Origin of the sequence: Pseudomonas sp. R4-35-07 (assembly GCF_003852235.1) — a bacterium.
Classification (GTDB): Bacteria; Pseudomonadota; Gammaproteobacteria; order Pseudomonadales; family Pseudomonadaceae; genus Aquipseudomonas.
Map to the genome: position 1 here is coordinate 3,827,796 of NZ_CP027732.1, position 56,267 is coordinate 3,884,062.

At 61.0% G+C, this 56,267-nt stretch carries 53 protein-coding genes, 4 tRNA genes and 1 riboswitch (2 of these 58 cut by a window edge); of the genes, 20 read left to right on the plus strand and 37 right to left on the minus strand.

The genetic code is table 11. The annotated features are described in order from the left end of the window. Positions 1 to 567, plus strand: partial view of an EAL domain-containing protein gene (locus C4J89_RS17415; RefSeq protein WP_124415139.1) — the final stretch only. Its footprint begins 2,712 nt before the window's first position; 567 of the gene's 3,279 nt are visible here — the last part of the coding sequence; its start codon lies off the left edge, out of view; it ends in the stop codon at positions 565 to 567. 66 nt (positions 568 to 633) lie between these two features. On the opposite strand, the gene C4J89_RS26955 is transcribed toward C4J89_RS17415, so the two are convergent. The 12 genes from C4J89_RS26955 to uvrB form a co-directional block, all read right to left on the minus strand. Then, a complete protein-coding gene (locus C4J89_RS26955) occupies positions 634 to 1,590 on the minus strand; it encodes a hypothetical protein (RefSeq protein ID WP_256681750.1) in 957 nt (318 codons plus the stop codon). A gap of 85 nt (positions 1,591 to 1,675) precedes the next feature. After that, positions 1,676 to 2,680 (minus strand): hypothetical protein, encoded by a 1,005-nt coding sequence (locus C4J89_RS17425; RefSeq protein WP_124415140.1) that lies wholly within the window; start codon positions 2,678 to 2,680, stop codon positions 1,676 to 1,678. Between the two features lie 384 nt (positions 2,681 to 3,064). Beyond that, positions 3,065 to 4,024 carry a tRNA-dihydrouridine synthase gene (locus tag C4J89_RS17430; protein ID WP_124415141.1) on the minus strand — a complete coding sequence of 320 codons (960 nt, stop codon included), beginning with the start codon at positions 4,022 to 4,024 and terminating at the stop codon, positions 3,065 to 3,067. Between the two features lie 55 nt (positions 4,025 to 4,079). Further along, positions 4,080 to 4,514, minus strand: a complete 435-nt coding sequence (locus tag C4J89_RS17435; RefSeq protein WP_124363609.1) for a thioesterase family protein — start codon at positions 4,512 to 4,514, stop codon at positions 4,080 to 4,082. Positions 4,515 to 4,553: 39 nt separating this feature from the next. Continuing rightward, positions 4,554 to 5,387, minus strand: a complete 834-nt coding sequence (locus tag C4J89_RS17440; protein ID WP_124415142.1) for an alpha/beta hydrolase — start codon at positions 5,385 to 5,387, stop codon at positions 4,554 to 4,556. 14 nt (positions 5,388 to 5,401) lie between these two features. Beyond that, entirely contained in the window at positions 5,402 to 5,941 is a 540-nt protein-coding gene (locus tag C4J89_RS17445) for a TetR/AcrR family transcriptional regulator (RefSeq protein ID WP_124363611.1), read from the minus strand. A gap of 181 nt (positions 5,942 to 6,122) precedes the next feature. Then, positions 6,123 to 6,198, minus strand: a tRNA-Glu gene (locus tag C4J89_RS17450). 78 nt (positions 6,199 to 6,276) lie between these two features. Further along, positions 6,277 to 6,352, minus strand: a tRNA-Ala gene (locus tag C4J89_RS17455). Between the two features lie 49 nt (positions 6,353 to 6,401). Next, positions 6,402 to 6,477 (minus strand) — tRNA-Glu (locus C4J89_RS17460). A gap of 78 nt (positions 6,478 to 6,555) precedes the next feature. Beyond that, positions 6,556 to 6,631, minus strand: a tRNA-Ala gene (locus tag C4J89_RS17465). A gap of 147 nt (positions 6,632 to 6,778) precedes the next feature. Beyond that, complete coding sequence (gltX, locus tag C4J89_RS17470) at positions 6,779 to 8,260, minus strand: glutamate--tRNA ligase (RefSeq protein ID WP_124415143.1); 1,482 nt, start codon at positions 8,258 to 8,260, stop codon at positions 6,779 to 6,781. Between the two features lie 202 nt (positions 8,261 to 8,462). Then, positions 8,463 to 10,478, minus strand: a complete 2,016-nt coding sequence (gene uvrB / locus C4J89_RS17475; protein ID WP_124371268.1) for an excinuclease ABC subunit UvrB — start codon at positions 10,476 to 10,478, stop codon at positions 8,463 to 8,465. Between the two features lie 341 nt (positions 10,479 to 10,819). Between uvrB and C4J89_RS17480 the strand changes: the two genes are divergently transcribed. Together C4J89_RS17480 and C4J89_RS17485 are read left to right on the plus strand one after the other, a co-directional pair. Then, the gene (locus C4J89_RS17480) at positions 10,820 to 12,016 is read left to right on the plus strand and encodes an amino acid aminotransferase (protein WP_124415144.1); all 1,197 of its coding nucleotides are present in this window, start codon (positions 10,820 to 10,822) and stop codon (positions 12,014 to 12,016) included. A 101-nt stretch (positions 12,017 to 12,117) separates the two neighbouring features. Further along, the gene (locus tag C4J89_RS17485; RefSeq protein WP_124363615.1) at positions 12,118 to 12,327 is read left to right on the plus strand and encodes a hypothetical protein; all 210 of its coding nucleotides are present in this window, start codon (positions 12,118 to 12,120) and stop codon (positions 12,325 to 12,327) included. A 169-nt stretch (positions 12,328 to 12,496) separates the two neighbouring features. Here C4J89_RS17485 and C4J89_RS17490 read toward each other — a convergent pair whose 3' ends face one another. Next, the gene (locus C4J89_RS17490; RefSeq protein ID WP_124415145.1) at positions 12,497 to 13,369 is read right to left on the minus strand and encodes a LysR family transcriptional regulator; all 873 of its coding nucleotides are present in this window, start codon (positions 13,367 to 13,369) and stop codon (positions 12,497 to 12,499) included. A gap of 105 nt (positions 13,370 to 13,474) precedes the next feature. Between C4J89_RS17490 and C4J89_RS17495 the strand changes: the two genes are divergently transcribed. Beyond that, positions 13,475 to 14,866 (plus strand): aldehyde dehydrogenase family protein, encoded by a 1,392-nt coding sequence (locus tag C4J89_RS17495; protein WP_124415146.1) that lies wholly within the window; start codon positions 13,475 to 13,477, stop codon positions 14,864 to 14,866. Between the two features lie 100 nt (positions 14,867 to 14,966). Here C4J89_RS17495 and C4J89_RS17500 read toward each other — a convergent pair whose 3' ends face one another. Beyond that, positions 14,967 to 15,269 (minus strand): protealysin inhibitor emfourin, encoded by a 303-nt coding sequence (locus C4J89_RS17500; protein ID WP_124415147.1) that lies wholly within the window; start codon positions 15,267 to 15,269, stop codon positions 14,967 to 14,969. Between the two features lie 28 nt (positions 15,270 to 15,297). After that, complete coding sequence (locus C4J89_RS17505; protein WP_124415148.1) at positions 15,298 to 16,359, minus strand: M4 family metallopeptidase; 1,062 nt, start codon at positions 16,357 to 16,359, stop codon at positions 15,298 to 15,300. A 134-nt stretch (positions 16,360 to 16,493) separates the two neighbouring features. Here C4J89_RS17505 and C4J89_RS17510 point away from each other — a divergent pair, with 134 nt between their 5' ends. From C4J89_RS17510 to C4J89_RS17525, 4 genes are all read left to right on the plus strand, one after another. Beyond that, positions 16,494 to 17,423 carry a DNA/RNA non-specific endonuclease gene (locus C4J89_RS17510; protein ID WP_124415149.1) on the plus strand — a complete coding sequence of 310 codons (930 nt, stop codon included), beginning with the start codon at positions 16,494 to 16,496 and terminating at the stop codon, positions 17,421 to 17,423. A gap of 37 nt (positions 17,424 to 17,460) precedes the next feature. Next, positions 17,461 to 17,655, plus strand: a riboswitch (cobalamin riboswitch). A gap of 114 nt (positions 17,656 to 17,769) precedes the next feature. Then, the gene (locus C4J89_RS17515) at positions 17,770 to 18,780 is read left to right on the plus strand and encodes an ABC transporter substrate-binding protein (RefSeq protein ID WP_124415150.1); all 1,011 of its coding nucleotides are present in this window, start codon (positions 17,770 to 17,772) and stop codon (positions 18,778 to 18,780) included. Then, the gene (locus C4J89_RS17520; RefSeq protein ID WP_124415151.1) at positions 18,777 to 19,781 is read left to right on the plus strand and encodes an iron ABC transporter permease; all 1,005 of its coding nucleotides are present in this window, start codon (positions 18,777 to 18,779) and stop codon (positions 19,779 to 19,781) included. The genes C4J89_RS17515 and C4J89_RS17520 overlap by 4 nt, the downstream gene beginning before the upstream one ends. Beyond that, complete coding sequence (locus tag C4J89_RS17525) at positions 19,778 to 20,542, plus strand: ABC transporter ATP-binding protein (RefSeq protein WP_124415152.1); 765 nt, start codon at positions 19,778 to 19,780, stop codon at positions 20,540 to 20,542. Before C4J89_RS17520 ends, C4J89_RS17525 begins: the two co-directional genes overlap by 4 nt. Here C4J89_RS17525 and C4J89_RS17530 read toward each other — a convergent pair. From C4J89_RS17530 to C4J89_RS17540, 3 genes are all read right to left on the minus strand, one after another. Further along, positions 20,534 to 24,322: an ATP-binding protein gene (locus C4J89_RS17530; RefSeq protein ID WP_256681817.1), complete on the minus strand. Its 3,789-nt coding sequence runs from the start codon at positions 24,320 to 24,322 to the stop codon at positions 20,534 to 20,536. The two genes, C4J89_RS17525 and C4J89_RS17530, sit on opposite strands and share 9 nt — an antisense overlap. 93 nt (positions 24,323 to 24,415) lie before the next feature. After that, on the minus strand, positions 24,416 to 25,381 hold the full coding sequence (locus C4J89_RS17535; RefSeq protein WP_124415154.1) for an alpha/beta hydrolase: 966 nt from the start codon (positions 25,379 to 25,381) through the stop codon (positions 24,416 to 24,418). Beyond that, positions 25,381 to 25,821: a TspO/MBR family protein gene (locus tag C4J89_RS17540; RefSeq protein WP_124415155.1), complete on the minus strand. Its 441-nt coding sequence runs from the start codon at positions 25,819 to 25,821 to the stop codon at positions 25,381 to 25,383. Before C4J89_RS17540 ends, C4J89_RS17535 begins: the two co-directional genes overlap by 1 nt. A 210-nt stretch (positions 25,822 to 26,031) precedes the next feature. Here C4J89_RS17540 and chrA point away from each other — a divergent pair, with 210 nt between their 5' ends. After that, entirely contained in the window at positions 26,032 to 27,231 is a 1,200-nt protein-coding gene (gene chrA, locus C4J89_RS17545) for a chromate efflux transporter (RefSeq protein ID WP_124415156.1), read from the plus strand. On the opposite strand, the gene C4J89_RS17550 is transcribed toward chrA, so the two are convergent. Beyond that, positions 27,220 to 27,792, minus strand: a complete 573-nt coding sequence (locus C4J89_RS17550; RefSeq protein ID WP_124415157.1) for a nucleotidyltransferase family protein — start codon at positions 27,790 to 27,792, stop codon at positions 27,220 to 27,222. The genes chrA and C4J89_RS17550 overlap by 12 nt on opposite strands. Positions 27,793 to 28,211: 419 nt before the next feature. Between C4J89_RS17550 and C4J89_RS17555 the strand changes: the two genes are divergently transcribed. After that, positions 28,212 to 28,442 carry a DUF6124 family protein gene (locus C4J89_RS17555; protein WP_124415158.1) on the plus strand — a complete coding sequence of 77 codons (231 nt, stop codon included), beginning with the start codon at positions 28,212 to 28,214 and terminating at the stop codon, positions 28,440 to 28,442. A gap of 90 nt (positions 28,443 to 28,532) precedes the next feature. Here the strand turns inward: C4J89_RS17555 and C4J89_RS17560 are convergent, their stop codons facing one another. Both C4J89_RS17560 and C4J89_RS17565 read right to left on the minus strand, forming a co-directional pair. Continuing rightward, positions 28,533 to 29,318 (minus strand): PhzF family phenazine biosynthesis protein, encoded by a 786-nt coding sequence (locus C4J89_RS17560; protein WP_124363630.1) that lies wholly within the window; start codon positions 29,316 to 29,318, stop codon positions 28,533 to 28,535. An 81-nt stretch (positions 29,319 to 29,399) separates the two neighbouring features. Further along, a complete protein-coding gene (locus tag C4J89_RS17565; RefSeq protein WP_124415159.1) occupies positions 29,400 to 30,314 on the minus strand; it encodes a LysR family transcriptional regulator in 915 nt (304 codons plus the stop codon). Between the two features lie 140 nt (positions 30,315 to 30,454). Here C4J89_RS17565 and C4J89_RS17570 point away from each other — a divergent pair, with 140 nt between their 5' ends. Beyond that, positions 30,455 to 30,850: a RidA family protein gene (locus C4J89_RS17570; RefSeq protein ID WP_124415160.1), complete on the plus strand. Its 396-nt coding sequence runs from the start codon at positions 30,455 to 30,457 to the stop codon at positions 30,848 to 30,850. Positions 30,851 to 30,971: 121 nt separating this feature from the next. Here the strand turns inward: C4J89_RS17570 and C4J89_RS17575 are convergent, their stop codons facing one another. Beyond that, entirely contained in the window at positions 30,972 to 31,409 is a 438-nt protein-coding gene (locus tag C4J89_RS17575; RefSeq protein ID WP_372238952.1) for a GNAT family N-acetyltransferase, read from the minus strand. A gap of 194 nt (positions 31,410 to 31,603) precedes the next feature. Between C4J89_RS17575 and C4J89_RS17580 the strand changes: the two genes are divergently transcribed. From C4J89_RS17580 to C4J89_RS17600, 5 genes are all read left to right on the plus strand, one after another. After that, complete coding sequence (locus tag C4J89_RS17580) at positions 31,604 to 31,855, plus strand: hypothetical protein (protein ID WP_124415162.1); 252 nt, start codon at positions 31,604 to 31,606, stop codon at positions 31,853 to 31,855. A gap of 225 nt (positions 31,856 to 32,080) precedes the next feature. Beyond that, positions 32,081 to 32,575, plus strand: a complete 495-nt coding sequence (locus C4J89_RS17585; RefSeq protein WP_256681753.1) for a hypothetical protein — start codon at positions 32,081 to 32,083, stop codon at positions 32,573 to 32,575. Positions 32,576 to 32,859: 284 nt separating this feature from the next. Next, the gene (locus tag C4J89_RS27005; protein WP_177413013.1) at positions 32,860 to 33,162 is read left to right on the plus strand and encodes a hypothetical protein; all 303 of its coding nucleotides are present in this window, start codon (positions 32,860 to 32,862) and stop codon (positions 33,160 to 33,162) included. A gap of 460 nt (positions 33,163 to 33,622) precedes the next feature. After that, on the plus strand, positions 33,623 to 34,183 hold the full coding sequence (locus C4J89_RS17595; RefSeq protein WP_124415164.1) for a hypothetical protein: 561 nt from the start codon (positions 33,623 to 33,625) through the stop codon (positions 34,181 to 34,183). A gap of 211 nt (positions 34,184 to 34,394) precedes the next feature. Next, the gene (locus C4J89_RS17600) at positions 34,395 to 34,694 is read left to right on the plus strand and encodes a hypothetical protein (RefSeq protein WP_124415165.1); all 300 of its coding nucleotides are present in this window, start codon (positions 34,395 to 34,397) and stop codon (positions 34,692 to 34,694) included. Here the strand turns inward: C4J89_RS17600 and C4J89_RS17605 are convergent. The 5 genes from C4J89_RS17605 to C4J89_RS17625 form a co-directional block, all read right to left on the minus strand. Beyond that, the gene (locus C4J89_RS17605) at positions 34,688 to 35,053 is read right to left on the minus strand and encodes a hypothetical protein (RefSeq protein WP_124415166.1); all 366 of its coding nucleotides are present in this window, start codon (positions 35,051 to 35,053) and stop codon (positions 34,688 to 34,690) included. The two genes, C4J89_RS17600 and C4J89_RS17605, sit on opposite strands and share 7 nt — an antisense overlap. 529 nt (positions 35,054 to 35,582) lie before the next feature. Next, on the minus strand, positions 35,583 to 36,038 hold the full coding sequence (locus C4J89_RS17610) for a thiol-disulfide oxidoreductase DCC family protein (RefSeq protein WP_124416045.1): 456 nt from the start codon (positions 36,036 to 36,038) through the stop codon (positions 35,583 to 35,585). Positions 36,039 to 36,083: 45 nt separating this feature from the next. Further along, positions 36,084 to 36,317, minus strand: coding sequence for a hypothetical protein (locus C4J89_RS17615; protein ID WP_124367724.1), 234 nt, complete (start codon positions 36,315 to 36,317; stop codon positions 36,084 to 36,086). Positions 36,318 to 36,465: 148 nt separating this feature from the next. Further along, on the minus strand, positions 36,466 to 37,182 hold the full coding sequence (locus C4J89_RS17620) for a hypothetical protein (protein WP_124415167.1): 717 nt from the start codon (positions 37,180 to 37,182) through the stop codon (positions 36,466 to 36,468). 135 nt (positions 37,183 to 37,317) lie between these two features. Continuing rightward, positions 37,318 to 38,772, minus strand: a complete 1,455-nt coding sequence (locus C4J89_RS17625) for an MFS transporter (RefSeq protein WP_124415168.1) — start codon at positions 38,770 to 38,772, stop codon at positions 37,318 to 37,320. Positions 38,773 to 38,905: 133 nt separating this feature from the next. Between C4J89_RS17625 and C4J89_RS17630 the strand changes: the two genes are divergently transcribed. Further along, on the plus strand, positions 38,906 to 40,672 hold the full coding sequence (locus C4J89_RS17630; protein WP_124415169.1) for a S8/S53 family peptidase: 1,767 nt from the start codon (positions 38,906 to 38,908) through the stop codon (positions 40,670 to 40,672). A gap of 145 nt (positions 40,673 to 40,817) precedes the next feature. Here the strand turns inward: C4J89_RS17630 and C4J89_RS17635 are convergent, their stop codons facing one another. The 8 genes from C4J89_RS17635 to C4J89_RS17670 form a co-directional block, all read right to left on the minus strand. After that, positions 40,818 to 42,224, minus strand: coding sequence for an amino acid permease (locus tag C4J89_RS17635; RefSeq protein WP_124415170.1), 1,407 nt, complete (start codon positions 42,222 to 42,224; stop codon positions 40,818 to 40,820). A 179-nt stretch (positions 42,225 to 42,403) separates the two neighbouring features. Then, positions 42,404 to 44,980 carry a hypothetical protein gene (locus C4J89_RS17640; RefSeq protein ID WP_124363650.1) on the minus strand — a complete coding sequence of 859 codons (2,577 nt, stop codon included), beginning with the start codon at positions 44,978 to 44,980 and terminating at the stop codon, positions 42,404 to 42,406. Between the two features lie 52 nt (positions 44,981 to 45,032). Continuing rightward, the gene (locus C4J89_RS17645) at positions 45,033 to 45,434 is read right to left on the minus strand and encodes a hypothetical protein (protein ID WP_124363651.1); all 402 of its coding nucleotides are present in this window, start codon (positions 45,432 to 45,434) and stop codon (positions 45,033 to 45,035) included. 160 nt (positions 45,435 to 45,594) lie between these two features. Then, positions 45,595 to 47,328 carry an OPT family oligopeptide transporter gene (locus tag C4J89_RS17650; protein WP_124415171.1) on the minus strand — a complete coding sequence of 578 codons (1,734 nt, stop codon included), beginning with the start codon at positions 47,326 to 47,328 and terminating at the stop codon, positions 45,595 to 45,597. Between the two features lie 84 nt (positions 47,329 to 47,412). After that, positions 47,413 to 48,039 (minus strand): glutathione S-transferase family protein, encoded by a 627-nt coding sequence (locus C4J89_RS17655; protein WP_124415172.1) that lies wholly within the window; start codon positions 48,037 to 48,039, stop codon positions 47,413 to 47,415. 68 nt (positions 48,040 to 48,107) lie between these two features. Then, positions 48,108 to 50,165, minus strand: coding sequence for a methyl-accepting chemotaxis protein (locus C4J89_RS17660; RefSeq protein ID WP_124415173.1), 2,058 nt, complete (start codon positions 50,163 to 50,165; stop codon positions 48,108 to 48,110). 239 nt (positions 50,166 to 50,404) lie between these two features. Then, entirely contained in the window at positions 50,405 to 51,100 is a 696-nt protein-coding gene (locus C4J89_RS17665) for a tRNA (adenine(22)-N(1))-methyltransferase TrmK (protein WP_124415174.1), read from the minus strand. 13 nt (positions 51,101 to 51,113) lie between these two features. Beyond that, positions 51,114 to 51,824 (minus strand): FadR/GntR family transcriptional regulator, encoded by a 711-nt coding sequence (locus C4J89_RS17670; protein ID WP_124371317.1) that lies wholly within the window; start codon positions 51,822 to 51,824, stop codon positions 51,114 to 51,116. 337 nt (positions 51,825 to 52,161) lie between these two features. Here C4J89_RS17670 and C4J89_RS17675 point away from each other — a divergent pair, with 337 nt between their 5' ends. Next, positions 52,162 to 53,523, plus strand: coding sequence for an MFS transporter (locus tag C4J89_RS17675; RefSeq protein ID WP_124415175.1), 1,362 nt, complete (start codon positions 52,162 to 52,164; stop codon positions 53,521 to 53,523). An 18-nt stretch (positions 53,524 to 53,541) separates the two neighbouring features. Beyond that, positions 53,542 to 54,867 carry a glucarate dehydratase gene (gudD, locus tag C4J89_RS17680; RefSeq protein WP_124415176.1) on the plus strand — a complete coding sequence of 442 codons (1,326 nt, stop codon included), beginning with the start codon at positions 53,542 to 53,544 and terminating at the stop codon, positions 54,865 to 54,867. Positions 54,868 to 54,911: 44 nt separating this feature from the next. Here the strand turns inward: gudD and C4J89_RS17685 are convergent, their stop codons facing one another. Together C4J89_RS17685 and C4J89_RS17690 are read right to left on the minus strand one after the other, a co-directional pair. Then, a complete protein-coding gene (locus C4J89_RS17685; protein WP_124415177.1) occupies positions 54,912 to 55,289 on the minus strand; it encodes an addiction module antidote protein in 378 nt (125 codons plus the stop codon). 1 nt (position 55,290) lies between these two features. Beyond that, positions 55,291 to 55,593 (minus strand): type II toxin-antitoxin system RelE/ParE family toxin, encoded by a 303-nt coding sequence (locus C4J89_RS17690; RefSeq protein ID WP_124363660.1) that lies wholly within the window; start codon positions 55,591 to 55,593, stop codon positions 55,291 to 55,293. A gap of 388 nt (positions 55,594 to 55,981) precedes the next feature. Here C4J89_RS17690 and C4J89_RS17695 point away from each other — a divergent pair, with 388 nt between their 5' ends. Next, a protein-coding gene (locus tag C4J89_RS17695) for a transferase (protein WP_124415178.1) crosses the window boundary here: on the plus strand, positions 55,982 to 56,267 show its start. Its footprint extends 326 nt past the window's final position; only the first 286 of its 612 coding nucleotides appear in the window; it begins with the start codon at positions 55,982 to 55,984; its stop codon lies off the right edge, out of view.

A 56,267-nucleotide genomic window follows, 5' to 3' on the forward strand; every position in this document is an offset into this window, starting at 1 on the left:
GGCACCTGGATCCTCGACGAAGCGTGCAGCGCATTTGCGCAGTTGATTGCCGACGGCCTGGTTGACCCGCTGAATTTCAGCCTGTGCGTGAATATCAGCCCCCGGCAGTTTCGCCAGAACGACTTCGTGGAACGGGTCGAGCGCAGCCTCACGCAGCACCAACTGCCCTACAGCTTGCTGAAGCTGGAAATCACTGAAGGCATCGTGATCCAGAACCTGGACGATACGGTGTTGAAAATGCGTCGCCTGAAAAAACTCGGCATAAGCTTTGCGATGGATGACTTTGGTACGGGCTACTCATCCCTGACTTACCTCAAGCGCCTGCCGGTGGACGCGTTGAAAATCGACCAGTCGTTCGTGCGCGACGCGACGCACGATCCCAATGACGCTGAAATCATCCGCGCCATTGTCGCCATGGCCCGCAGCTTGAATCTGGAGGTGATTGCCGAAGGCGTGGAAACTGCCGAGCAACTGGCGTTCCTGCAAAAGCTCGGCTGCCATTTGTACCAGGGGTATTTGCATAGTCGGCCATTGCCGATAGAGGGGTTCAGGCAGTTACTGAAATAGATGTTGTTTGAAACACAGCATTGAAACTAATGCAGCCTGGGTTATCCCTGCCCAGGTGCATCACGGTCACATCAGTGCGACGGCATGACCATGCGTCGGGACTCGTCCCTGTTTCCCCCATAACTCCTCGCGGCCGTTGATGACGGCCACAGAATGCCCGGTCCGGTTGCACATGCCTATCTGCCCTTGGGCGAGCTCACGTACCGACACTCTTTTCATGTGGCCTTTCAACCCAAGGCGCAGAAAGCCTTCTCCCGGACCGCTCTCATCCTCTCCATCGTTCAGACTACGGATCGCGGCCTGAAAACTGCGACCGGCCGTACGATCGTTGTTTTCCATCTGCGCACGCTTGGCGCTGACGGCGAACAGGAACTGAGCATCCTTCAGCATGCCTGTGTCAGGCCCGCTGAACTTGGCGCCCCGGGCGCCGTCCGCCAGCTCGCGGTCGGTCAATGTGAGCCGAAAGCCATCACGCATAAGCACCTGATAACCGTCGTTCGTCTTGGTCACCTCCTTGAAAATATCCGTGGGGCTTTGACCGAATCGATACATCGCAGCCTTGATAGCCGACACTGTTACACAATTACCGTCCGGGCCCTGGCGGAAGCCACTCCAGATATTGTCCGGCTTCGCACCGCCGCGCTTGTTCGACAAACCCGGAATGTTCGCTGCGGCATCAGGCCTGGGTAATACCGGTTGAGGTGTTACCTGCGGAATAATAAGCGGGGGCAAAGGATTAGTGTTAGGAACATGCTTGTCTTTTTTATCAGCCACGAGAGCGAGCAGCTGAGTAAAGAGGGAATTAAATAAAGCCACAATTGCATTGACCAATGGCAAGTCAATCCCGACATTTGGCAAACTTTGCGATCTATCACCATATGCCATGACAGGCATTGTCCTGACCGACTCGCGACCGACATTGGGTCTGATCGCAGTTTCATTACTTGCAGTGAGTGCATCGATTGGCAGGGACGGCCTTACATCAATGACCCGCGCAATATTATTAATTGGAAAGAGTGACATAGAGTTCTCCACACAGGCATCTCCTCGAAATGAACTTTCGAAAAGATGCCTGCACTTATAAAAGATTGAAACGCGACAGCTATCGTTAGAACCTGGAACTTAGCCGATGATTAAAGCGTCCATGCCTGCCAGCGTCGACGGGACCTGGACTGGTCAGATCCGGGGCGGGAGTGTCGGGCAAAGGCGTCGGTTTTGTATCCGGCAACACCTGGGGTTGAGGCTTGATATCCATCGGCACGTTCGGCCTCGGGATATTGCCCGGAAGCACCGCTGGCTGGGGCTGGACGTCTGGCAGTATGGGTGGCTGAGGCCGCGTATCCGTGGAAACCCTCGGTGTCGGCAGTCGGTCCGGCGACACCTTTCCATCCGGGCAGTGACAATGATTAAGGACCACATTCACCTGAACGTTTGTCTTGGGGTCATTGTTCACGCTTATCTCGGGCTTGGGCACCGTTGGCGGAAATGGCGAGGGGCGCGGCTTATTCCCGTCGGGCACGATGACCGAAACATCAGCAGGTTGCGGCAGCACTCGCACCGTGGCGGCGTCCGGCTTGACCAGCTCCTTGCGGGCATCCGGTAGCACCGGCAACTTGCCTGCGTCCGGCTTGACCAACTCCTTGGGGGCATCCGGCAGCACCGGCAACTTGCCTGCGTCCGGCTTGACCAACTCCTTGGAGGCATCCGGCAGCACCGGCAACTTGCCTGCATCCGGCTTGACCAGCTCCTTGCGGGCATCCGGCAGCACCGGCAACTTGCCTGCATCCGGCTTGACGAGCTCCTTGCGAGTGTCCGGCGCAACCGGTTGTTTGTCCGGATCGGGCTTAATCGCAGTCTTGCCTGAAAATATGTCGCGCATGGTCCTGAAGATGCCTTCCAGCATATCGAACAGTTGCCGCAAAGCAGTCTCGGGGGTCAGCGCCGTATTGCGCAAACCTTGAGTATCGTCAAGACGCAATGACGTCTGAAGCACCGTTGTACCAGGGGTCTGAGCGTTCGGCTTTACAATAAGCTTATTGTTCGAAACTGCTGGCTGATCAAGGCCAGATGTATCGCCCCTTACCACAGGCGGAGTGTGAATCGACATAGACATTCGCGAGTTCCTTTATTCCATACAACCTGACCGGTTAATGGCCAGAGGGGGTGATAGTTTTAAGACTGAATAACCACAGCGCTGTTTCGCAGTCCCCCCATTCGTGGGAAGTTAGGCTATCGAGTTCCGAAATTCGCAGTTCATATAAGGAAACCAAAGCGCATTATCAGACTTTGCCTCATGGACAATTTCCGCCAAGCCTTGATTCATGGCTTATTTGAGGTTCAAGTGTGGTCACACGCGCTAATACTCGGTAGGCAAGTCACTCATCGATAACATTTCGTGCATCTACTCGTTGGTGGTTTGTGTTAACTCGCCGACAAAAAAAGGCGCCTGCAGTGGCGCCTTCTTTAGATGGATATAAGCAGTGGTCGTTGACTGGCGTCAGGCAGCCAGTGGATGAGGCATCCCCAACAGGCGACTGACCTGCTCCAGGTCGGTCTCGCGGCGCATCGCCGTAAACAGCTGCACCGCTTCGGGGTAATTGCGCGTCAGCATCGCCAGCCATTGCTTCAAGCGGCCGGGCGCCTGGCGCTCAGTCAATTGCGCCACCGATTGGGTCCAGAACTCCTGGAGCATCGGCTGCATTTCGGCCCAGGTCATTTCCACCACCTCTTGCCCTGCGCGCGCCGCCGCGATCTGCCGCGCCAGGTCAGGGCGCGCCACCAGGCCACGGCCCAGCATGATGTCTTCGGCGCCGCTGACTTCGCGGCAACGTTTCCAATCTTCGACGCTCCAGATGTCACCATTGGCAAACACCGGCACCTTGACCACTTCCTGCACCCGCGGGATCCACTCCCAATGGGCTGGCGGCTTGTAGCCATCGGTTTTAGTACGCGCATGCACCACGATATGCGCGGCGCCGCCTTCGGCCAGCGCCGTGGCGCAGACCAGCGCGCCATCCGGGCTGTCGAAGCCCAGGCGCATTTTAGCGGTGACCGGAATATGGGCCGGCACCGCACGGCGCACATGCTCGACGATCCGGTTGAGCAGCTCCGGCTCCTTGAGCAGTACGGCACCGCCTCGGGACTTGTTGACGGTCTTGGCCGGGCAGCCGAAATTGAGGTCGATCACCTGCGACCCCAACTCGCAGGCCAGGGCGGCGTTTTCCGCCAGGCATACCGGGTCAGACCCCAGCAACTGCACGCGCAACGGCACGCCCGCCGCAGTCTGGGCGCCGTGCAGCAGTTCCGGGGCGAGCTTGTGGAAATAGGCAGGGGTGAGCAGGCGGTCGTTGACGCGGATGAATTCGGTCACGCACCAGTCGATACCGCCCACGCGGGTCAGCACGTCCCGCAGGATGTTGTCGACCAACCCCTCCATGGGCGCCAAAGCAATTTGCATGGAAAACACTCAACAAAAATCGTGACGCAGTCTACTGGGTTTCCCCCAACAACCGTTAACCCCCTGTCAGCGCAGGTCCGTAGCCTTCGATAAACTCGACAGGCATGCGTTTGGGCCTGCCGCTGGACAGCTCGATGCACACAAAGGTGGTTTGCGCACGCAACAAGGTGGCGCCGTCACGCGGGCGTACCAGCTGGAAACGCCGCGTCATCTTCAGGCGCTGGTCCCAATCGACGATCCACGTGGCCAGTTGCAGTTCATCGCCTTCGTAGCCGGCCGCCAGGTAGTCGATCTCATGACGCACCACGGCCATGGCGCGGTCCAGGCGCCGATACTCGGTGAGGTCCAGCCCCAGGCGCTGGGAATGGCGCCAGGCGCAACGCTCCAGCCAGGACACGTACACCGCGTTATTGGCGTGCCCCAGTCCGTCGATGTCCTCAGGGGCGACCTGCAGATCGATGATAAACGGCGTTGCCAAATCCCAGCCCATGCCTTGCTCCAGTCGATTGATGTCGGCGGGCGCAGTGTATCAGGCGGTTTGGCGCGCCTGTACATGGCAGCTCGCCAACAGGGCAAGTACGCCTTCGATCACGCGCGGGTCGGCCAGGACCTTCTGATGCCCGCCCTGCTCCAGGCGCAGCAGGCGGCTGTCGAACCAGGCCTCGTGAATGGCTTGAGAGGCTTTGACCGGGACGAACGTATCGTCTTCGGCGTGCACGATCAGGCCGGGAAGGTTCATGTGGTAATGGGCGACATCCAAGTGCTTGAGCGGCATGCCGAAAGACAGCTCCACCGCGTGGATAAACGCCGAACGTGCGCGCGGCGGCAACCCCACCATGCGCGTGAAACCGCGCAGCGCATCGAGGAACCGCGATGGTGCAGCGATGCTCACCAACGCCTGCGTGCGCAGCCCCAGTTGCACCGCCAGCATCGCGCTCGCCCCGCCCATCGAGTGGCCGACCACCGCATGCAGCGCAGGCAACTCAGCCGCCGCCTCGAGCATGGCACGGGCGAACAACAGCACGTTTGCTTCGCGCCCCGGCGAATGCCCATGGGCCGGGCCGTCCAGCGCAATCACCGAATAGCCGTTCTCTACCAATGCCGTAATCAGGCTGGCGAACTGGGTAGGCCGCCCTTCCCAACCGTGCATCAGCAACACCGCCGGCCCCTGCCCCCAACGCAGGGCCGACAGGCCGAAACGCAAGGTGACGCGCTCCGCTTGCGCCAGCAACGGCAGCTCCCACGCGCGCGGCGGCAGCTCGCGGGGCGTCATGAAGGTGCGACGCATCCTGTTGGCCGCTATTTGCGGTGCAAGTCGGCCGACAGTGCCGTTGAAGCCACGAACCCAGGTCAAGTCGCCCATGCGGTGAACCCTCTTCAGCGTACCGCCGACTTGGCGGCGCGCAGCACACGATCGGATAGCTCGCCGGGGCCGAGGGCCCGCGCCAGTGTCAGGCCGCCGATCATCAGCGCCATGTCGGCCAGCGCCTTGTCGGTGTCTTCCGGGCTGGCCGCCAGTTGGGCCGCCATCAGCTCGCAGTGTTCGCTCAAGGCCTGGCGGAATTCGTCCGGCAAACGACCCATCTCGCCGACGGTCGCCGGCAGCGGACACGCCTGGGCCGTGGAGTCGCGATGTTTGCGCGACAAGTAAAACGCCGCCACCAGGCTGCGGCGCTCTTCGCCGGCCAGTGTAGAGTCGATGTCTTCGATCGCCGCGCGGCGCTTGGCCAGTAGTTGAGTGAACGCCTCCAGCATCAGTGCGTCCTTGCTTTCAAAGTGCGCGTAAAAACCACCGACCGTCAGCCCCGCCGCCCCCATGACTTCGCCGACGCTCGGCTCAGCCGGGCCACGCTGGACCAAGGCCGCGCTGGCAGCCTGCAATATGCGTTCGCGAGTTTGCGCTTTTTTGTCGCTCATCAAAGCCTCCGTCTGTCATGGGTTGAATATTATTACCATAATAATATTGCGCAAGCGAGAAGCGTAACCGCTGGTCAGAACGCAAAAAGGAAGTAAGGAGAGAGTTGGCCAAACGCCAGACAAACAAAAGGGCCATTCAATAATTGAATGACCCTTAAAAATCCCGCAAAGCGGGTAATCGTGGCGTCCCCTAGGGGACTCGAACCCCTGTTACCGCCGTGAAAGGGCGGTGTCCTAGGCCACTAGACGAAGGGGACACAAACCTTCTGTACAGTGATCGGTGTTTGGGCCGATCGATTCAAGGACGGTGTGGCCGGAACCTTGAACCTGTAAATTGGTGGAGCTAAACGGGATCGAACCGTTGACCTCTTGCATGCCATGCAAGCGCTCTCCCAGCTGAGCTATAGCCCCGATTTTTCGCCTGGCGGCGCAGCAGACCTTTCGAACTGCTTGTTGAAACTGGCGTCCCCTAGGGGACTCGAACCCCTGTTACCGCCGTGAAAGGGCGGTGTCCTAGGCCACTAGACGAAGGGGACAAAACCTTCTGTACAACTGATCGGCGCTGAGTGCCGATCGATTCAAAGACGGTGTGGCCAGACCTTGAACCTGTAAATTGGTGGAGCTAAACGGGATCGAACCGTTGACCTCTTGCATGCCATGCAAGCGCTCTCCCAGCTGAGCTATAGCCCCTCATCGGTGAGGACGGGGCGAATCTTAATGGCGGTTTCGAAACGTGTCAAATTTATTTTCAACAATTTTCAAAATTTTTTGCCGGGATAACAATCACTTACCGACGAAACCCCGGAAAACCGGGGTTTCGTCCCTGCAGCCGCCCGCTTAAGCGATAGCGCCCAGCAGTTTTTCCCACTCTTTGTTTTCTTTCTTCGAAACACCACCAAGCAAATCAAGGGCTTGGCGCAGACGGAAACGCGTGAGGTCCGGGCCGAGGATTTCCATCGCGTCGAGCACCGACACCGAACTGGCCTGCCCGGTAATCGCGGCAAACATCAACGGCATGGCATCGCGCAATTTCAGTTCCAAGGACTCGACCACTGCCTGGATCGTCGCGGTGATCGCATCCTTCTCCCACTGGCGCAGGCTTTCGAGCTTCCACAGGATCAGTTGCATCAACTGGCGCACCTGGTCGCCCGAGAGCTTTTTCGATTCGAACAGCTTGACGTCCGGGTTCACACCACCGGCGAAGAAGAAGCTGGCCAACGGCGCAACCTGGCTGAACGTTTCCACCCTGCCCTGCACCAGCGGCGCGATCTTCATCATGTACTCGGGGTTGAGCGCCCATTGCTGCACACGGCTGGCGAACTCTTGCACCGGCAGGTCACGCAGCCACTGGCCGTTGAGCCACGACAGCTTCTCGATATCGAAAATCGGCCCGCCCAGGGAGACGCGGGACAGGTCGAAGTGATCGACCATTTCCTGCAGCGAGAACTTCTCGCGCTCGTCGGGCATGGACCAGCCCATGCGGCCCAGGTAATTGAGCATCGCCTCGGGCATGAAGCCCATGCGCTCATAGAAGGTCACCGACGTCGGGTTCTTGCGCTTGGACAGCTTGCTCTTGTCCGGGTTACGCAGCAGCGGCATGTAGCACAACTGCGGCTGTTCCCAGCCGAAGTATTCGTAAAGCAGGATCAGCTTGGGCGCCGACGGCAGCCATTCTTCGCCGCGCAGCACGTGGGTGATGCCCATCAGGTGATCGTCGACCACATTGGCCAGGAAGTAGGTCGGCAGGCCGTCGGTCTTCATCAGCACCTGCATGTCCATGCGATCCCACGGGATTTCGACGTCACCGCGCAGCATGTCCGGCACCACGCATACGCCTTCGCTCGGCACTTTCATGCGGATCACATGGGGCTCGCCGGCGGCCAGGCGCGCGGCCACTTCTTCTTTCGATAGCAGCAATGCACGGCCGTCGTAGCGCGGCGTCTCGCCACGGGCCTGTTGCTCGGCACGCATCTGGTCGAGTTCTTCGGCGGTGCAGAAACAGGGGAACGCATGGCCCATGTCCACCAACTGCTGGGTGTACTTTTTATAGATGTCGCTGCGCTCGCTCTGGCGATACGGGCCGTGAGGGCCGCCGACGTCCGGGCCTTCGGCCCAGGTGATACCCAGCCAGCGCAGCGCATCGAAAATCTGCTGCTCGGACTCACGGGTGGAGCGCAGTTGATCGGTGTCTTCGATCCGCAGGATGAATTCACCGCCGTGCTGCTTGGCAAAGCAGTAGTTGAACAAGGCGATGTAAGCAGTGCCGACGTGGGGATCCCCAGTAGGCGATGGCGCAATGCGCGTGCGGACGGTGGTCATGGCAGGTCTCGAATGGGCGATATAACTGAAAATTGAAACAAGGGGCGAATGGTAACAGCCTGGGTGATTTCTGGAAAACCGAGGGGCAGCTATCGGGGGCAAGTCGAATCGTCGCACCGCCCCTCCCACACTTTTGATTTGTGAACGCAGTCAAATGTGGGAGGGGGCTTGCCCCCGATGAGGCCGGCACAGTCACCGCCAATCAAACAGCCAGCAACCGCTCCCGCAACTTGCCAATCTCATCCCGCGTCTGCGCCGCGGCCTCGAACTCAAGATCGCGCGCCAACTGGTACATCTTCTCTTCCAACTGGCGAATCCGCTTGGTGATCTCACTCGGCGAGCGCAGTTCGTTCTCGTACTTGGCGCTTTCTTCGGCGGCCTTGGCCATGCCCTTGCGCTTCTTGCTGCGCGAGCCGGGCACGGTGGCGCCTTCCATGATGTCGGCGACATCCTTGAACACGCCTTTGGGCGTGATGCCATGCTCCAGGTTGAACGCGATCTGCTTCTCACGCCGGCGATCGGTCTCGCCAATCGCCCGCTCCATCGACCCGGTGATGCGGTCCGCATACAGGATCGCCCGACCGTTGAGGTTACGCGCCGCACGGCCGATGGTCTGGATCAACGAGCGTTCGGAGCGCAGGAAGCCTTCCTTGTCCGCGTCCAGGATCGCCACCAGCGACACCTCCGGCATGTCCAGGCCTTCGCGCAGCAGGTTGATGCCCACCAGCACATCAAAGGTACCCAGGCGCAGGTCGCGAATGATTTCCACACGCTCCACGGTGTCGATGTCCGAGTGCAGGTAGCGCACGCGCACGCCGTGGTCGGCCAGGTAATCGGTCAAGTCTTCGGACATGCGCTTGGTCAACGTGGTGACCAGCACGCGCTCTTCCAGGGCCACGCGTTTGTTGATTTCCGACAGCAGGTCGTCAACCTGGGTCAGCGCCGGGCGGATTTCAATTTGCGGGTCCACCAGGCCAGTCGGGCGCACCAACTGCTCGATCACCCGGCCGGCATGCTCGGCCTCATAGTTGCCGGGCGTGGCGGACACAAAGATGGTCTGCGGGCTGATGGCTTCCCATTCGTCAAAGCGCATCGGCCGGTTATCCAGCGCCGACGGCAGGCGGAAACCGTATTCCACCAGGGTTTCCTTGCGGGAGCGGTCGCCCTTATACATCGCGCCCACTTGCGGCACGCTGACGTGGGACTCGTCGATCACCAGCAAGGCGTCCGGCGGCAGGTAATCATAGAGGGTCGGCGGCGGCGCACCGGACTCGCGGCCCGACAGGTAGCGCGAGTAGTTTTCGATGCCGTTGCAGTAGCCCAGCTCCAGGATCATCTCCAGGTCGAAGCGAGTGCGCTGCTCCAGGCGCTGGGCCTCCACCAACTTGTTGTTGGCGCGCAGGTATTCCAGGCGCTCGGCCAACTCGACCTTGATGCCCTCGATGGCGCCCATCAGGGTTTCACGCGGGGTCACGTAGTGGCTTTTCGGGTAGAAGGTGAAGCGCGGCAGTTTGCGGATCACTTCGCCGGTCAACGGGTCGAAGGCCGACAGGCTTTCGACTTCGTCGTCGAACAGCTCGATACGGATCGCTTCCAGGTCGGATTCTGCCGGGTAGATATCGATCACATCGCCGCGCACGCGGAATGTGGCGCGGGCAAAGTCCATGTCGTTGCGGGTGTACTGCAGGCTCGTCAGGCGCCGCAGCAGTTCGCGCTGGTCGAGTTTGTCGCCACGGTCGACGTGCAGCACCATTTTCAAATAGGTTTCCGGGCTGCCCAGGCCGTAAATGCACGACACCGTGGTGACGATGATCGCGTCCTTGCGTTCCAGCAGGGCCTTGGTCGCCGACAGCCGCATTTGCTCGATATGGTCGTTGATCGACGCATCCTTCTCGATAAACGTATCGGAGGACGGCACATACGCTTCCGGCTGATAGTAGTCGTAGTAGGAAACGAAATATTCGACCGCGTTGTTCGGGAAGAACGCCTTGAACTCACCATACAACTGTGCGGCCAGGGTCTTGTTCGGTGCCAGCACCAGGGTCGGGCGCTGCACCTGCGCGATCACATTGGCGATGCTGAAGGTCTTGCCTGAACCGGTCACCCCGAGCAACGTCTGATGCGCCAGGCCGGCCTCGATACCTTCGACCATCTGGCGAATGGCTTCCGGCTGATCGCCGGCGGGTTCAAAACGGGTGACGAGCTGGAAATCCGACATAACGTACCTCGTGTGGTCACCCCAGACTCAACACCGCCAGGGACGAAATAGCTCAGCAACCCACGAATAGTCATCGCAGGCTGCAGGAAAAAACCATGATAGCCGTAGTAGTGGTGGCGAATGTGACCGGTTTCAAGGCAATCGTCCTGCCTTCGTCCGGATCAATATTGCAATAAGACTAACGGTCGGCAAATAAACCGAAAAACTTGGCCGAAAAGCCATTTCGGCTGTCGCCCTCAGCAGTGATGGCCTCTATACTAGCTCCCCGTTTGTGCACCGCTCTAGTGCATCCGGCTGGAGCGCGACACGTCCCTCCCTTCCCCCATAGAGCTGCCGCAAAAATGAGCCTGTTCTCCGCTGTCGAAATGGCACCACGCGATCCAATCCTGGGCCTCAACGAAGCATTCAACGCTGATACACGAACCACCAAGGTCAACCTTGGCGTGGGCGTTTACTGCGACGAGGAGGGGAAGATTCCACTCTTGCGTGCCGTTGCCGAAGCGGAAGCCATTCGTGTGGCGCAACACGCTGCCCGTGGCTACTTGCCGATCGACGGGATCGCCGCCTACGACAAGGCCGTGCAGACCCTGCTGTTCGGCGCTGAGTCGCCGCTGCTCGAAGCCAGCCGCGTGGTTACCGTGCAGGCCGTCGGCGGGACCGGCGCGCTGAAAATCGGCGCTGACTTCCTCAAGCAGCTGCTGCCCGACGCCGTCGTCGCCATCAGCGACCCGAGCTGGGAAAACCACCGCGCGCTGTTCGAAACCGCCGGTTTCCCGGTGCAGAACTACCGCTATTACGACGCCGCCACCCACGACGTCAACCGTGCCGGCCTGCTCGACGACCTCAACGCCCTGCCGCCGCAGTCCATCGTGGTGTTGCACGCCTGCTGCCACAACCCGACCGGCGTCGACCTGAGCCCGGCCGACTGGCAGAACGTGCTGGACTTGATCAAGGCCCGCAACCTGGTGCCGTTCCTCGACATGGCCTACCAGGGCTTTGGCGACGGCATCCACGAAGACGCCGCCGCCGTGCGCCTGTTCGCCGAATCGGGCCTGACCTTTTTTGTGTCCAGCTCGTTCTCCAAGTCGTTCTCCCTGTACGGCGAACGCGTGGGCGCCTTGTCCATCGTCAGCGAATCCAAGGAAGAAAGCGCGCGCATCCTGTCCCAGGTCAAGCGTGTGATCCGTACCAACTATTCCAACCCGCCGACCCACGGCGCGGCGATCGTTGCAGCGGTACTGAACAACCCTGAGCTGCGCGCCCAGTGGGAAGCCGAACTTGCCGAAATGCGCCTGCGCATCCGCGGCATGCGCGAGCAGATGGTGGCCGAACTGGCCAAGGCGGCTCCCGGCCACAACTTCAGCTTCGTTGGCCGCCAACGCGGGATGTTTTCCTACTCCGGCCTGAGCGTCGAGCAAGTCACCCGCTTGCGCAGCGAGTTCGGCATCTATGCGCTGGATACCGGGCGTATCTGTGTGGCGGCGTTGAACCAGTCCAACATTGGTGCTGTGACCAACGCGATCGTTCAGGTGCTGTAAATCTGCCAGCGTTATACGAAGGGGGAAGCCAATGGCTTCCCCCTTTTTGCTGGCGAACCCACTAGACTGGACACCAACTGCCCTTTTGCTGCGAGAACCCTATGAGAAACGACGACCTGGACCTGCGCGCCGACCGCGACGAACTGGACCACTTCACCCCACGCGCGCCCCAAGCCAAGCGCCAGAAAAGCCTGGTGCTGCAAGTGGCGCTGGGTGTGTTTCTCGGTGGCCTGGCGTTGTGGCTGGTGCAATTGGGCGCCACGGCGATTATGGCGAAGCTGGCCATGGGCACCTTCCAGTTCGGCGGCTGATGAAGGTCAAACTGTGGGAGGGGGCTTGCTCTCGATGTTGTAGGAGCGAGCTTGCTCGCGAAAAACTCACAGCCACCGCGTTTATCCAGGAATTACGCGTTATCGTTGACGTTTTTCGCGAGCAAGCTCGCTCCTACAAGATTAGGGCCTGCCCCCTCCCACATTGGATTCAGGCTGCTACTAACCCGCGTTCCTCCAACAGCTTTACGAAGCTGTTCAAACTCTGCGACACCGTGCCCCTGCGCCAGATCAGCCAGGTGTTCAGCACGCGGTCGCTGTCGGCCAGCGGCCACACGCTCACCGCCGCAAACCCCGGCATGCTTTCCAGCATGCTGCGCGGCATCAGCGCCAGCCCTGCTCCGGCGCTGACGCACGCCAGCATGCCGTGGTAAGACTCGATCTCGAAGATCTTGCCCGGCATCGCGCCATCCTGTGAGAACCAACGCTCGAAGTGATGCCGGTAGGAGCAGTTCGAGCGGAAGGTATAGATATTCTCGCCATTCACCTCCCGCCCCCGCGTAATGGGCGCATGGTGCAGCGGTGCGATGACCACCATTTCTTCCTCGAACACCGCGACGCCCTCCAGGGTGGAGTGCAGCACCGGGCCATCGACAAAAGCCGCCGTCAGCCGCCCGGACAGCACGCCTTCGATCATCGTGCCCGACGGCCCCGTGCTCAGGTCCAGCTCGACCTTGGTGTGTTTCTGGTTATACGCCGCCAGTAACGCGGGAATACGCACCGCCGCCGTACTTTCCAGCGAACCAAGGGCAAACGCGCCCTGGGGTTCCTCCCCCGCCACCGTTGCGCGGGCTTCTTGCACCAGATCGAGAATACGCCGCGCATAGCCAAGGAAATTCCACCCGGCCGGAGACAGGCGCAGGCGGCTCTTCTCGCGGATGAACAACTCCACGCCCAGATCCTGCTCCAGTTGTTTGATGCGGGTGGTCAGGTTTGACGGTACCCGATGGATCAACTGCGCGGCGGCGCTGATGCTGCCTTGCTCGGCAACGGCCTTGAAGATTTCCAACTGCACCAGATCCAAATCATTCTCCAATCGTGAACGTATTGCTTAATATTATTCAGTTTCCAGAAAAGATACAGCCCCGTACGCTGGGCTCCATTCCAATCATCCCAGCAGGACGGTGCCATGAACGCTATTTCTCACCAGACCCACGCCTTGTCGATCAACCCGGCCAACGGCGAAACCGTTGCCAGCTATGCGTACGAAAGCCAATTGCAGTTGGACGCCGCGCTTAACCGCTCCACCGCTGCCTTCCGCACCTGGCGCCGCCAACCCGTCAGCCAGCGCGCCGAATTGCTGTTGGCCCTGGCCAGCGCCCTGCGTGACCAAGCCGAAGCCATGGCGCAGATGATCACCCTGGAAATGGGCAAACCGATTGCCCAGGCCCGCGCCGAAATCGAGAAGTGCGCCCAGCTCAGCGAGTGGTATGCGCAGCACGGCCCCGCCATGCTCGCACCGGAGCCGACCCTGGTCGACAACGGTACCGCCCACATCGAATACCGCCCGCTGGGCCCGATCCTCGCCGTGATGCCGTGGAACTTCCCGGTGTGGCAAGTGCTGCGCGGCGCCATCCCGACCATGCTGGCCGGCAACACCTACGTGCTCAAGCATGCGCCGAACGTGATGGGCAGCGCCTACCTGATCCAGCAGGCGTTCCAAAAGGCCGGCTTCGCTGAAGGCCTGTTCGAGGTCATCAATGTCACGACCGAGGGTGTGTCCAACGCCATCGCCGACCCACGCATTGCCGCCGTCACCCTCACCGGCAGCGTGCGCGCCGGTATCGCCATCGGCTCCCAGGCCGGTGCGGCACTGAAGAAATGCGTGCTGGAACTGGGGGGCTCCGACCCGTTCATCGTGCTCAACGACGCCGACCTCGACGCAGCCGTACAGGCCGCGCTGATCGGCCGTTTCCAGAACAGCGGCCAAGTCTGCGCCGCCGCCAAGCGCCTGATCATCGAAGACGGCGTGGTCGAAGCCTTTACCGCCAAGTTCCTCGAAGCCAGCCGCAACCTGGTGATGGGCGACCCGACCTCGGCTGCCACCTACATCGGCCCCATGGCGCGCTTCGACCTGCGCGATGAACTGCACGGCCAGGTCCAGGCCACCGTGAAAGAAGGCGCGACCCTGTTGCTCGGCGGCAACAAAGTGGACGGGGCCGGCAACTATTACGAGCCCACCGTGCTGGCTGACGTCACCGACCAGATGACTTCGTTCAAACAGGAACTGTTCGGCCCCGTCGCGTCGATCATCACCGCACGCGACGCCGACCATGCAGTGGCACTGGCCAACGACAGCGAATTCGGCCTGACCGCGAGTATCTTCACCCGCGACTCGGCGAAGGCACGGGACATCGCCAACCAACTGGAAACCGGTGGGATCTTCGTCAACGCGTTCAGCGTCTCCGACCCTCGGGTGGCCTTTGGTGGCGTGAAGAAAAGCGGGTTCGGGCGCGAACTGTCGCACTTTGGCGTACGCGAGTTCTGTAATGCGCAGACGGTGTGGTTCGATCGTAAATAAACAGCCCTGGCTTCAACACACATCAAATGTGGGAGGGGGCTTGCCCCCTCCCACATTTGGATCCAGGCAGCCCCGAGGGGCCGTATCAGACTTTAAGCAATCAGCGAATATGCCGTCGCACGCACTGCACCAACCCGTCCAGCGCCTGCGACTTCACCGGCGCCAATACGCACACCGTGTGTTCACGCTCACCTTCACTCACGGTGAGCGTGTAATGCACCTGCCCCGGGTTGTCGGAGGAGGGTTGGGTGCTTTGCGGCAACTGGAAAAAGTCCGATTTCTCGATCAGTTGCCGCAACTCCTGCTGGTCCTGCTCGGGCAATTTGTCCAGCTCGACACTGCGCGGCTGGGCCAGGCCCGGAAAAAACGCCGGGCCGCCGTTTTCCTTGATCGAGATGCGCATGGCTGTTCCTCTCCGCCCTGGCGGATTGTCAGACGTTAATGCCCACTGCTTTCCAACCTTCCTTGACGGCCTTCTGCTCATCCTTGTTCGCGCCGTAGAGGCGCCCGGCCACATCGTAAGTGATACGTGCAAAACGCAGAAACCCTGAGTTCGGCCGCAACCGCGCGTCGCGCAACGCGTCGTACCAGATGCGCCCGGCACGCTCCCAGGCAAAGCCGCCGATCCGGGTGGCAACCTGATAGAACGCATGGTTGGGAATACCGGAATTGATATGCACGCCGCCGTTGTCGTCGTAGGTGTGCACAAAATCATCCATGTGCCCCGGCTGCGGGTCCTTGCCCAGCAACTTGTCGTCAAACGCGGTGCCGGGGGCCTTCATCGAGCGCAGGGCAGTGCCTTTGATTTTCTTCGTGAACAGCCCCTTGCCGATCAGCCAATCGGCGTCTTCGGCCTTTTGCTGCAGCGCATATTGCTTGATCAATGAGCCGAACACGTCCGACAGCGACTCGTTCAACGCACCGGACTGGTTGAAGTACATCAGTTTGGCTTCATCCTCGGTGACCCCGTGGGCCAATTCATGGCCGATCACGTCGAGTGCCACGGTGAAGCGATTGAACAGTTGCTGGTCGCCATCGCCAAAGACCATCTGGGTCGAATTCCAGAACGCATTGTTGTAGTCCTGGCCGAAGTGCACGCTGGCATCCAGCGCCATGCCGGCATCGTCGATGGAATTGCGGTCAAAGACCTGGTCGAAAAAGTCGAAGGTCGCGCCCAGGCCGTCATAGGCCTCGTCCACCGCCGCATCACCGCTGGCGGGTTGCCCTTCGCTGCGGATCAGCTTGCCTGGCAGGCTGTCGGTGTTGTCGGCGCTGTAGATCGAGCGCTGTTTCTCGGCACCTGCCACCAGCGCCATGCGCGCCGGGCCTCTGGCGGGCACGGCGACCATGCGCAACGAGCGGAACGTGCTGTCCTTGGCGCGCGTGCGCAGCGCCACCTCGCGTTGGGCTTTATCGCCGTGGCGCGCGATCTGGTCGAGCATGTACGGCGGGATCAGGCAGAAAATCGGGTTGCGCGATTGGCGAACACACATAAGCTGGCTCCTTTTTGGCGTGTGGTGAACGGCCGTTTAACGACTTCAGGATAGACCGGAGTCTGCCGCCTGGGCCAAATTGTCATGAAATCATGTTGCAGTCGTGTTTATCCGATCCGCATAAGGAATACCCCATGCCCGCACGCAACGTCAAAATCGACCTGGCCTACCGCCCAAGGCTTGCCGACCTTCGCCCCTTGATCACGCCTACGCCCTCGCTGCTGGAAGCCAGGGCCGCAGCGCCCCGCGTCACCGCAGCCAAGGACCTGCAAGACCGGCGCGGCTACGCCGAGGATTTTCTCGGCAGCTTCGCGGTGCAATGGCCCACGCTGGACCCGGCCCAGGCAAGCGACGCCCAGCCCGGGCGCCTGGACTACATGCACTTTTCCATCAGCATGTCGCGTTCCCGACGGTTGGCGCTGTATGTCGGTGTCAACATCGACGGCGCCAAGCACGTGGATATCGTGCGCAGCAACGACACCTGGGCCTACGATGGCCGCCTGCCGATCGATGCCCAGGTGGGCGAAGACCTCTACGCCGGCAATGGCCTTGACCGTGGCCACCTGGTGCGGCGCCAGGACCCCAACTGGGGCGCCGACGCAAACACCGCCAACGGCGACACCTTCCATTTCACCAACTGCTCGCCGCAGATGAGCGGCTTCAACCAGAAAACCTGGCTGGAACTGGAGGACTACATTCTCGACAACACCCAGCGCTGGAAAGCCCGCGCCAGCGTATTTACCGGCCCGGTGTTCGCCGATGACGACCGCCTGTACCGGGGCGTGAAAATCCCCAAGGCGTTCTGGAAAGTCGTGGCCTACCTTAGTGACGACGGCAAGCCTTCCGCCAGCGCCTATATGATCGACCAGAGCCGCGAGCTGGGCCAACTGGACCTGGTATTCGGCCCGCTCAGAACCTACCAGCGCAGTGTGATCCAGATCGAGCAATTGACCGGCATCCGCTTCGGCAACCTGGCCGACTACGACGGTTTCAGCAACGAAGAGCGCGCCACGGGAACGCGGATCGAAGCGCTGATCCGGGGGCCTGGGGACATTCGCCTGTAACCGGCGTCACTTCCACCTCCCTCTCGTGGGCCGAATCAACTACCATAGCGCCGCCGGTTCCCCCACGGGACTAATAGGGAATTCGAAACGCCGACCGCGACGTCAATCGAAACTGCCCCCGCAACTGTAGGTGCCGAGCCTGCTCCCCACTGCCACTGGACGTTGTCCGGGAAGGCCGGAGCCGGGCGATGACGCATCAGTCAGGAGACCTGCCGGCCCAGTGACTCACTAACCGGCGGGGTGTCCGGGAAGGCCATCCTTGCCCTGCCCGGCCGGCAGCGTTCGTGGGTGTATTTCCGTACCGTACCTGCCCTGCTTCACCGACGGTTCAAACGGAGATTGCCCCATGCTGCCACGCGTTACGGCCCTGATCATCGGCCTGGGTTGCTGCGCCCTGGCCCACGCCGCGCCTACCCACTACCCGCTGACCCTGGAAAACTGCGGCAGCCCCGTCACGTTCCAGCAGGCGCCCGCGCGCAGCGTGACCATCGGCCAGGCCGCCACCGAGATGCTGTATGCGTTGGGCGTGGCCGATAAAGTGGTCGGCACCTCGCTGTGGTTCAACACCGTATTGGCGCAGTACCAGGCGCAGGACGCGCGCATCGAGCGCCTGGCCAATAACGAACCGAGCTTCGAAGCAGTGATCGCCAAGCGCCCGCAACTGGTGGCCGCCGAGCTGGAATGGGTGGTCGGGCCCCAAGGCGTCGTGGGCACCCGCGAGCAGTTTCAGGAACTGAACATCCCGACCTACTTGCTGCCCTCCGACTGCGAAGACAAAGACAACCGGGTGGGCGCCGATGGCACGCGACTGCAGCCGTTTCGCATCGAGACGATCTACAAGGGCCTCAGCCAATTGGCCGAGATCTTCGACGTACAGGCGCGCGGCCAGCAACTGACCGATGAACTCAAGGCGCGCCTGGCCACGTCCATCGCCACCGTGCAGCGCAAAGGCTTGAAGCAAGCCAGCGCGCTGGTATGGTTCTCCAGCGCCGAAATGGCCAGCGACCCCTACGTGGCCGGCCATAAAGGTGTACCCGAATTCATGCTGCACACCCTCGGCCTGCGCAACGTGGTGCAGTCCGATGAAGAATGGCCCGCCGTCGGCTGGGAAACCCTCGCCAAGGCCAACCCCACCTTCCTGGTGATCGCGCGCATGGACCGGCGCCGCTATCCCGCCGACGACCATGAAAAGAAGCTGGCCTTTCTGCGCAGCGACCCCGTGACCCGCAACATGGACGCAGTCAAACACAACCGCATCATCATCCTCGACGCCCTGGCGCTGCAGGCCAGCCTGCGCACATTCGACGGCCTTGACCAACTGGCTGCGGCCATCGACGGCTACGACCTGGCGCAATGATACGGACCGTGCTCGCCCTCACACTGCTGCTGATCGCCCTGCTTGCCGGCGTGGCCATCGGCGAAACGGCCATCTCGCCGCAGGTTGTGCTCCAAGTGCTCGCCAACAAACTCTGGGCGGCCGGCTACGCACTCGACCCCATCGATGAAGGCGTGGTGTGGAACTACCGCCTGACCCGCGCCCTGGTGGCCGGCGCCTGCGGTGCGGGCCTGGCGACGTGCGGGGTGATCCTGCAATCGTTGCTGCGCAACCCGTTGGCCGATCCGTACCTGTTGGGCATCAGCGCCGGGGCTTCGACCGGCGCGGTGCTGATCGCGTTGATCGGGGTGGGCGGCGGTTTGATTTCGCTGTCGGCGGGCGCATTCGTCGGCGCCATGGCCGCGTTCGCCCTGGTGATTCTGCTGGCGCGGGCCAGCGGCTCGTCCAGCGGCACCGGGCAGATCATCCTCGCCGGCATCGCAGGCTCGCAGCTGTTCAATGCGCTCACCGCGTTCCTGATCACCAAATCCGCCAGCTCCGAACAGGCGCGGGGCATCATGTTCTGGCTGCTCGGCAACCTCAGCGGCGTGCGTTGGCCGTCGGTGTGGCTGGCGGTGCCGATGGCGGTCGTGGGGCTGATGGTGTGCCTGTGGCACCGTCGCGCACTGGATGCGTTTACCTTCGGCACGGATTCGGCGGCCGCCCTCGGCATCCCGGTGCGCCGCGTGCAATTCGTGCTGGTGGGCTGCGCGGCAGTGGTGACGGCGGTGATGGTGTCGATTGTCGGCTCCATCGGATTTGTCGGGCTGGTGATCCCCCATGCCATGCGCTTGATGCTGGGTACCGGGCACTCCCGCCTGCTGCCCGCCAGCGCCCTGGGCGGCGCGTTGTTCCTGATCGCCGCCGATGTGCTGTCGCGCACCCTGATCAAAGGCCAGGTGATTCCGGTGGGGGTGGTCACCGCGCTGGTCGGCGCGCCGGTGTTTGCGCTGATCCTGATCGGTCGGAGGAATGCGCGATGAGTGTGTTGAGCTGCAGTGGGCTCGGCTTCAAGGTGCGCGAGGCCGAGTTGCTGTGCGACGTCCACCTTGAGGTTGCGGCGGGTGAAACCCTGGGTATCGTCGGGCCGAACGGGTCGGGCAAATCGACCTTGCTCAAGTTGCTCGCGGGGTTGCGTACGCCGGCCAGCGGTGAGGTGCGCCTGGGCGACAAGCGTTTAGTCGACTTGTCGCGCCGCGCCATCGCGCAGCACGTGGCCGTGGTGGAACAACAGGCCGATACCGACGACGCCATCCGCGTGTTCGATGCGGTCGCCCTGGGCCGCACGCCGTGGCTGTCGGCACTGAGCCCCTGGTCGAACGAAGATGACACCATCGTGCGCCAGGCCTTGCACGACGTGGACGCCACACACCTGAGCCATCGCGCCTGGCGCAGCCTCTCCGGCGGCGAACGCCAACGCGTGCATATCGCCCGCGCACTGGCGCAGCGCCCGCAGATTCTACTGCTGGACGAGCCGACCAACCACTTGGACATCCAGCACCAACTGACGATTCTCAAAGGCGTGCAGGCGCTTCCGGTCACCACCTTGATTGCCCTGCACGACCTCAACCAGGCGCTGACCTGTGATCGCCTGGCCGTGCTCGACCGGGGCCGGCTGGTGGCGCTGGGTAAACCGCTGGAGGTACTGACCCCGCAACGGTTGCAGGCCACCTTCGGTGTGCAGGCGCATTACCTGACCGACCCGTTCGACGGCGCGCAGATTCTACGCTTGCGCTCAGCCTGAGCCCGCTGATGTCGAACAGGCCCTGCGCAGAATCAGCAACAGTTGGTGAATGGAATACGGCTTGTGCAGCAGGTCGAAACCGTGGGTGCCTTGCTGCGCCAGCACATGGCTGTAGCCACTGGTGAGCACGATGGGCAAGGCGGGCCACAGCCGTTGGATTTCCTTGGCCAGCTCGAGCCCGTTCATGCCGGGCATCATCACATCGGAAAACACCACGTCGAACGCGTCGGCTTCATCGGACAACAACTTGAGGGCCTGGGTGGCAAAGGTGCCCACTTCGACGTTGTCTTCCACCACCAGCACATGGGTGCCACGGCCCTCGGTCATCGGCGCCGCCTCAAGCTCCACCTCGGGTTCCCGTGGCCGCGCAATGACTTTGGGCAGGTACAACGTAAACGTCGAACCTCGACCGAATTCGGTGCTGACCCGCACTTCGCCGCCCGACTGTTTGGCAAAGCCAAACACCTGGCTAAGGCCAAGCCCGGTGCCTTGCCCGACGTTCTTGGTGGTGAAAAACGGCTCGAATATGCGCTCCAGATGCTCAGGGCGTATGCCGCTGCCGGTGTCGCTCACCGCGATCGCCACAAACGCCCCCGGCACCGCAGGCTGGCCGCGCAGTGCCGGGAGGGTGTCGACCGAGGCTACCGCGACGGTCAGGGTACCCACGCCCTTCATCGCATCACGGGCATTGACCACCACGTTGACCAGCGCCGAATCGAACTGGCTGGAGTCGGCATAGACGAAACAATCGTAGGGCGCAAGCTCAGTGATGACGCGGATATGGGCACCACACAGCGATTCGATCATTTCCACCAGCGAGGTCACGCTGTGGCTGACGTCGAACGCCTGCGGCTTCAATGCCTGGCGACGGGCGAACGCGAGTAACTGCCCGGTGAGACGCGCCGCTCGGTTGACCGTGTCTGAAATCGCCGCCAGGTAACGGCTGCGCCGCGCTTCGGGCAGTTCCGGACGCTCCAGCAGGTCGAGCGAAGAGCGAATCACCGTCAACAGGTTATTGAAGTCATGGGCCACGCCGCCGGTGAGTTGGCCCAGGGCTTCGAGTTTTTGCGCCTGGCGCAGTTGTTCTTCGGCCTTGCTGCGCTCTTCCATGGCCTCGGAGATGCGTTGTTCGAGGGTTTCATTGAGCGCCTGCATGCCCAGCTCGACCCGTTTCTGATCGGTGATGTCCTGCACCAAACCGAACATTTTCAGGGTGCGCCCGTGGGCGTCGAGTTGCGGCATGCTGCGCACCAGGATCCAGCGCACCTGCTGGTCATCAACGCGGCGGATGCGGCACTGGAAATCCCAGCTGCTGCCCTGGGCCACCGCGCGCGTGAACGCCGCCTCGACCACCTTGCGGTCTTCGGGCAGCACATGTTCCAGGAACGTCTGCATGCCCCAGTGCGCCACCCGCTCGTGGTAACCGAAAATCTGGTCGTGCCGCTCGGCGCGCACCGAGCTGTCGGCGCCGATATCCAGTTCCCATTCGCCGATCTGCCCGGCGTCGATTGCCAGGCGCAACCGCGCTTCACTCTCGCGCAGTGTCGCCACGCGGCGGTTGCGGGCGCGCTCCAGATGCGAGGTGACACGGGAGACCAGCTCGCGCGCCGAAAACGGTTTGATCAGGTAGTCATCGGCGCCGGCGGCCAGGCCCTCGGCGCGGGCTTCTTCACCCGCACGGGCCGACAGCAGAATCACCGGCGTCGTCTGCAAGCGCGGGTCTTCACGCACGGCGCGCAATAGGCCAAAGCCATCGAGGACCGGCATCATCACGTCGGTAAGGATCAGTTGCGGCGGGTTTTCGCGGGCCGCCTGCAGCGCGGCCTGCCCATCGGTCACGGTTTCCACGTCCAGGCCGGCGGCGTACAGCAAGCGCGCGACGTAAGCGCGCATATCGGCATTATCGTCCGCCAGCAGCACGTGGCCCTGGAAGGACTCGGCATCAGGCTCAGGGTGTGTCTGGGCCTCGTCAACCAGCGCTGACGCATCCGGCAACCAGCCAAGCGCCTCCTCCACGTAGGCACTCACATTGGTGGTAGAACCGTGCAGCAACGCCTCGGTGTGCAGCGGCTTGGGTACATGCCGGTTGCCCAGCGGCAGCCGGATGCTGAACGTCGTGCCTACCCCTAGCTCACTGGTCACTTCCAGCGTGCCGCCTTGCAGCCTGACCAGTTCATCCACCAGCGCCAGGCCGATCCCCGAGCCTTCGAACGAGCGGCCGACGGGGTTTTCGATCTGGTGGAAGCGCTCGAACAAACGCGGCAGCTCATGGGCCGCGATGCCGGTGCCAGTGTCACTCACGCGCACCTGGGCAGCGCTGCCATCGGCGGTGGGCGCAACGCTGACGCGGATGTGCCCGGCCAGGGTGAATTTGAAGGCGTTGGAGATCAGGTTAAGCACCACCTTTTCCCACATGTCGCGGTCGACGTAGGCCGCCTCGGGCAAAGGTGTGGTGTCGATGAGCAACGCCAGGCCGGCGCGCTCGCAGGCCGATCGGAAGTTGGAGGCCAGGTCAGCGGTGAGTGCCGGCAGGTCCACCGGCGCATAGGTCGCCTGGGCGCGGCCGGCCTCAATGCGGGAAAACTCCAGCAGTGAGTTGACCAGCTTGAGCAGGCGCTGGCCGTTGCGGTAAGCCAGCGTGACCCGCTCACGCTCATCCTCGGGCAGCGTATCGCCCAAGGCCAGCGACTCTTCCAGCGGCCCGAGCATCAAGGTCAGGGGCGTGCGAAATTCATGGCTGATGTTGGTGAAAAAGGTGGTCTTGGCCTGGTCGATCGCCGCCAGGGCGTCGGCACGCTGGCGCTCATACTCGCGCGCACGTACGGTGGCCAGTGCCGCCGAGAGCGCTGCGCCCAGCAGTTCGTAGAGCCCCCGGTAAATATCGTTCATCGGCAAGCGGGGTGACGCGCCGGCCACCAGAATCAACGGGGCCTGCGTGTCGTCCGGCACCACCAGCGGCAACACAAAGGCAGTCTGGGACGGCTCCGGGTAGGGCCCGCAAGCCACGCCGGCAAACAGCGCCTCGATGTTGTCCACCTGCAGCGTGCGCTTTTGCTCGCACGCGGCGCCCAACGGCCAGGGCGTGGTGTCGGCCGCGTCGATCCAGGCCGGTGACGCGGCGGTGTTGGCGGCGATACCGCTGTGTTGTGCCAGGCGGTAACCCTTGCCTTGGGCGTCCCACTCATAAAACAGCAAGAACGGAATATCAAAGTTGAACCCCGCCAGCGTCTGCACCGTCAACGCGATCAGTTTGGGCAAGTCATCGGCAACTGCCAACTGCCCGGTCAGATCGCGCAACGCACGGGTGCGCCGCTCGGCGAGGATGGTCACCGTGGTTTCCGTCACCGGGTGAAACAGTCCGCCGATGCCGCCGGTTTCATCGCGAATGGGTGAAATGGAAAAGGTGAAGAAGGTCTCCTCCAGGTAACCATTGCGCGTGAGGAACATGCGCTGGTTTTCCAGAAAACTGGTTTGCCCCTCCAGCGCCTCGGTGAAGGGCCCGCCGATGGCCGGCCACGCACTGGCCCAGGTCACGTGGTAACCCTCGCCCAAGGCGCGTGGATGCGACTCGCCGCACAGCACCTTGTAGCCGTCGTTATAGATCTGGGTGTTCTCGGGGCCCCAGATGATATTGATCGGAAAATTGGACGCCAGGCACAGGCTGACGGTGGTGCGCAGGCTCTGTGGCCAGGCTTCGATCGGCCCCAGCGGGGTTGCCGACCAATCTTTGGACTGGATCAGGGAGGCCAGTTCGCCACCGCCCGACAAGAAGGAATGCATAATCACGGGTTTGGACCACCAACAGATTTAGGCGATTGCAAAGGCATGTATCTGTCACTGTGACCACCGCCGAATAAAAACCTCCCATTGAACTCATTCAGGGCCAGGGACGACGGTGCTGCAGGAAGCCGAGAGTGGCCGGGTGTGCAGACGCGCCGTTATCCAGCCCCGGCTGTATACCAAAACGCTGTCCGCCATCGCCACGGGAAAATGAATGAACCCATGGGCCGACTCCGGCAACAGATGCGCCTCCACCTGACTCCAGCGTTCGGCGATCAGCAGCGTGTCGTCCTTGAGCGGGTCCAGTTCGCCCACGAACATCAACGCTGGCGGCATGCCGGCGAAGTCGCCATACAAGGGTGACAAGGGAGGCTGTCGACGCTCGTCGTCGCTGATCCCCGGCGTGAGCAAGCGCAGCGCCGTGACCATTCCCGGCCCATCGAGCAACAGCGTTTGCGGCCCGGCGTTGCGCACGCTCGGCGTGCCGGTCAAGTCATACACCCCGTAGTACAACACCGCGCCATGGACACGTTGGAGCAGCAGCGGCCATTGCTTCAACGCCAGCAACGTCGCCGCCGCCAGATGCCCGCCGGCCGATTCGCCGACAAGAAACACCGGCAGGCCGGCAAACTCCGCGCAGTCCGCCAACAGCCAGCGCGCAGCGGCCAGGCAGTCTTCCAGCAACCCTTCCACCGGCGTGTTAACCGCCAGCCGATAGTCCACCGACACCACCGCCACGTCGCACGCGCGCACCATGCCGAGGTTGAGGTCGTCATTCATCTGCGCATTGCCAATCACCCAGCCGCCGCCGTGGATATCCAGCACCACGCCTTTGGGCGCACCGGCGGGCCGCAGGATACGCACGGGCACGGAGCCGATAAGCCGGATTTCCACCACAGGCGGTTTCTGGAACCTTTGCCGGGTGCGCAGCAGTGCCTGGATCACACGCGGCGTGACGCGGTTGCGGATCTTGAAGCGCGGCAGCCACGCGAGCGTGCGATTGAAGCGGCGCATCTGGGCCAATTCGGTCTCGCTGGCGGGCCAGTGTTGGTAAGCCATCAACGGTTATTCCGCAGGATCGAGAAGTTCAACGCCGCCGCTACGCACAGCCAGGCCAGGTACGGAAACAGGATCAGGCCGGTAATCAGGTCCAGACGCACTGCCAGCACCACCATCGCCGCCACGGTCAGCCACAACAGCACAATGATCACCATCCCGGCGAGCAAGCGATGCGCGCCGAAGAACACCGGCGTCCACAGCGTATTCAATGCAATCTGCGCGGCCCACAGCGCCAACACCATCTCGCTGCCCGGGATCAGGCTCAAGCGGTAACCGGCCCAGGCCAGCAACAGGTAGATAATTGTCCACGCCACCGGGAACAACCAGTTGGGCGGGGTGAAGCTGGGCTTGACCAGGGATTCGTACCAGGCGCCGGGTTTGAAAATCACACCGGTACTGGCGGCGGCAGCGCAAGCGAGCAGGAAGATGAAGAAGATCATGGTCGGTCCTTGAGGTTAAAGGAGTGGAAGGCAAGGCTGTGCTTCAAGTGACTCAGCTTTAATGACTCAAATCGGCGCCGATAAATTCAATGTGCACGGCAAAAATGACAGGCAGGCCGTCTCTTCTGCGCGTCATGAAAAATCGGTAAAGTGCCCCACCAGCCCACATCGATTTGCCGGGTTCTTCACACGCCACCCGAGAGCCTCACCTTGCCCGCACCCCTTGCCGATCACCGCAGCAGCCTTGGGTCAGTGTTCCTGATCTTCCTGCGCCTGGGCCTGACCTCCTTCGGCGGGCCGATTGCGCACCTGGGTTATTTTCGCGAGGAATTCGTCACCCGCAGACGCTGGCTCAGTGAACACAGCTATGCCGAACTGGTCGCCCTGTGCCAGTTCCTGCCCGGCCCGGCCAGCAGCCAGGTCGGCATCGCGTTGGGCCTGTCACGCGCAGGTTACGCGGGTGCCGCGGCTGCCTGGGCCGGGTTCACCTTGCCGTCGGCCATCGCGCTGATCCTGTTCGCCCTGGGCCTTTCTCACTATGGCAGCGCCCTGCCCGCCGGCGCGCTGCATGGCCTCAAGGTCGTCGCCGTGGCGGTGGTGGCCCAAGCTGTGTGGGGCATGGCGCGCACCCTGTGCCGGGGCTGGGCGCGGATAATATTGATGCTGGGCGCCGCCGGTTGGGTACTGCTGCAATCGTCTGCCTGGAGCCCGGTGGCAGTGATCGTCGTGGCGGGGGTGGCCGGCCTGCTGCTGTTCAAGCCCGCGCCCCGTGCCGAGCCCGACGCATTGCCCATCGCCATCAGCCGCCGTGCCGCAACGCTGTGGCTGGCGCTGTTCCTGCTGTTGCTGGTGGGCTTGCCGCTCCTTGCCGACTGGGTGAGCGATCCCACGCTGGCGCTGGTGGACGCGTTCTACCGCACCGGCTCACTGGTGTTTGGCGGCGGCCATGTGGTGTTGCCGTTGCTGCAAGCCCAGGTGGTGCCCAGCCAATGGGTGAGCAACGACGTTTTCCTCGCCGGCTACGGCGCCGCCCAAGCCGTGCCCGGCCCGCTGTTCACCTTCGCGGCCTTTCTCGGCGCCTCGATGACCCACGCCCCTACCGGCTGGCTGGGCGGCCTGATCGGCCTGCTGGCGATCTTCGCGCCGTCATTTTTGCTGATCTTCGGCGCGCTGCCCTTCTGGGCCAGCCTGCGCCACAGCCCCCGCACCCAGGCCGCGCTGGCCGGTGTGAACGCGGCAGTGGTGGGCTTGTTATTGGCGGCGTTGTACCGACCGGTGTGGACCAGCGCGATTTTCAGCGTTTACGACCTGGCCCTGGCATTGCTCGCCTTGGCGGCACTGATGCTGATGAAGTTGCCGCCGTGGCTGGTAGTGATCGGGTGCAGCGTGCTCGGCGGGTTATTCGGCTGACCCCGGTGGCACAATCCTGAGCCAGGGCCAGCGTTCCTGATAACTCCTGGCCTTGTGCAAAAACAGTTCGGGCTCGGCATGCAGCGGGTTAATGCGCAGCACGCCCTGCTCCACATCCGCCAAGCCATACGGCGCATACACCTCGCCCGTGGCAATATCCAAGGCAATGCACGTACCCGCCACCAGGTAACGGTCCACCCCTTGCCTGGCCGAGTGCAACTGAGGGTAAGGCCGGCCAAACCGCTGCCCATACCAGAGATGAACCCGCGCCTGATTCTTCACCTCCACGTTAACGCCCAGGTCCCGGAACAGCTGCTCAGCCCTGCGGATTACTGCATCCTCTGCCTCGTAGGACACATCCTGGTCGAAGTAGAAAACGTCATAGTCCTTCACCCCCGCATCAACCGGCCGACTCGCCTGATGATTCCACACCGCCTGGAACAGACAGCCCGCCGTGAGCATGCACTGCTCCACCCCGAGCGACGGCAGACGCGCGGTGATTTCAGCGTTGACGGGGTTGGCCATGGCCAGTTTGAGCAAGGTGTCGACGGTCAGTGTCATGGGGTCCCTGGGTGGTCAATTCGGTGTGCCGTGACTCTACAACAGCGTGGTGAAGGATTTGATGAGGCGCTGAATATTCTTGTGGGTTCAAAGGGGTACAGCGTTCGCTACCGTGCGGCACCTTGCTCCATTGCCTACGCTTGCGTCAGAATCCGCCGGCTTGTGCGCTGGGATGGCCGTATTTAAGGTGGCTCGGTCGCTGAATTTCTCGGCGATCGGGTTTAGTAGCCCACGGTTTAACCTAACAAGTGCACACGCTCCCTCCATCAGACTTCCCGTCTGTGCTTGATGGTGGCTGTGCGTAGGGCGCCCTAGGGCGCGCCGGTTTTGTTAGGTTTCACCGGTCTACTAACCTGCGTACAGCTACCGCCTTATTGTTTAGTAGCGATGAGGTCGTGGCTCAAGCAAGGAACTTAACAATGGCTACCGATTCAACCGCGCTCTTTAGCGTCACCCCCCACGCCAGCAACGAAACCCTCATCACCAACAGCTACGAAACCTTCACCAGCGTCAGCACCCTGCTGCTCGACCTGTCCGAAGACCTCCACGGCAAACACCGCGACGTCGCGCTGGCGATTCATCAATTGAGTGAACTGGGCGTACTGCTCACGGGCAGATTGCTTGACCGTGAGGCGCCGTGTACGGGTTGATTGACAGCGTTTAACTCAAAAGCCCGATCCATCGCCGAGTCGTTGCAAGCCATATGCAACCGCTTGGCGGTTTGCTTTTGATGGATCGCCTCAGATAAAGATACTGCCGCGTAAGTACAGCGCACCGTGGCCACTGATAATGACTCGGCCATTGTCCAGGACTTCACAGTACAGACGCCCCTTGCGCGCCCCTCCTTGCTCAGCACTCAGGCTGCGTTTGCCTAAGCGCTTGGCCCAGTAGGGCGCCAAGGAGGTGTGGGCCGAGCCGGTGACCGGGTCTTCGTTCACGCCTACCCGTGGGCCGAACCAGCGAGAAACAAAGTCGAAGTGACGACTCGGCGCGGTAACCGCGACACCGCGCACGTCGAACGCGGCCAGCGCAGCAAAGTCGGGATTGAGGCCAGCGATGATGGCTTCATCCTCGACCACCACCACGTAATCATCTGTGCGATAAAGCGCATCGATTCGTTCCAGGCCCAAGGCTTGCAAAAGGCCTGGCGGTACAGCTACGAGTTCAGGCTGCTTGGCTGGGAAATCCATGGCCAGGCGTCCGTCTTTACGATGTACCCGCAATTCACCGCTGCGAGTGGAAAAGCGCAGCATGTCACTGTTTTCGCCAAGCTGTTCGAACAGCACCCAGGCCGCTGCCAGGGTGGCATGGCCACACAGGTCGACTTCCACCGTGGGGGTAAACCAGCGCAACTCGAACACCTCACCGTTACGCACAACATAGGCGGTCTCAGATAGGTTGTTCTCTGCGGCGATTTGTTGCAGCGTCGCATCAGGCAACCAGGCCACCAGCGGACAAACCGCCGCCGGGTTGCCGCCGAAAGTCTCAGAGGAAAAAGCATCCACTTGGAAAATATCGAGTTGCATTTGGTTTATTCCTACCCGCTAGCGTTTTCTGTGACCCGGATCTGCTCCAGTGTCCAGTTCTGAAATGGGTTCACACCCGTTTCACCTAACCACCGGCGCATGCTCGGCCATCAATTCTATCACCCAGTCGATAAACACCCGCACCTTGGCGCTGACATGGCGATTCGGCGGGAATGCCAGGTACATCGGCATCGGCGCCATGTGCCAGTCCTCGAATAGCGGCAGCAATTCGCCGCTGGCCAGGTGCGGTTTGGCCATGTACTGCGGTAGCCAAAGCATGCCCAGGCCCGCCAGGCCGGCGGCCAGGTACGCATTGCCGTCGTCGACCGTCAATTGCGGGCGGCCCTGAATCTCGATGCGTTCCTCACCACGCTGCATCGCGTAGGGCAAGGATTTGCCTGTGCGAAACCAGAGGAAGCCAACGGTACTGTGCCTGCCCTCCTCCAGCTCACGGGGGTGCGCTGGCGTACCCAAGCGCTGCAGATAGCCGGGCGCGGCATAAATGCCGATGTGCAGATCGCCCACATGCCTTGCCATCAGCGACTGATCGATGATTTCGCCGCCGCGCACCACGCAGTCGACGTTTTCGCCAATGATGTCGACAATCCGGTCGCTCACGCCCAGGGTCAGCTGGATTTCCGGGTAGCGTGCAAAGAACCCCGGCAAGGCGGGTATCAGCAGCATTCGCGCAAACGGGCTGGGCACATCCACCCGCAGCCGCCCGCGCGGTGTCATCGATGCGCTGGACAGGCTGGTCTCGGCATCGTCCATATCGACCAGTAGCCGGATGACACGCTCGTAGTAGACCGCGCCATCGGCGGTGACGTTGACCTTGCGTGTGGTGCGGTTGAGCAAGCGCACGCGCAGCCTCGCTTCCAGTTGCTGAACGAGCTGCGTCACGGTGGTCTTGCTCATGTGCAGGGTGGCTGCCGCCTTGGTGAAGCTGCCGGTTTCCACCACGCGAGCAAAGGCCTGCATTGCATCGAAACGGTCCATTTCACGCCTCACTGGGGTCTGGATAGTTTGGATTCTACAAACAGTCATGACCAGCGTTGCGCGTTTATTCAGGTCGCTCGTCTTTTTACACTGGCTCCATCGTAAACAGCGGGCCACGTCGGCCCCGAAGGAGATATGAAATGACCAGTAAACGTGATGTGGTTTTCCCGCCTGACCGCCATGCACTGTACGAACTTCACCGCTACTCACCGGCGATTCGTTCCAACGGTTTTCTGTTCGTATCCGGTCAAGTCGGCAGCCGCAAGGATGGCTCGGCCGAGCCGGACCTCGCGACACAGGTTCGCCTGGCCTTCACCAACCTCAACGCGATCCTGACCGAGGCCGGCAGTAGTTTCGAGGATGTGGTCGACACGACCATTTTCATGGTCGACCCCGACTCGACATTTGAAACGATCTGGGAAGTAGTGGCCGAGTACTGGGGCGAAGCGCCCTACCCGACGGCGACCGCTATTGGCGTGACCTGGTTGTCCGGTTTTGATTTCGAGATCAAGGTGATTGCCAAACTACCCCAATAAACTCGGCTCAGTCCTTCTCCGACTGTCGAAGGGGGGCATCTTGTTTTTTCTGGGGTGCTCCCCCGCTCCCGATTGTTCTCTGCTTGCCTTCACCGTCTGCTTTGGGTCGATAGCCGACAACTCAGAGGTTTGTGATCCGCACAATGTGTGTCGCGTGAGCGTCTTCTGTTCGAATGAAGCCGCAGCGCAGGTAAAAAGTGCTCCCCTCGGAGGTGTCGGTGTAGAGACGCACACTTTCAAAATGCAATGCCGCGTGGGCAAGCAACGCGCTAACCAATCTCCGGCCAACCTGTTGCCCTCGTGATACCGGCGCCACATACACACGTCGCAGTCTTCCTGTACGGTCATGCGTGAACGGATCAACAGACAGACCTCCAATACCTACAAGCTGCTGGTTCAGATACGCAGCCATGAGGCATTCGCCAAGCCCATCGAAGCGATTGGTGCCTGACTGCCATTCTGAAGTCAGTCGGGTGAGAAACCTGAAGCCTTCTGCAACCGCCGTTTTCTCAAGGTCGAGGATTTGTGGCGGCAGATGCGTGATCCGTTGAATTTCCATTGAGGTCAATTCTCTCTGATGGGGCGCGAAACCCTTCTGAGTTCTCCGGGGATCTTGATGTGTGCACCGTAGGCACGCCAGTGACAGCTATCGATCCAAAGCTGACATCCGACTTGGATTCTCTTGGCCAATAGCCGTGATTAAGCAACCAGCGTAATCTTTCTGCCTTCCCGCACGAGTAAGGCTAGCAACAGATGACGGAACAGCTTTGTGTTGTATTCATTCCGGCGCTATCGGTGGCTTTGCAAAGCGCCGAAACGAACAAAGGCTCTCCACTCACTGAGACCGAGGTGCTGGAGATCCGTGATCTAGCGACGTGTGTTGCAGTTCCACTCGGCGTCGCCTTGGATATGGAGAACGAACGTGGTTTCCGGGACTTGGTTGCCGAGAACTGCTGGAATGAATGGCAGCGATTACGGCTCTCAATGAAGAAATACCCCCTCTGACTTTTGCTAGTACGCAGTCTTCACTTTCCAATTACCGCTGAAATGAGAGCGGCTCTTGGCCGAAAGCAGGCGCGTACTACCTTGTGGCACGCCGAAAAAACGGGTGACCATTTGGTATCACCCTGACTATTATTGAAGTTCATTATTTGCCTACCAAGTAAATCGGCCGAGTCTCTCAGTTGAGAGGGATCGACAGGCCGCAGGCTAATTTGCCAAGGAATTTACGTGTTCAAGATTTTTGCTTTAGCGCTTACCCTCGTGTGTCTGTCCGGCTGTGGTCAACACCCCCTTGTCCATGCCGTAAAACCCCTCTCTACCCTTCAGGAACAGGAACACGCCCTGATGATCGGTAAGTGGTACGGCGAAGCGACCACCCTCGACGGTAAACGTACGCAGCAACTGAATGAACGTCGCGCCGATGGCACCTTCAATGTGAAGTTCCGCGTGACCGACAAATCCGGCCAATGGTTTGAGCAAAAGGAATTTGGCCTATGGGGAGTGTCCGGCAAGATCTACTTCACTATCACTACCGGGAAACAAGTGGGGGAGCAGATCACTTCCGCCAAACCAGGAAACCCTTACCTTAATGACGCGTATGAAATCATCGAGCTAACCGCCACTACTTACCGCAGCAAGGCGCGAGACGGCGGCGACGACTTCACCCAAAAAAGAGTGGACGACGGGTTTCAGTTTCCGGCGATTCCGGTGGTCAAGCCCTGATGATCGCTCCCGTGTGAAACCGGTGTGAAACCGGGGTCAGGCCACCATTATTGAAAACGTGGTCTGCCCCCTGCTCTTTCCTTAGTTCTAAGACCGCAACGCTCGGGGATTTGAAGCGTACTAATGAGTGCAGCAATCGGTCAGAAATAGGTAAGTGTCCAGTCAAGTCATCTACCGATCCAGCTATCAGCACGAGGATGACTGCTTGCCGCCCATGCCGTAAGGTTCGCTACCAAAATCGCCACAGCCTTCCAGTGGTGGTAATACAGCAAGGAGAGCGAACAATGAACACCTTCAAATCATCAGTTCAAAACGTAGCTGCGGCCATAGGCCTCATCGCAGCAGTGACACTCGGTGGATGCGTGATGATCCCTTACGACACGCCGGAATCAAAAGCCCAAATCCAGCGCGATCTGAAAATTGCACCATCGGATATTCAAGCCGTGTCGGAAACGAACTGGTGCTTGTTCCCATATGGAAGCGAAGGCAGCTGCAGGGCCACTCAAGGCCTGGGAGTGTTGACCAGCACAACAACCACACCTACACTGAAACCGCACGCATCCTCCCAGAACAAGTGCAGTGCGTGAAGACAGTTGGTGGTCGCACTGGAGTCGAACCGTTCGTTGTATTCACCAAAGACCGAGCGATCATGCTCGCCGTCATTACGCCGGGTGGGCAAATGAATGTGCCTGTGAAAGTCAGTTTCTTTGATTATCTGACGAAGCCAGGGCAGCACGTCTTCACTGGGACGGATGGCGGATATGTGCGCAAGTCGGGTCGACAGCAAACCGTAGGCGGAATGGTGTCAGGCACTGCCGTCCCGTGGCATACAACACTCGACGTAACCGAGGTTTTTAACCCTTGCCCGCAGGTTACAGATTAACGAGGGGCCACCGGGGTCAGACCACCACTATTGAAAACGTGGTCTGCCCCCCTACTGTGCCACTACTCTGCCGACCCTACTCTGCCATCCGGCGTGTAGATAAGATGCTATACGGCATTAAGTGACAAGAATGTCGGCTAATTGATAGTTAGGGAGAACTGAGTATGCGTCGCTTAATAGCCAACGGCTTTGTGTTTGTCAGCATTGCGATACTCTGTTCCGGCTGCACATCTTATTCGTCCCAGCCGACGATCAACGAAACCGCTGAACCCGAAACGGAAGAAATCATCTCCAGCTTTAGTTACGCAATAAACTCCCCATGGAAAGACAGTCGCTTCGGCAAGGACGCATACGCAGCGACACTCAAAGTTATTCCCGATGCACAGGATACGGGCTCCAGCCTTGCCGCTACGACCCTGCCGGCATTAGAAATAAAGATCTCGGAGTTCTCATCTGGCGGCGCTTGCGGACAAGATTACTTGACGGGCCTGAGTCTGGGTTTGATCCCCAGTTGGTGTACGCGGACGAACCTTTTCAAGTTTGATTTTATATTGAATAAGGATCAGCGCTTTTGCAGGCAAAAAACCTACTCGATAAACTCCACGTCGCTTTCACATCTCACGATGATTCCGTTTGCACTATTCAGTACGGACAATCAGCCATTGACGCTCTATCAGGCGGCGCTTAAAGATTTTCTTCGGATAGGCCAATGTGCAACGCGTTGAGAGGCACGTTAACAGGCTTTGTTTTGCGGCTACGAGGGGCTCATTCCGGGCGTCGGGACGTTCGAAGTTTATGTCAGGTGAGCGGCAGCTTTTGGCCGTTAGCTGTCAGTCACTCCATACTCCCCACACCACCACGACCGTGCCGAAACTGGGAACGACCCACTGCGCCAGTAAGTCTACCCGTCTCTCCCCATCGTTAAGGTACAGCGCAATGGACAAGACAATCACCGTGGATCAACTGGCTACCACTGATCTTCGATCGATCAACGAGATATGGCTCGGCGGGGCTCACAGGCCGCTATGTCTATGGCGGGGTGAGCAAGTCTTCACCCATGAAATGCTCAGCGAAGGCACTCACGATCAGAATGTCCGGCGCCTGTGTTTGAAGTTGGTCAACGCTGACGATCAAGGTGAAGTTGCTAGCGTTGAGTCGATCGCGCGCCAACGGCTGGAAAAAATGGGGAAGAACGGCGAGTTCTATCCGGCAGAGGAAGCGGACACTCATCAATAGTCGCTCCGCTTGGCCAGACGCAGACGCCAATTCCCACCATGTTGGAGATGGCACTCCTCCTCGGAATCGAATCCTACGCAGCGGTGCAGTAACCGCAGATCCACACCGGCATCGCTCAGCGCGGTGCCTGTCAGTTCACGCATTCGCTGGTCTTCTCCCTTGGCCAGGGCTTGCTCCTTGCTTATTCGGGTATCGAATACCCAGATCACTCGCAGGCTTTGGGGGAAAGCGGCGTAGTCGACTTCATGGGTCAGCCATTCAAAGCCGGGGATTTCAGCCTTGGCGGTTTCACAGGCTTCGGTCAGGGCGGCAACCAGACGACGTTCGATACCTACGCTGTCGCGTTTGGTGGAGGGCATTGCGGGCTCCGGTGGGAAAGCGAAAGATGAACCAATAAAAAATATCACAGAGTGGCTTTATGCGATCTAGTCTCTATCAGGCAAAACAGCAGCTCATAGGGACGGTAAACAGTACTCATCGCTTAACTAATCGAGGGATCGAACATGTTGAAGTCACTCAATATCATGGCAACTGCATTGGTGTTGGCCGGAATAATCTCCACCAGTACTTACGCAGCCGACACACTAAAAGCTGAAGCGGCGGCGCGCGGTCAGAGTATCGGCACCGCAACAGTTGCAGCGAATGCTCCAATGCCATGCCCACCTGCAAATCGAGGGGCCAGCGCGACGGGAACCGCGCCTGGCACCGATCATGCCGCCTGCACAACTGCCAAGAATAATGCGAGGCAGGCATTGCGCGCTCGAGTGCCTCAGACCTGCGCGGCTTACATTTCGTCAACCAGACCCTGCGAAGTCGTTAACTAACGCACCCTGGGTTCAGCTTGAAAAGTCCGCCGCAGAACCTGCGGCGGCAACCAACATCACAGGTTTAGCAGGCGCCCCCCTTCAAAAAACGTTGTTCATGATCGGGGTCGGGCAACAGGCAGGTGTCATATTTTCCGAAGAGTCGATAGCGGTTTAAAGCAATGCGATCATAGGCCCAATCCCGAATTGGGCGTGGGATGCCACGCAACAGCCCCAGTGGGCGCCAGCCGGCAGGCAGTTGGGCAATGATTTCGAAAACCGCATTTGAGCGCACCCAGTAATGCCGGTCACGAATTACCGCCATGGTATCGAACTGATCCAACGGCAGCCCCGCCCAGGCGAGCAGGGCCTGGCCCTCTGGCGACTGTACAGCCGCCAATCGCACGCGCCGTTGACGATCATGGCGAATCAGGAACCGAGCCCAGCCATTGCACAGCTTGCACACGCCGTCGAAGAGCACCACGGTCTCGCCTGGGTTGAGGAAAGGCGCGGTTGAGGGGCGAGTTCGGGAGGCGGGCATAAGCATGGGTCCAATCGTGCCGGGTTCATCAGGACCGACTTACCCTCAGCCCTTCAACTCACTGGCCCGATTGCTCGCCGCATCATCGTAAGCCACATACAACGACTCGGCGATTTGGCTCTTGATAGCCTTGCTGGATTCCAGGCCCAACACAAAACCCTCGGCTTTGCCGCCCGCACGGTTGAGTTCTTCGTGGGTGGCAGCGCCGGTGATGGCGTCGAGGAGTTTGGCAGCAACGGGGCCGACGCCTTTGGGCAGGGAGATTTGGTCGATGGACATGGCGGTACCTTTAAAAAATGAACGGTAGCGCATAGATCACTGCCGGGAGAGGCATGGTAGACCAGCTGGCAAGGAAAGGGGCTACTTTGCGCCGAAAGTGGCTAAATACCTGCCCCGCTCGCTGAGCCTCACACAACCCATTGCGCCGTTAGTATGCCTGCCCCGCACGCCGCGCATACATCGCCTGCTCCGTCTCCGCCGTGGCCCGCTCACCTTTGTAGGTCAGTTGAATGATAAAAAACCGTTCCCTGCCACCCTTCACATCCGAAGGGTCATAGGTTCTGAACAACGGCGCCAGATCAATGGTCTTGGCGAAATTTTCGTTGGTCAGGCTGTAGTAGCCCATGCCGCTGCCGGACCAGGGCGAGCCGGCGTCTGTCATGTCGATGGCGGCATTGCGGAAGGTCACCGCGGCCGTTTTCAAATCAGCGGAGCCATTGAGCAGTTCGGTGAGCCGCTTGATATTCGCGTCGCTCAGCTGACCGGCCTTGTCGATGACTTTCAGGCGGCCATCGGCTTCGACGGTAAAACCATAATCGGTTCTGGCCAGGTCGGGGGCGGTGCTCTTAAGGGTGGATGCGAACGCCGTGAAGGCGCTTTTGAGCACCGCCTGGGCACTATGGAAGCGGTCGACGAAGCGAGGAAATTCCGGTGATTCGGAGCGGCCGACCCACACGTCGGTCACCTGCGGTGGCTCGCTCGCGGTTTGGGCGGCTTCGCTGGGATGATAGACCGCAGCCGGCCCGGCATTTGCCAAGGATTGCTTGGCCGCCTCCGGCAATGCCTGGGGCGTCAGTTTCTGCTCGGAAGGCGCAAGTCGGATATTGGCAGGGGCTATAGTGGTAGCGCTGATGGAGAGTGTCATTTCAATCGGTCCATGATCGGCGGGTTCATGGAGGTTATCGACGTGAAAGGCTCGATCTTTAGGCCCGCTGGGGACGTAAACAACCGTCGTTGCACCTCGAGCACCAACGGCCTGGGCGCGCCCACCTGCCTGCCCTCAATCAGCCGCCTGCGACAATGGTCGCGCCACCTGCTCCAATGCCTTGCGCTCGGCCGCCACACCCCAAATTGCCTGCACCAGGGCAGCCGCACACATCAACGCTGCCCCGATCAAATACCCCACAAACAAACTCCCGCGCTGTTGCGTCTGTATCAACTGCCCAAACAAGGTCGGCCCGATGATCCCGCCCAGCCCCGTGCCGAACGCATAGAACACCGCAATCGCCAGCGCGCGTATTTCCAGCGGGAAGGTCTCGGCCACGGTCAGGTACGCCGAACTCGCCGCTGCCGAGGCGAAGAAGAAGATCACCATCCAGGCCATGGCTTGCTGGGTCACGTCGAACCAGCCTTGCTGGAACGCGTAGCCACTGAGCGCCAGCAACACGCCGGAGGTGGCGTAGGTGAAGCTGATCATCACGCGCCGGCCGACCACGTCAAACAACCGCCCCAGCAGCAGCGGCCCGCAGAAGTTGCCGAGGGCAAGCGGCAAGACGTACCAGCCGACGCGCTCGGCGGGCACGTCGTAGAAGTCGGTGAGCACCAGCGCGTAGGTGAAGAAGATCGCGTTGTAGAAGAAGGCCTGGGCGGTGAGCAGGGTCATGCCGACCAGGGCGCGACGGCGAAAGCTGACGAACAGAGTGTGGAAAATCTCCGCCAGCGGTGTGTGGTCGCGCGCGTGCAGCCGCAACGGCGGGGCGGTCACTGGGGCCAGTGCGTGGCCTTGTTCGCGCAGGCGCGCTTCGATGCCGTCGACGATGCGTCGCGCTTCGTCGTGCTGGCCGTGAATCAGCAACCAGCGCGGGCTTTCCAGCAGCCACAGGCGCATCACCAGGATGACCAGGCCCAGCGCGGCACCGATGCCGAAGCACAGGCGCCAGCCGAGGTCGCCGCCGACGATCTGCGGGTCGAGCAACACAATGGCGCCACCGGCCCCCAGGGCGGCGCCCAGCCAGAAGGTGCCGTTGATGGTCAGGTCGACCCAGCCGCGATAGCGTGCCGGGGTGAATTCCTGGATGGTCGAGTTGATTGCGGTGTATTCGCCGCCGATGCCCATGCCGGTCAGGAAGCGGAACAGCAGGAAGGTTTCCAGGTTGAAGGAGAACGCCGTGGCTGCGGTGGCGCCCACGTAAAGCCACAGAGTGATGAAGAACAGCTTGCGTCGCCCCAGACGGTCGGTGAGCCAGCCGAACAGCAGCGCACCCAGCACGGCACCGGCGATGTAGACGCCACCGGCAAGGCCAATGTCGACGTTGCTGAGGTTCAGGCCGGTGCTGCTTTTCAGCGCGCCGGACACCGAGCCGGCCAAGGTCACTTCCAGGCCGTCGAGCAACCAGGTGATCCCCAGCGCGAACACCAGCAAGGTGTGGAAACGGCCCCAGGGCAAGCGGTCCAGGCGCGCGGGCAGGTCGGTCTCGAACAGCGTGCCAGGGGTGTTTGAGTGTGGCTGGGTCATTGTCACATCCGTCCATGTGCACTGCCTCGTCCAGTTAGGAGTGAGGCTTGGGCGAGGGAGTTCAACGTGGTCGCGCTGAACGAACGGCGGGTGGGTGGAGTCGCAGTATCAGGCCCCGGCAAGGAACCCACTGATGCCTCTGAATAATGCTGCCCTCGCGATGCTGCTCACCCTGGTCGCCAGCACGGCGGCCATGGCACAGGAACCGCTGCGACTGGAAAACCTGAAACGCTGCGGCGACCTGCTGCAAAGCCGGGAGCAGGATTGGTGCCTGAGTGCGCGCGGGCTGGGTGAAGCAACGCCGCAGGTGAAACTGGCGGGCAAGGCGCTGCCGGCGCAAGCCCTCCAGCGTGACGGCGACCAGTTGCGCCTGCGCCTGGACGGCACGCGCTACCAGAGCGGCCCGTTGTGGCTCGAAGACGGCCCGCGCGCCAGCAACGCGGCCTGGCTGACCCTGCGCAATAGCCATGTCGTCGCCGCCGGGCCCAGCGAAGTGGCGAAGAACATGGACGGCCTGACCACCTATGTCGACCTCGTCAGCGTGCTGATCGAGGAAGACCACGATGGCCGCCAAGAAGCCGAGCGCCTCGCGCGCAAATACGGCGCGAGCGTGGTCGGCAGCATCGCGCCGCTGAACCTCTTCCAACTGCGCCTGCCGGCCACCGACCTGCTGCAGCGCGACGCCTTGGTGCTACGCCTGGGCGGCGAGACCAGCGTGGATGCGGTGGTGATCGAAGAATCCGCCGCCGAAGAAACCGAGCACACTGCCGCGCGCCACGAAAAACCGAAGAAGCCATCGCCCGACTCCGATGAATGGGCCGCCAACCGCTTTCTCGATGCGGTGGCCTATTATCAGCGGCGCATCCCGGGCCAACACACACCTATCACGCCGCAACCGGTGCGCATCGGCCTGATCGAGCGCGGCGTGGATTTCGACACCGCAGATTTCGCCGACTACCTCGGTGCCTGCGCCCCCAGGCGTACCTGCGTCTACGCCCGCGATACGGGTGCGGCGAGCGGCCATGGCACCACCGTCGCCGGCATCCTCGCGGCAGGCTGGGACAACGGCGGCAACACCGGTTTTTTACGTGGGCTGGACAAGGCCAGCGGTGGCTTTGACGTGATTGTCGAGCGCAACTCCGATGCCGGTATCACTGCCAACATCGCCGCCTCGGTCAACCTCGTGGAGGACGGGGTGCGCGTGCTCAACTGGAGCTGGGGCATTCATCGCGTCGGAACCAAGGACGTCAATGGCAATGACGTCGACTCGCTGGTGCGCTCGGGAATTGCCATGAGTGGCTACGAAGAGCTGCTCGAAGAGTTCTTCCTGTGGCTGCGCAAGGAACACCCTGATGTGATCGTGGTGAACTCCGCCGGTAACGGTTCGGCATTCTCTGGCAGCGACGAGTACCGCCTGCCCTCCTCCTTCATCACCGAGCAGTTGCTGGTGGTGGGCGGACACCAGCGTAACGTGCGTGGCGGCGTTGCCGTCGATGACCCGGCCTATGCCCTTACACGCAGCTCCTCGAATGTGGACATGCGCGTCGACATCACTGCTGCCGCCTGCGCCCACGCGTCCACGCCCGAGGCCGGCCAGGAAGGCGCCGTGCATTGCGGCACCTCCTACGCCACGCCGATGGTCGCAGGCTTGCTGGCGGCGATGCTGTCGATCAATCCGCAGCTGCAACCCGAACAGCTGCGCATGCTGTTGCGCCGCAGCGCCATGGCGATCGGCGAGAACCACGACTTTGAACGCAGCGACGCCCAGGACCTCACCGCGCCGATCCTTCCGTCGGAGCGCAACTACCAGCTCAACGACAAGGACGTCGGGCGCTCGGCTCGGTTGGATATGCAAAAGGCGCTGGACCTGGCGGTGCAAAGCCGGACGCGGGTGCGCTGAACCGCACCTGATCGTTCCCACGCTCTGCGTGGGAATGCCTCCTGGGACGCTCCGCGTCCCACCTACTGCGGACAGATGACGCAGAGCGTCACGGCCTGCATTCCCACGCGGGAGCGTGGGAACGATCTTTGAACCGGGCGCATGATCAGGAATGCTCCAGTGCCACCGGTTTGACCGCCTGCCCCTGCTGACGCGAAGTGACCAGGCCGATAAACGAGATCACCAGGGCCAGGCCAATCGTCGAGGATACTTCGGTACGGTGTTCCGGCGTCACCATCATCACGGCCAGCGCCGCGCAGATGAACACGATGACCAGATAAGTCAGCCAGGGGAACAGCCACATGCGAAAGATCAGCTCGACGTTCTGCTTGAGCAGCAGCCGACGCATGCGCAGTTGCGAGATGGCGATGACCAGGTACACCAGCAACGCGATGGCACCGGAACTGGCAAGCAGAAACTGGAACAGGCCAGCGGGCATGAAGTAACTCAGCAGCGTCACTCCCGCACCCAGGATGGTGCTGGCAATCACCGCCGCCCTGGGTACGCCCGCCGCTGAAGTGCGTTTAAGGGCGCGTGGCGCATCGCCGCGTTTACCCAGGGAGAACAGCATGCGCGAGGAGATGTAGATCGAGGAGTTCATGCAACTGGCCACGGCGATCAACACCACCAGGTCGACCATGAACTTGGCGTTGGGAATGTTCATCAACTCCAGCGCACGCTGGTAAGAGCCCACGGATGCCAGCAGGGGATCGTTCCACGGCACCACGGAAATAACGATCGAGATCGACAACAGGTAAAACACGCCGATGCGCCAGATTACCGAGCGGGTCGCCTTGGCGATGTTTTGCGCCGGGTTGCTCGATTCGGCCGCGGCGATGGTCACCGCCTCGGTCCCGATGAAACTGAACATGATGGTGATGAATGCCCCCACTACGGCCGATAGGCCATTGGGTGCAAAGCCGCCGTGCTCTTGCATCAAGCGGCTCAAGCCGCTGGCTTCACGATCCGGAATCCAGCCCATCAGCACGCTGAACCCCAGGCCGATGAAACCGACGATGGCGATGATCTTGGCCATCGCGAACCAGAACTCGAACTCGCCATATTTGGCAACGCTGAACAGGTTGGTGATCACCAGCAAAATGATCGACAACAACGCAAACAACCATGCATCGACCTGAGGAAACCACTGATTGAGCACATGCCCGGCAGCCAGCGCCTCGATCGGAATCACCAACACCCAGAACCACCAATACAACCAGCCGATGGTGAAGCCTGCCCAACGGCCAATGGCCTGGTCGGCATAGGTGGAAAACGAGCCGGTGTCGGGGCGCGCCACCGCCATCTCCCCGAGCATGCGCATCACCAGCACCACCAGCAGGCCGGAGCACAGATAAGCCAGCAACACCGCCGGCCCCGCCGCCGCGATGGCATGCCCGGAACCGACAAACAACCCCGCGCCGATGATGCCTGCGATGGACAACATGGTGACGTGGCGCGGCTTGAAACCCTGCGCCAGCTGAGCGTTGGAATCGTTGGAGTTGAGACTATTCATTGTTTTTGTGGTTCTCGGGCGACCAATACCCTCACCTTAAGTGCGCAGGACAACGCCAAAGTAGCCTGAGTGCGGCATCATCGTGTCTGATCTCGACATCGGCCAATCGACTGCAACGTTTGAGGGCACAGCATGCGCACCGGGCAATCAATGGGGACGCATGATTGCCCGACAGCCCATCACGCTGCTGTACCGGACTTGAATAGCTCGCTCATGAGGTCAGTTGCCGCCCCATGCCCGAAGACATCAGCGGAATCACGCTGGGAAGGATCCAGTGTGCCTTCGGCTCTGATGCTTTGCCCGGTATAAACCAACGTTCCTTCCAGCACTTCGACCGCGCTGTGATAACCCAAGCCGACCAAAAATGCACCCGCCCCTGCCGCACGCGCATAGCGCTGGTCCTGCTCGGCCGGCGCCAAGACCGACATAGGCATGATGGTGCCACCGTCTTGAGCGCGCGGACCGTCGGGCAGCGCACCCACGTATTGATCGTGTGCGCTTACGCCGCGCAGCATGTCCCAAGCCTGTAAAATCTCGGCCGGCGACGCTGACATATGCCCGACAAGCGGCTCGGTCGTTTCTTTGACACGGGCCGTCCCAATGTCAAAAACCGCCCAGCGATTGTCAGGAATACGTTCAGATGCGGGGACATTGAGCGCCTTATCCGCTTCCAGCCCGTTGTTATGTACGCCTGCTCGAAAAGGCATGTCGGCTGGCGAATCGAACGCACGGACTTTTCGTTCAGCGCGCTTATCCGGGCCTACCGCCGCAGAGCCGCCGTGCTCGCGCATACGCTGGACAGCGGCGGCATCGGGCACCTCCAGCCCCTGTGCCTGGAGCTGACGGTTGAGCGCCGTCATCAGCCCCTGGTCCGCGTTGCCGGGAGTGGTGTAAAACCCGCCGATATCGCCCATCAACGCGATGGCCACCGCTCTGTCGGTGGCGCTCGCCGCCCCGCTACCGGCGCGCGCCAACGCAGCCAGCAAGTCATCGGTTGTTTGTCCTGCCAGCAGCCTGCCTTCTCCCAATAAATGAGCCCCCAGCAGGTTTTGATGCTGGGGGCTCAGGTTCGAGACCACCCGGTGCAATACGCCGGCGGCGCCGGCCAGCTCTTGAGTCAGGACGTCGCTGGGTTTGTAGAGCACGTTTCTCGCTGCGACGGTTTGCGCCAGCGCCAGCGCCTTGGTGGCCGTTCGAGCGGGCTGGCCCGCCGGGTTGCCATGGGTGATCTGTTGATGCGTGGCGTCCTTGGCCTTGAGCACATCATTAAAGACCGCAGCGTCCTTGGCGGCGTTTTCCAAGGCGCGGGCATTCATGAAAAGCTTATCGCCGATATGCTCGAAGCCGGGCCGTTCGGAAAAGGCGTGGTGCAGTTTGTCCTGCACAGTCGGATGGGTCAGCGCATAAGTAATTTCATCCATCGAATGCCCACCATCCACATAAATGAACAGCAAGGCTTGAATGGCCAAATAGGTCTCAAGGTCCTCAGGGCGGGTATTGGCATGCACATCCTTGCACGCACGCACTGCCCCCTGCTCAATCACAATTGAACCCGATGGTCCGTTGACGTAGGTCCCCGTGCCTTTTTCAAAAAACGTCTTCAGGTAAGAACCCGGTTTGGATGCATCGGGATGCGCGGGGTCCTGCATCTCTAGTCTGTCGGGGCAACGGGTGCTGGCGCTGGCCAGCAATTGGCTCTGGTAATCGCTTTCATACTTGATGTTGAAAGGGTCGTTCAGGCGCAAGTCCCTGGGCGTCGCATCGATATTTCGCAAGATGCCGACGTTATGACTGTCTGCCTGTCTGAACAAGTTACCTTCTCGAGCGTTGAGTTCAATACGGCCTTTTCCGGGTGCCCTGATGGGATCAAACACGCCGCCCCAATGGCCTGACGGAAGTTTTGCCTCGACATCCGGTTCATTCTTCAGCGCGTAGCTGAGATAGCGGTGTTTGTAGATATCAAACAAGGCCGTCCTGGCCTCGGGCGAGATATTCAAAGTTTCCAGGGTTTTCTCGGCACGCGTATAGAACCCCTGGAGTTGATCCAGGCCCACGATGCTTGTGTCGAAACTCTGGTTTTTCCAAGCCGCCTCATACTTCTCGAACAACGGCGCAGACACGTAGTTGTCCTTGATGTAATTCACTTGGTTATTTGAAATATCGACAAATTTTTTATAGGTGTCCGGCGAGCGGAAATAATCTTGCAGGGCATGCTTGGCATAGTAGCTTTCGAATGCGCGCCGTACCGGGTCGTTGACCATTTTCAGCCTCATCGAACCTTCGGCAGCTTGCGTCGAGCCGTTGGCGACCAGCTTGGTCAGCTCTGTTCTACGCTGCTCTGGATCGGTGATGCCACGCAGTCGGCTAAGGATCTTCTGGGTTTCGGTGTCAGCCGGACTCGCGATCCTGAACCGGTTCAAACCCAGGCTCAGCGCACCATCCTTGATGGACGCCTTGCCCGGCGCGATACGGTCCTGGGAGTGTTTTTCAACGATGTCGCTGTCAATCACGGCGTTATAAATAGCGCCGTTTCTGATTTGCGCGACCTGCGTGTCGCCATAAAGAAAACTGACCGGGCGTTCCCGCCCGTCGGCTTTGAGCGTTACCGTGGGCAGGGCGTTAGAGGTGACATCTATAGGCTTGTTTTTTATGTAGTCGAAGTTCTTCACAAACTCGACATTCTTCAACACCTGGCTATCTGCGTTAGCCTGTAACTCGGCCGCCGCGCGGGAGGCGTTATCATTCGTGATCGGCATAATAGTGGTTGCCTCTAGCCATGAATAAGATAGCGAACGTCGTAGCGACTGGTTATTTGAAAATACTGTGCAGCGATGTCATCAGTTTGAAAAATCCATCCAGCGCTACCTGCAATGTTTTGGCTGAACCCATGCATGCATCGTCCAACAGGGCTTTGACTTCGTAACCGCGCAGACCTTTGCCTAACACGGGCTGGCCTGTCACCACGAATGGCAACGCATGCTGCAGTAAAAGCAGCAGTTTTTCCGCGTGGATATTCAGCGTGGCGCTGTTCAGATTGTTTAACTCACTCCACATCCACACCCCACGACGGTCGGCAGTGAGCATGATCGGGCTGATCGTTTTGAAGTTAAGTGCGATCGATGAGTGGCGATCAAAGTAGCCGATGTGTTCCTGGGGTACGCCGAGGTCCACCAGGGTTTCGCGTAGTGTTTTCGCAATATCAGAACTCACAGCCTATCCCTTCAAGCGTAAGCAACCTTGCTTCTGGAGTTATAACTGGCGTCCCTGAGTTATCTCTTGGCGCCCCGCTCAGTGAATATGAGAGAGGCGAGAGATGAGTGGCGGCCGTCCACCAATAGTTCCATCGGGCAATAGCAGCGCGATTCGCTTATCAACTCGCCTGCATCATCATCTGCCACAAGGAGGCCCCCACGCCGGTGATGCTTTCGCCGGCGATAAGCCCGGCCGCTGCGGTAATCGCAAAACGCTCGGTAAGGCTTGGCCAACGGCAGCTGATCACCCAGGTCACCACCGCCCCCAACGCCATCATCAGCGACACGGAGGCCGGCAATACAAACGCCAGTCCCAATGCCGCAGCGCTGGGCAGATAGCGGGCACGATCGACAGGCAACATGCTGTCGAGCACACCCAGCACTGCACCGATCAAGGCCGCGATGGCAATCGCCCAGCGAATGCTCGGCGACAGTGAGTCCAGCCCGTGGGTCAGGGTTTGCGCCACGGCTTTCCAGGTGGCCACGGCCGGGGCCGGCCATTGTTCGGTAAGCAGCATGCTCTGGGGGTCGGGGATCAGTGCCAGGTAGGCGAATACGCCGACGATGCTGCCGACGAAAATCCCCAGAATTTGCGCGATAACCTGCTTGTGTGGGGTGGCGCCAATCGCCTTGCCCACCTTGAAGTCGTTCATCAAGTCCGTGCATTGCCCGGCCGAACCGCCGGCCGTGTTGGCGCTCATCAGGTTGATCGGCACCTGCCCCGGTGCGGCGATGCCGAAGCTCAGTTGGGACAGCTGCCCGATGGCGCCAATCGGCGGTATACCAGTGGCCCCCACCACCCGCGCCGCCACGGCAGCCAGGCAGATTGCCAGGGGAATGGTCAACAGTGCCATCCACAGGTTGATACCGAACAACAGCGCCTGCAGGCTCACCACCAAGCCGATCGCCAGGATAAAGCCGGTGGCAGGGCCCGGCTTGGGCAGCGTCCACGGCGTGCCGCCGCCAGCCCGGGTGGAGCGGTGCAGCGCCCACAGTCGAATCGCCAGTGACGCCAGGGTGGAACACACCATCAGGCTCACCCCCGGCCACAGCAGCCATTCCACCAGCGCGGCAAATTGGGGGCCGCTGCTACCCGCTGGAATGCTCACCAGCCCTTGGGCCAACAGCCATGGCCCCAGCCCGCCCCAGGCCAGCACGGCGCCGAGCAGCAAGGTCAGGCCGACGCGAATGCCGATGATGCCGCCGAACCCCAGTAACAGCAGCGAAGGGTCTGCGCTAAACGTCAGTCGCTCAAGCTGTGCGGTCGGCGACCAGCGCGGCAGCGCCCACAGGAAGGTGTCCACCCACTTGACCAGCCCCGACAACATGGCGGCGCTGAGCAGCACTTTCAACCGTGTCGCGGCTTCGCGCCCGTGGTTGTAGATATGCAGCAAGGTCTCCAGGGTGGCCATGCCTTCGGGAAACTTCAGCGCCTTGTCATTGAGCAATGAGGGCCGCAGGTACCACGCGATCCAGATCCCCAGGAAGCTCACCGAAAACACCCAGGCAATCATCGGGATCGCCTCCAGCTGGTTGCCCGTGAGCAAGGTGTAGGCCGGGATGGGCGCGACCAGCCCGCCGGAAATGATCGACGCGGCGGCCGAAGCGACGGTCTGGTTGATGTTGCTTTCGTGCAGCGTCCACGGCACCGCCGCAGCAGAGCGTTTGGCCAGTCCCTGCCAGACCGCATAGCCAATCAGCAACGCGATGATCGACATGTTGAACGACCAGCCGATTTTGAGGCCCGCGTACACATTGGACGGGGTCAGCAGGATACCGAGCAGGACCCCGGTGATGACTGCCCGCAGGCTGAGTTCGCGTTCTACGGGGTGGGTTGACGAGATGGGATGCATGCAGATTCCTTTCGACCAGAAGACAGCGCCACTGGATAAGTGAGCGCTGCCTGGCGTAAAGGTTCAGCGGTCCTTCATGCGCCTCTATTTGGCGAACGCATACTCACCGCCCTGCTCCACCGCCTTGCGATAAGCCGGTCGTTGCTGGAGCTTGTCTACCCATGCCGCCAGGTTCGGGTATGCCCGCAGCTTGCCCTGCGCCTTGGCAATCTCGCCGATAAAGCTCATCTGGATGTCCGCACCGGTCAGCTCGTCACCCACCAGGTACGGGGTTTGCCCGAGCACGTCATTCAGGTAGCCGAGGTAGTTGGCCAGCTCCGATTCAATGCGCGGATGCAGCGGCGCGCCGGCGTCACCCAGGCGCCCGACGTAGAGGTTGAGCATCAGCGGCAGCATGGCCGAGCCCTCGGCGAAATGCAGCCACTGCACGTATTGGTCGTAGCTGGCGCTGGCCGGATCAGGCTGCAGTTGGCCGTTGCCGTGGCGGCGGATCAGGTAGTCGATGATCGCGGCCGATTCAATCAGTACACGGGAGCCGTCCTCGATCACCGGCGATTTGCCCAGCGGGTGAATGGCCTTGAGCTCGGGAGGCGCGAGGTTGGTTTTCGGGTCGCGCTGGTAGCGCTTGATCTCGTAGGGCAGGCCCAGCTCTTCGAGCAACCAGAGGATGCGCTGGGAGCGCGAATTGTTGAGGTGGTGAACGGTAATCATAGGGGGGCAGCTCCGTTAGGGTTAAGGAGAAGACTACACGACGACGGCAGAGTGCCCTGAATGGGCGCTCAGTCCAATCGAAACCGCGCCGTGTTAGCACTCAACGCCCGGCTGCCCTTGCTCAGGCTGTCGGCGGCCTGATTGACCGCCCGCGCGCCGTCGAGCAAGCGCCCGGCCGCCTGGTCCACCTGCTGGATATTGCCGCTCACCTCGTCGGCCGTCGTGGCCTGTTCTTCCACGGCGGCGGCGATTTGCGCCAGGGTGTCGGTGACGTTCTGTACGGCACCGGCGATTTCGCCGAGGCGCGTGCCCAGGCCGGTGACGGATTCGGCGTCACTGAGCGCCTGGTTGCAGGCGGCGCCCATCAGGCTGACGGCCTGGCTGACCGTGGCGCGCAGGCTGTCCACGGTGCTGGCGATCTGCGCGGTGGACGCCTGGGTGCGTTGCGACAGGCTGCGCACCTCATCGGCGACCACGGCAAATCCGCGGCCTTGCTCGCCAGCGCGGGCGGCTTCGATGGCGGCATTGAGGGCCAGCAGGTTGGTCTGCTCGGCGATCCCGCGAATGGTGTCGACCACCGATTGAATCTGCTGGCCCTGCTGGCTGACTTGTTCCAGCGCGTTGGCGGTGTCGGTCAGGCGCTGATTGAGTTGCTGGATGCTGGCCGTGGTGCGCTGGCTGTCGCGGCTGCTGTCCTCGGCGATACGCCGGGTCTGCTGGGCGCTATCGGCAGCCTGCTCGCAGCTTTTGGCGACGCCCAGGGAGGTGGCAGCCAACTGGGTGGCGGCCGCGGCAATCTGGCTGATCTGGTGTTGCTGGTCTTCGACTTCGGTGAGGGTGCTGCCCGATTGCGCGTTGAGAGTGAGCACGGTGGCACCCAGCTGCTGGGTTTCATGATTGACGCCGAGCAGGCTGGCGCGCAGTTGCACCACGGCGACGTTGAGCGCCGTGCTGATGGCGGCCAGTTCGTCGCGCCCCTCCACCGCCACTTCGACGCGCAGGTTGCCGTCACGCAAAGACTCGGCCAGCGTCGTGATGCCGCTGGCGCTGCGGCGGATCGACGCTTGCAGGCAGACGAACAGGTACAACGCCGCCAGCGCCAGCAGGCTGAACGTCGCCGCCACGGGGATGAAGTGCTGCAGCGAGCGCTCACGGTAGTAACTCAAGCGCGCGTCGAGCGAATGCAGCGACTGGCTGCGTAACGCGCCCAAGGCCGCGAGCATGGCGTCAACGCTTTGGTCGAACGCGGCGGTGTCGAGCTTGATGGTGCCGCCGAAGACGCCGTCGTCCAGGGTCTTCAGCTCGCTGTCCAGGCGTTGCAGGCTGGTTGCGTATTGCACCGTCCAAGGCTCCAGGCCTGGGTATTGCCTGGCTTTGAGCGCGCCTGCCGCCTTGACCAACTGGTCGCGCGCATCACCGATGCGGCCGCGCAGGTCGCGCATCTGCAAACGGCTTTGCAGGGTGAACTGGCCCGAGGCGATCGAGGATTGGCCGACGCTGGCCGTGCGCCCGATGCGCTCGATCAGGTCCGGGGTGTGCTGGCTGGAAATCTGCATCAGCAGGTAGGTTTCCAGCCACGGATCGAGGATCAAACCGGCATCCAGGGTGATCTGTTCGCGCAGCGATTGCATCGCGGTCAGGGCGGCGGTGAAGCGGTCATAGCCATCCGGCCACCAGCCGACGGTGCGCAGGGCCTGGGTGTCCATGCCCTTGACCGCAGCCTGCAAGGTGTCGAAGCGCGCCAGGGTATCGGCGCTGGCGTTATGGGTTCTGAGCGCGTCGCCCAGGGTTTGCAGACCTTGTTGGATCACTGGGCTGCCAGCGTCCACCTTGTCCATCGCGGCCTGGGCGGCAGGGGTTGGCGTATGCAGAATATCCAGGGCTTTCCAGCGGGCGGCCAGGTTGCGTTGGGCGGTCAGTTGCACATCGAGCGAGTCCAGCGCCAACAGTTGGCGCACACCGGACTGTTCGCTGGAGATCACCGCGAGTTTGTCGCGGTAATCCTGGCCGATCATCCACAAGCTCCCGGCCAGCGGCAGCATGAACAGGAAGAACAGCACCTGGAACTTGCGCGCGAAACCGAACCGTCCAAGCAGGCGGATACCCGGTGATAAAAGTCTTTGCATGCCCTGCAACTCCCCTGAACAAACTCAAGCTTCACAGCGTGTGAAATAACTAACGGCAAAATGCCATGTCATTGATTAGCAAGATATGGGCCGCAGGTTGAAACCTTGGCGATAGGCGTAATGGCACCGCGAAACCGACCGACGGTGCGCGAAAATGGGGCAAAAGCACTCAGTGGCGGGCAGGCCCTGTAACCGCCGGGGACAAAAGTTTCGGGGAGCTACGCTGTACGCGGCGGCATTCAGCCCAGCACATGGGTAATCCATTGGATGTGCTGGGCAATTTCTTGCCGTTTTGCTTGCGGCACCGACTGCCTGGCCTTCTCGAAACCGGCAAGCGTCTTGTGTTTCTCGCGCAGCAGGCGTTGCCATTTCGCCACGAACATCGGGGTGCGCGCCTGCAGGTGCAGCGGTCCGAAGTACAGCTGCTCATCGGTGTAGTTCACCGGCCCGCTACGTTCGGCGACGATGATTTCGTAGTAGAAGCGGTTCTCATGCAGCAGCTCCTCGTGCAGGATTCGGTAGCCGTTGTCCATCAACCAGTGGCGCAACGGTTGCTCGCCGCCGTTGGGTTGCAGGATCAGGCGTTCCTGGCCGCTCAACCGCGCTTTACCGCTGTCGAGGATGTTGCGGATCGTCTCGCCGCCCATGCCGCACAGGCTGACGGCGGTGATGGTGTCGTCTGGCTCGATCGCTGCCAGACCATCGGCCCGGCGTACGCGGATGCACTGCTCCAGGTCGTTGGCGTGTACGGTGCGCTGGGCCGCGCGAAAGGGCGTGGCCGCGACCTCTCCCGCCACAGCGTGGGCAATCACGCCACGACGCATCAGCGCCACCGGCAGGTAAGCATGGTCCGAGCCGATATCAGCCAGGCGCGCGCCAACCGGCACCCATGCCGCTACGCGCTCCAGGCGCATGGACAATGTGTGTTCGTTCAACAGGGATTCCTTGTCATTCGCCGGAAAATCGATCCCGGCTATTGGTCAAATGCAGCACCATCGCCGCCCGCGCGGCATCCGGATCCTGGCGCTTGAGCGCATTGAAGATCGCCTCATGCTCCAGGTTCGCCAGTTGCCCCAGCTTGGCAAAATCCGCGCCGCCGCGCTCGGCGCCCAGCACCAGGGTGCGGGGGATCATGGCAGTGCCCAGGTGCTGCATGATTTCGCTGAAAAACGTGTTGCCGGTGGCCTCGGCGATCAGTTGGTGAAAGCGCTTGTCTTCTTCCACGCAGCTGTCGTTGTTGGCCAAGGAGGCCTGGTAGTCGTCCAGCGCCTGACGCATGTGCGCCAGTTGCTCGTCGGTACGGCGCAGCGCGGCCAGCGCCACGGCTTGCACTTCCAGGCCCAGGCGCAGCTCCAGCATGTTGCGCACGCTGGCGACCGTGTCCACATGCAGGCGCAAGCCTTGCTGGGGGTGTTGCGCCAGGACGAAGGTGCCGATGCCATGGCGCGTCTCCACCAGGCCAGAGGCTTGCAGCTTGGAGATGGCTTCGCGCACCACCGTACGGCTGACACCGTGCTCAAGCACGATGGTGGATTCGGACGGCAGTTTTTCACCGGGTTTGAGCTGCCCGAGCAGGATGCGCTGGGTCAGTGCGTCGACCACGCCCTGGGCCAGGTTGGTGGAGCGTTTGCGCACAGCGGGGGCGTTTTCAATGGGCATTGCCAGGTTCCACGGGGTTGGGCAGGTGGGAGCTTAACACTGGGCTCAGGCGCGGCGCTGGGTTGATTCGTGAAACGATTGACTTGTATGACAACCAACCTGAAACACTTCAGTACCATTTCTGTGCCGGGGATTTTTTGCCGGGGGTTCCGACGGCTACAAGGCTTCTAAAACCCATTAAAAATCTAATAAATAACCAAAATAACGCCTGCTAGCGGCTTTTATAAGAATAAATACAGATCCCAACGCATTGCGGTTTTCAAAAAATAACTTGTATGATGTCTGGCAACAAGACACGCAAACCCGCATAAAAACAAATCAGGGGGAGTTTTGAATTGTGAACAATTCAAGCCATGCATCTGCCACACCAGAAACTGATTCGGTGCTCATCCGCGCCGTGAGCAAAGTGAAGGGCCACGTGCTCCCACTGTTCGTGATCATGTTCATCCTCAACTACATCGACCGGGTCAACATCGGCTTCGTGCGCACGCATATGGAGCACGACCTGGGCATCGGCGCGGCGGCCTATGGCTTCGGTGCCGGGCTGTTCTTCATCGGCTACGCGATCTTCGAAGTGCCGTCGAACATGCTGCTGCAAAAAGTCGGCGCGCGCATCTGGCTGACCCGCATCATGTTCACCTGGGGCATCGTCGCCACGATGATGGCGTTCATCCAGAACGAAACCCACTTCTACATCCTGCGCTTTTTGCTGGGCGTGGCTGAAGCGGGCTTCTTCCCAGGCGTGATCTACTACTTCACCCGCTGGTTGCCAGGCGTGGAGCGCGGCAAAGCCATTGCGATTTTCCTGAGTGGCTCGGCGGTTGCTTCACTGATCTCCGGTCCGCTGTCGGGTGCGCTGTTGCAGATCGAAGGCTTGGGCTTTCACGGCTGGCAATGGATGTTCGCCATCGAAGGCCTGGCCTCGGTGGCGCTGGGCTTCTTCGTGTGGTTCTGGCTGGACTCCAAGCCCCATGACGCCAAGTGGCTGAGCCGCGAAGAACAGGAGGCACTGGTGGGCGCCATCGATCAGGAACAGCGCGATCGCGAAGCCCTGACCACGGTCAAACCGACCATCGGCAAACTGCTCAAGGACCGCCAGATCATGCTGTTCTGCGCCTTGTATTTCTGCATCCAACTGACGATCTATGCGGCGACATTCTGGCTGCCGAGCATCATCAAGAAAATGGGTGACCTGAGCGATGTGCAGGTCGGGTTCTTCAACTCGATTCCCTGGCTGATCTCGATCATCGCCATGTACGCCTTCGCATCGCTGTCGGGCAAGTTCAAATTCCAGCAGGCCTGGGTCGCGGCAGCCTTGTTGATCGCGGCAGCCGGGATGTTCATGTCCACCACTGGCGGGCCGATCTTCGCCTTTGTGGCCATCTGCTTTGCGGCCATCGGTTTCAAATCCGCTTCTTCGCTGTTCTGGCCGATCCCACAGGGCTACCTCGACGTGCGCATCGCCGCCGCGGTGATCGCGCTGATCAACTCCATCGGCAACCTGGGTGGCTTTGTCGCACCGACCACCTTCGGCTTTCTGGAACAAACCACCGGCTCGATCCAGGGCGGGCTTTACGGCTTGGCCGGCACCTCTGTGCTCGCGGCCATCCTGGTGTTTTTCGCCAAGACGTCACCGTCTGCCGGCTTGATGTCGCCCAGCGTTGCGCCCACCGGCGCCGCCGTCAGCAAATCTATTTGAGCGTATAAGGACTTTGCCATGAACACGCCTGTTGTCACCCATTTCCAAGTCATCCCGGTCGCCGGCCACGACAGCATGCTGCTGAACCTCAGCGGCGCCCACGGCCCTTATTTCACCCGCAACATCGTCATTCTCAAGGACAGTGGCGGCAACACCGGCGTGGGTGAAGTGCCCGGTGGCGAGCGCATCCGCGAAACCCTGGAAGACGCGCGCGGCCTGGTGATCGGCCAGCCCATCGGGCAGTACCAGCGCATCCTCAATCAAATGCGCACCACCTTTGCCTCACGGGACGCGGCCGGTCGTGGGCTGCAAACTTTCGATCTGCGTATCACCATTCACGCCGTTACCGCGATGGAGGCTGCCCTGCTCGACTTGCTCGGGCAGTTTCTCGAAGTGCCGGTGGCGGCCCTGCTCGGCGAGGGCCAGCAACGCGATGCGGTGAAAATGCTCGGTTATCTGTTCTACGTCGGTGACCGCAGCGCCACAGACCTGGCCTATCGCAACGAGGCCGACGCCGACGACGACTGGTTCCGCCTGCGCCACGAGAAAGCCCTGACCGCCGACGCCGTGGTACGCCTGGCCGAAGCCGCCAAAGCCAAATACGGCTTCAACGACTTCAAGCTAAAGGGCGGCGTGCTGAGTGGCGATGCAGAAATCGAAGCCGTTACGGCCCTGGCCGAACGCTTCCCGGATGCACGCATCACCCTCGACCCGAACGGCGCCTGGTCACTCAAGGAAGCGATCCGCCTGTGCCGTGACCAGCATCACGTACTCGCCTATGCCGAAGACCCCTGCGGTGCGGAAAACGGTTACTCGGGCCGCGAAGTCATGGCCGAATTCCGCCGCGCCACGGGCCTGAAAACCGCCACCAACATGATCGCCACCGACTGGCGTGAAATGGGCCATGCGATCCAGCTGCAATCGGTGGACATTCCCCTCGCCGACCCGCACTTCTGGACGATGCAGGGCTCGGTGCGGGTTGCGCAACTGTGCAACGAGTGGGGCCTGACCTGGGGTTCGCATTCCAACAACCATTTCGATATTTCCCTGGCCATGTTCACCCAGGTGGCCGCCGCCGCACCCGGCGAGATCACTGCCATCGACACCCACTGGATCTGGCAGGACGGCCAGCGCCTGACCAAGGCGCCCCTGCAGATTGAAGGCGGCTACGTAAAAGTGCCGGCCAAGGCGGGCCTCGGGGTGGATATCGACATGGATGCCGTGGCCAAGGCCCATGAGTTATACAAAGGCATGGGGCTGGGCGCGCGCGACGACAGCGTGGCGATGCAGTACCTGATTCCAGGTTGGAGCTTCAACAACAAGCGACCTTGCCTGGTGCGGTAAGGCCTCAAGGCAAAGCCGGCCGCTGTCTTCAGTGTCATGGTCGATTATTGGCCGGCGGTCGCCGGCTTTGCCCCAGGCGCTTGCCTGCTCGCAATCGGCTGCACTGTCAGCTCCACCCCCAATGCCACCATCAACTTCTGGATCGTCTCATAGCGCGTTTTGGAGCCGCCCTTAAGGGTTTTATAAAGACTCTCCCGATTAACTCCCGCCGCCTCGGCCACCTTGTTCACGCCCTGGGCCTTGGCCACCTCGGCAAGGGCCTTCATGAAGACGTGTGGGTCCTGAGACTTCATGCTCTGCGCCAGATAAGCGCTGATAGCCTGCGGATTGTCGAGGAAGCGTGAAGCTTCGTAGACGCGGGTACCGGATGTATCCAGATCGAGGATCGGCATGTCCTCCGGTTTGAATTTCGATTTGCTCATTTCATCTACCTCTCAGGGCATCGAGGATCTCTTTTGCCCGCTTGATTCCTCTTTTCTGGTCGGTTTTATCGCTTCCCCATAACATCAAGTAAGCGGTGATGCCCGTGCGTACAAAATAAATCCTGTAGCCTGGCCCGACAAAAACACGCATTTCGCTCAGGCCGTCGCCGACAGGCGCACAGTCGCCAAAATTGTTCTCTTCGGCGCGGTCGAGACGGGTCAGCACCGCTGCTTTCCCCCAAACATCCTTCATACCGTCGAGCCATGTATCAAACTCGGGCGTCCTGCCAATCGTATTGATCACAAAGCCACATGTAGCCTACTGGCTACTCCCTGTTGATGCCAGTGAATTTTTAATTGCGATGAAAGCCGCAAGCAAAACCCTAGTCCAGCACCCGCCCGAGCGGCTGATCGATACTATTAGCACCTGTTTCCCCCGCGTTTAAAGCGGCCGATCAAACAACGGCGCCCCGGCGTGGCGCCCTGATCGCCCGGTGACACAGCATAAATCCAATGTGGGAGGGGGCTTGCCCCCGATAGCGGTCTATCAGTTAAAAAATGGCTGACTGGCACACCGCAATCGGGGGCAAGCCCCCTCCCACATTTGGATCGGCGTAGGCCAACCCATGTAAAAAGTCACCTGGCTCGCATTATTCTGTCCTGACGCTCGCAGCCCGAACCGGAGACTTTCCATGAGTTCACCCAAAATCAGCACCTTCATTACCCAATGGCCCTCACTCGGCCTGATTCCCCCAACCGCCTGGCAGGTGTCCCAAGACTGCGAGAACCAGGTGCTATCCCTGCTTTCGCGCCTAGGCCCAGGCTTTCGCCGCCACGGTAACTGCGCCATCCATGAAAGCGCCATCGTCGAAGAAGGCGCAGTGCTGAAGGGCCCGATTATCATCGGCGAAGGCTCATTCGTGGCAGCGGGTGCATACCTGCGGGGAGGCGTTTATTTGGGCAGCCATTGCATCGTAG

Bases quoted from the DNA above. Each gene is read 5' to 3' on its own strand.
- gltX (WP_124415143.1), bottom strand. From the start codon at position 8,260: ATGACCACCGTCCGCACGCGCATTGCGCCATCGCCTACTGGGGATCCC.
- C4J89_RS17635 (WP_124415170.1), bottom strand. From the start codon at position 42,224: ATGAATAGTCTCAACTCCAACGATTCCAACGCTCAGCTGGCGCAGGGT.
- C4J89_RS17580 (WP_124415162.1), top strand. From the start codon at position 31,604: ATGACGGAACAGCTTTGTGTTGTATTCATTCCGGCGCTATCGGTGGCT.
- C4J89_RS17660 (WP_124415173.1), bottom strand. From the start codon at position 50,165: ATGCAAAGACTTTTATCACCGGGTATCCGCCTGCTTGGACGGTTCGGT.
- C4J89_RS17425 (WP_124415140.1), bottom strand. From the start codon at position 2,680: ATGTCTATGTCGATTCACACTCCGCCTGTGGTAAGGGGCGATACATCT.
- C4J89_RS17685 (WP_124415177.1), bottom strand. From the start codon at position 55,289: ATGAGCAAATCGAAATTCAAACCGGAGGACATGCCGATCCTCGATCTG.
- C4J89_RS17605 (WP_124415166.1), bottom strand. From the start codon at position 35,053: ATGCCCTCCACCAAACGCGACAGCGTAGGTATCGAACGTCGTCTGGTT.
- C4J89_RS27005 (WP_177413013.1), top strand. From the start codon at position 32,860: ATGAACACCTTCAAATCATCAGTTCAAAACGTAGCTGCGGCCATAGGC.
- C4J89_RS17535 (WP_124415154.1), bottom strand. From the start codon at position 25,381: ATGGCTTACCAACACTGGCCCGCCAGCGAGACCGAATTGGCCCAGATG.
- C4J89_RS17540 (WP_124415155.1), bottom strand. From the start codon at position 25,821: ATGATCTTCTTCATCTTCCTGCTCGCTTGCGCTGCCGCCGCCAGTACC.
- C4J89_RS17630 (WP_124415169.1), top strand. From the start codon at position 38,906: ATGCCTCTGAATAATGCTGCCCTCGCGATGCTGCTCACCCTGGTCGCC.
- C4J89_RS17435 (WP_124363609.1), bottom strand. From the start codon at position 4,514: ATGGGCTGGGATTTGGCAACGCCGTTTATCATCGATCTGCAGGTCGCC.
- C4J89_RS17445 (WP_124363611.1), bottom strand. From the start codon at position 5,941: ATGAGCGACAAAAAAGCGCAAACTCGCGAACGCATATTGCAGGCTGCC.
- C4J89_RS17520 (WP_124415151.1), top strand. From the start codon at position 18,777: ATGATACGGACCGTGCTCGCCCTCACACTGCTGCTGATCGCCCTGCTT.
- C4J89_RS17530 (WP_256681817.1), bottom strand. From the start codon at position 24,322: ATGCATTCCTTCTTGTCGGGCGGTGGCGAACTGGCCTCCCTGATCCAG.
- C4J89_RS17625 (WP_124415168.1), bottom strand. From the start codon at position 38,772: ATGACCCAGCCACACTCAAACACCCCTGGCACGCTGTTCGAGACCGAC.
- C4J89_RS17640 (WP_124363650.1), bottom strand. From the start codon at position 44,980: ATGCCGATCACGAATGATAACGCCTCCCGCGCGGCGGCCGAGTTACAG.
- C4J89_RS17480 (WP_124415144.1), top strand. From the start codon at position 10,820: ATGAGCCTGTTCTCCGCTGTCGAAATGGCACCACGCGATCCAATCCTG.
- C4J89_RS17595 (WP_124415164.1), top strand. From the start codon at position 33,623: ATGCGTCGCTTAATAGCCAACGGCTTTGTGTTTGTCAGCATTGCGATA.
- uvrB (WP_124371268.1), bottom strand. From the start codon at position 10,478: ATGTCGGATTTCCAGCTCGTCACCCGTTTTGAACCCGCCGGCGATCAG.
- C4J89_RS17550 (WP_124415157.1), bottom strand. From the start codon at position 27,792: ATGACACTGACCGTCGACACCTTGCTCAAACTGGCCATGGCCAACCCC.
- C4J89_RS17525 (WP_124415152.1), top strand. From the start codon at position 19,778: ATGAGTGTGTTGAGCTGCAGTGGGCTCGGCTTCAAGGTGCGCGAGGCC.
- C4J89_RS17670 (WP_124371317.1), bottom strand. From the start codon at position 51,824: ATGCCCATTGAAAACGCCCCCGCTGTGCGCAAACGCTCCACCAACCTG.
- C4J89_RS17440 (WP_124415142.1), bottom strand. From the start codon at position 5,387: ATGGGCGACTTGACCTGGGTTCGTGGCTTCAACGGCACTGTCGGCCGA.
- C4J89_RS17430 (WP_124415141.1), bottom strand. From the start codon at position 4,024: ATGCAAATTGCTTTGGCGCCCATGGAGGGGTTGGTCGACAACATCCTG.
- C4J89_RS17485 (WP_124363615.1), top strand. From the start codon at position 12,118: ATGAGAAACGACGACCTGGACCTGCGCGCCGACCGCGACGAACTGGAC.
- C4J89_RS17560 (WP_124363630.1), bottom strand. From the start codon at position 29,318: ATGCAACTCGATATTTTCCAAGTGGATGCTTTTTCCTCTGAGACTTTC.
- C4J89_RS17500 (WP_124415147.1), bottom strand. From the start codon at position 15,269: ATGCGCATCTCGATCAAGGAAAACGGCGGCCCGGCGTTTTTTCCGGGC.
- C4J89_RS17495 (WP_124415146.1), top strand. From the start codon at position 13,475: ATGAACGCTATTTCTCACCAGACCCACGCCTTGTCGATCAACCCGGCC.
- C4J89_RS17610 (WP_124416045.1), bottom strand. From the start codon at position 36,038: ATGCCCGCCTCCCGAACTCGCCCCTCAACCGCGCCTTTCCTCAACCCA.
- C4J89_RS17555 (WP_124415158.1), top strand. From the start codon at position 28,212: ATGGCTACCGATTCAACCGCGCTCTTTAGCGTCACCCCCCACGCCAGC.
- C4J89_RS17620 (WP_124415167.1), bottom strand. From the start codon at position 37,182: ATGACACTCTCCATCAGCGCTACCACTATAGCCCCTGCCAATATCCGA.
- C4J89_RS17570 (WP_124415160.1), top strand. From the start codon at position 30,455: ATGACCAGTAAACGTGATGTGGTTTTCCCGCCTGACCGCCATGCACTG.
- C4J89_RS17515 (WP_124415150.1), top strand. From the start codon at position 17,770: ATGCTGCCACGCGTTACGGCCCTGATCATCGGCCTGGGTTGCTGCGCC.
- C4J89_RS17510 (WP_124415149.1), top strand. From the start codon at position 16,494: ATGCCCGCACGCAACGTCAAAATCGACCTGGCCTACCGCCCAAGGCTT.
- C4J89_RS17505 (WP_124415148.1), bottom strand. From the start codon at position 16,359: ATGTGTGTTCGCCAATCGCGCAACCCGATTTTCTGCCTGATCCCGCCG.
- C4J89_RS17600 (WP_124415165.1), top strand. From the start codon at position 34,395: ATGGACAAGACAATCACCGTGGATCAACTGGCTACCACTGATCTTCGA.
- C4J89_RS17575 (WP_372238952.1), bottom strand. From the start codon at position 31,409: ATGGAAATTCAACGGATCACGCATCTGCCGCCACAAATCCTCGACCTT.
- C4J89_RS17565 (WP_124415159.1), bottom strand. From the start codon at position 30,314: ATGGACCGTTTCGATGCAATGCAGGCCTTTGCTCGCGTGGTGGAAACC.
- C4J89_RS17655 (WP_124415172.1), bottom strand. From the start codon at position 48,039: ATGATTACCGTTCACCACCTCAACAATTCGCGCTCCCAGCGCATCCTC.
- C4J89_RS26955 (WP_256681750.1), bottom strand. From the start codon at position 1,590: ATGTCACTCTTTCCAATTAATAATATTGCGCGGGTCATTGATGTAAGG.
- C4J89_RS17650 (WP_124415171.1), bottom strand. From the start codon at position 47,328: ATGCATCCCATCTCGTCAACCCACCCCGTAGAACGCGAACTCAGCCTG.
- C4J89_RS17615 (WP_124367724.1), bottom strand. From the start codon at position 36,317: ATGTCCATCGACCAAATCTCCCTGCCCAAAGGCGTCGGCCCCGTTGCT.
- gudD (WP_124415176.1), top strand. From the start codon at position 53,542: ATGAACACGCCTGTTGTCACCCATTTCCAAGTCATCCCGGTCGCCGGC.